The organism is Nocardia sp. NPDC050435 (assembly GCF_040655395.1).
In the GTDB taxonomy this organism is placed as follows: domain Bacteria; phylum Actinomycetota; class Actinomycetes; order Mycobacteriales; family Mycobacteriaceae; genus Nocardia.
Map to the genome: position 1 here is coordinate 307,382 of NZ_JBFAJW010000002.1, position 56,636 is coordinate 364,017.

The 56,636-nt window shown below is 69.1% G+C and carries 50 protein-coding genes and 1 tRNA gene (2 of these 51 running past the window's edge); 28 read left to right on the top strand and 23 right to left on the bottom strand.

All coding sequences use genetic code 11. From position 1 onward, the window contains the following. Positions 1-61, bottom strand: partial view of a dienelactone hydrolase family protein gene (locus AB0I43_RS05810; RefSeq protein WP_356971641.1) — the start only. It extends 653 nt beyond the left edge of the window; 61 of the gene's 714 nt are visible here — the first part of the coding sequence; its start codon is at positions 59-61; its stop codon lies off the left edge, out of view. A 154-nt stretch (positions 62-215) separates the two neighbouring features. Between AB0I43_RS05810 and hisC the strand changes: the two genes are divergently transcribed. Further along, the gene (gene hisC, locus AB0I43_RS05815; protein WP_356971642.1) at positions 216-1,295 is read left to right on the top strand and encodes a histidinol-phosphate transaminase; all 1,080 of its coding nucleotides are present in this window, start codon (positions 216-218) and stop codon (positions 1,293-1,295) included. Here the strand turns inward: hisC and AB0I43_RS05820 are convergent. Continuing rightward, entirely contained in the window at positions 1,288-2,307 is a 1,020-nt protein-coding gene (locus tag AB0I43_RS05820) for an alpha/beta hydrolase family protein (protein ID WP_356971644.1), read from the bottom strand. The two genes, hisC and AB0I43_RS05820, sit on opposite strands and share 8 nt — an antisense overlap. Before the next feature lie 495 nt (positions 2,308-2,802). Here AB0I43_RS05820 and AB0I43_RS05825 point away from each other — a divergent pair, with 495 nt between their 5' ends. Next, positions 2,803-3,924: a nitric oxide synthase oxygenase gene (locus tag AB0I43_RS05825; protein WP_356971646.1), complete on the top strand. Its 1,122-nt coding sequence runs from the start codon at positions 2,803-2,805 to the stop codon at positions 3,922-3,924. 3 nt (positions 3,925-3,927) lie between these two features. Here AB0I43_RS05825 and AB0I43_RS05830 read toward each other — a convergent pair whose 3' ends face one another. The 5 genes from AB0I43_RS05830 to AB0I43_RS05850 form a co-directional block, all read right to left on the bottom strand. Next, positions 3,928-4,401, bottom strand: coding sequence for a flavodoxin family protein (locus AB0I43_RS05830; RefSeq protein WP_356971647.1), 474 nt, complete (start codon positions 4,399-4,401; stop codon positions 3,928-3,930). Between the two features lie 93 nt (positions 4,402-4,494). Continuing rightward, positions 4,495-5,373, bottom strand: a complete 879-nt coding sequence (locus tag AB0I43_RS05835) for an RNA polymerase sigma-70 factor (protein WP_356971649.1) — start codon at positions 5,371-5,373, stop codon at positions 4,495-4,497. Positions 5,374-5,389: 16 nt separating this feature from the next. Then, a tRNA-Ser gene (locus tag AB0I43_RS05840) sits at positions 5,390-5,477 on the bottom strand. A 12-nt stretch (positions 5,478-5,489) separates the two neighbouring features. Then, a complete protein-coding gene (locus AB0I43_RS05845) occupies positions 5,490-5,912 on the bottom strand; it encodes a MarR family transcriptional regulator (protein ID WP_356972231.1) in 423 nt (140 codons plus the stop codon). A 124-nt stretch (positions 5,913-6,036) separates the two neighbouring features. After that, complete coding sequence (locus AB0I43_RS05850) at positions 6,037-7,212, bottom strand: lactate 2-monooxygenase (RefSeq protein ID WP_356971651.1); 1,176 nt, start codon at positions 7,210-7,212, stop codon at positions 6,037-6,039. A 162-nt stretch (positions 7,213-7,374) separates the two neighbouring features. On the opposite strand from AB0I43_RS05850, the gene AB0I43_RS05855 reads away from it, so the two are divergent. Then, positions 7,375-8,373, top strand: a complete 999-nt coding sequence (locus AB0I43_RS05855; protein ID WP_356971653.1) for an NAD(P)H-quinone oxidoreductase — start codon at positions 7,375-7,377, stop codon at positions 8,371-8,373. Between the two features lie 11 nt (positions 8,374-8,384). On the opposite strand, the gene AB0I43_RS05860 is transcribed toward AB0I43_RS05855, so the two are convergent. Continuing rightward, positions 8,385-9,587 carry a cysteine desulfurase-like protein gene (locus tag AB0I43_RS05860; protein WP_356971654.1) on the bottom strand — a complete coding sequence of 401 codons (1,203 nt, stop codon included), beginning with the start codon at positions 9,585-9,587 and terminating at the stop codon, positions 8,385-8,387. A 203-nt stretch (positions 9,588-9,790) separates the two neighbouring features. Here AB0I43_RS05860 and AB0I43_RS05865 point away from each other — a divergent pair, with 203 nt between their 5' ends. The 7 genes from AB0I43_RS05865 (at position 9,791) to AB0I43_RS05895 (ending at position 16,280) form a co-directional block, all read left to right on the top strand. Continuing rightward, on the top strand, positions 9,791-10,381 hold the full coding sequence (locus AB0I43_RS05865; protein WP_356971656.1) for a bacterial proteasome activator family protein: 591 nt from the start codon (positions 9,791-9,793) through the stop codon (positions 10,379-10,381). A 184-nt stretch (positions 10,382-10,565) separates the two neighbouring features. Then, positions 10,566-11,441, top strand: a complete 876-nt coding sequence (locus tag AB0I43_RS05870; RefSeq protein WP_356971658.1) for an ABC transporter permease — start codon at positions 10,566-10,568, stop codon at positions 11,439-11,441. 7 nt (positions 11,442-11,448) lie between these two features. Next, the gene (locus AB0I43_RS05875; protein WP_356971660.1) at positions 11,449-12,291 is read left to right on the top strand and encodes an ABC transporter ATP-binding protein; all 843 of its coding nucleotides are present in this window, start codon (positions 11,449-11,451) and stop codon (positions 12,289-12,291) included. Then, positions 12,288-13,250 (top strand): glycosyltransferase family 2 protein, encoded by a 963-nt coding sequence (locus AB0I43_RS05880; RefSeq protein ID WP_356971661.1) that lies wholly within the window; start codon positions 12,288-12,290, stop codon positions 13,248-13,250. Before AB0I43_RS05875 ends, AB0I43_RS05880 begins: the two co-directional genes overlap by 4 nt. Positions 13,251-13,438: 188 nt before the next feature. Beyond that, entirely contained in the window at positions 13,439-14,491 is a 1,053-nt protein-coding gene (gene rsgA, locus AB0I43_RS05885; protein ID WP_356971663.1) for a ribosome small subunit-dependent GTPase A, read from the top strand. 127 nt (positions 14,492-14,618) lie between these two features. Further along, positions 14,619-15,269 carry a hypothetical protein gene (locus AB0I43_RS05890; protein WP_356971665.1) on the top strand — a complete coding sequence of 217 codons (651 nt, stop codon included), beginning with the start codon at positions 14,619-14,621 and terminating at the stop codon, positions 15,267-15,269. A 162-nt stretch (positions 15,270-15,431) separates the two neighbouring features. Then, positions 15,432-16,280 carry an NAD(P)-dependent oxidoreductase gene (locus AB0I43_RS05895; protein ID WP_356971667.1) on the top strand — a complete coding sequence of 283 codons (849 nt, stop codon included), beginning with the start codon at positions 15,432-15,434 and terminating at the stop codon, positions 16,278-16,280. Between the two features lie 43 nt (positions 16,281-16,323). On the opposite strand, the gene AB0I43_RS05900 is transcribed toward AB0I43_RS05895, so the two are convergent. Next, the gene (locus AB0I43_RS05900) at positions 16,324-17,895 is read right to left on the bottom strand and encodes a DUF2142 domain-containing protein (protein WP_356971668.1); all 1,572 of its coding nucleotides are present in this window, start codon (positions 17,893-17,895) and stop codon (positions 16,324-16,326) included. Then, positions 17,892-18,860 carry a glycosyltransferase gene (locus AB0I43_RS05905; protein ID WP_356971669.1) on the bottom strand — a complete coding sequence of 323 codons (969 nt, stop codon included), beginning with the start codon at positions 18,858-18,860 and terminating at the stop codon, positions 17,892-17,894. The genes AB0I43_RS05900 and AB0I43_RS05905 overlap by 4 nt, the downstream gene beginning before the upstream one ends. Before the next feature lie 172 nt (positions 18,861-19,032). Between AB0I43_RS05905 and AB0I43_RS05910 the strand changes: the two genes are divergently transcribed. Continuing rightward, the gene (locus AB0I43_RS05910) at positions 19,033-19,566 is read left to right on the top strand and encodes a GtrA family protein (protein ID WP_356971670.1); all 534 of its coding nucleotides are present in this window, start codon (positions 19,033-19,035) and stop codon (positions 19,564-19,566) included. 72 nt (positions 19,567-19,638) lie between these two features. Beyond that, a complete protein-coding gene (locus AB0I43_RS05915) occupies positions 19,639-21,540 on the top strand; it encodes a glycosyltransferase (protein WP_356971671.1) in 1,902 nt (633 codons plus the stop codon). A 70-nt stretch (positions 21,541-21,610) separates the two neighbouring features. On the opposite strand, the gene rfbB is transcribed toward AB0I43_RS05915, so the two are convergent. Beyond that, positions 21,611-22,627: a dTDP-glucose 4,6-dehydratase gene (gene rfbB / locus AB0I43_RS05920; RefSeq protein ID WP_356971673.1), complete on the bottom strand. Its 1,017-nt coding sequence runs from the start codon at positions 22,625-22,627 to the stop codon at positions 21,611-21,613. A 306-nt stretch (positions 22,628-22,933) separates the two neighbouring features. Between rfbB and AB0I43_RS05925 the strand changes: the two genes are divergently transcribed. After that, complete coding sequence (locus AB0I43_RS05925) at positions 22,934-23,641, top strand: hypothetical protein (RefSeq protein ID WP_356971675.1); 708 nt, start codon at positions 22,934-22,936, stop codon at positions 23,639-23,641. Between the two features lie 200 nt (positions 23,642-23,841). Continuing rightward, positions 23,842-24,552, top strand: coding sequence for a hypothetical protein (locus tag AB0I43_RS05930; RefSeq protein ID WP_356971677.1), 711 nt, complete (start codon positions 23,842-23,844; stop codon positions 24,550-24,552). A 270-nt stretch (positions 24,553-24,822) separates the two neighbouring features. Here AB0I43_RS05930 and AB0I43_RS05935 read toward each other — a convergent pair whose 3' ends face one another. Next, the gene (locus AB0I43_RS05935; RefSeq protein WP_356971679.1) at positions 24,823-25,806 is read right to left on the bottom strand and encodes an alpha/beta hydrolase; all 984 of its coding nucleotides are present in this window, start codon (positions 25,804-25,806) and stop codon (positions 24,823-24,825) included. A gap of 261 nt (positions 25,807-26,067) precedes the next feature. Here AB0I43_RS05935 and rfbA point away from each other — a divergent pair, with 261 nt between their 5' ends. Further along, positions 26,068-26,988 carry a glucose-1-phosphate thymidylyltransferase RfbA gene (gene rfbA / locus AB0I43_RS05940; protein WP_356971681.1) on the top strand — a complete coding sequence of 307 codons (921 nt, stop codon included), beginning with the start codon at positions 26,068-26,070 and terminating at the stop codon, positions 26,986-26,988. Positions 26,989-26,990: 2 nt separating this feature from the next. Continuing rightward, entirely contained in the window at positions 26,991-27,539 is a 549-nt protein-coding gene (gene rfbC / locus AB0I43_RS05945) for a dTDP-4-dehydrorhamnose 3,5-epimerase (protein ID WP_356972233.1), read from the top strand. Between the two features lie 70 nt (positions 27,540-27,609). Here rfbC and AB0I43_RS05950 read toward each other — a convergent pair whose 3' ends face one another. Beyond that, on the bottom strand, positions 27,610-29,088 hold the full coding sequence (locus tag AB0I43_RS05950) for an MFS transporter (protein ID WP_356971683.1): 1,479 nt from the start codon (positions 29,086-29,088) through the stop codon (positions 27,610-27,612). 86 nt (positions 29,089-29,174) lie between these two features. On the opposite strand from AB0I43_RS05950, the gene AB0I43_RS05955 reads away from it, so the two are divergent. After that, a complete protein-coding gene (locus tag AB0I43_RS05955) occupies positions 29,175-29,600 on the top strand; it encodes a MarR family transcriptional regulator (RefSeq protein WP_356971685.1) in 426 nt (141 codons plus the stop codon). Position 29,601: 1 nt separating this feature from the next. Here AB0I43_RS05955 and AB0I43_RS05960 read toward each other — a convergent pair whose 3' ends face one another. Further along, positions 29,602-30,480 (bottom strand): helix-turn-helix transcriptional regulator, encoded by an 879-nt coding sequence (locus AB0I43_RS05960; protein WP_356971687.1) that lies wholly within the window; start codon positions 30,478-30,480, stop codon positions 29,602-29,604. A 236-nt stretch (positions 30,481-30,716) separates the two neighbouring features. Beyond that, entirely contained in the window at positions 30,717-31,265 is a 549-nt protein-coding gene (locus tag AB0I43_RS05965) for a DUF4282 domain-containing protein (RefSeq protein WP_356971689.1), read from the bottom strand. 194 nt (positions 31,266-31,459) lie between these two features. On the opposite strand from AB0I43_RS05965, the gene AB0I43_RS05970 reads away from it, so the two are divergent. Both AB0I43_RS05970 and AB0I43_RS05975 read left to right on the top strand, forming a co-directional pair. Beyond that, on the top strand, positions 31,460-31,945 hold the full coding sequence (locus AB0I43_RS05970) for a hypothetical protein (protein ID WP_356971691.1): 486 nt from the start codon (positions 31,460-31,462) through the stop codon (positions 31,943-31,945). Between the two features lie 174 nt (positions 31,946-32,119). Further along, on the top strand, positions 32,120-34,291 hold the full coding sequence (locus AB0I43_RS05975; RefSeq protein ID WP_356971693.1) for a molybdopterin-dependent oxidoreductase: 2,172 nt from the start codon (positions 32,120-32,122) through the stop codon (positions 34,289-34,291). Here the strand turns inward: AB0I43_RS05975 and AB0I43_RS05980 are convergent. After that, positions 34,288-34,929: an NAD(P)H-dependent oxidoreductase gene (locus AB0I43_RS05980; protein ID WP_356971695.1), complete on the bottom strand. Its 642-nt coding sequence runs from the start codon at positions 34,927-34,929 to the stop codon at positions 34,288-34,290. The genes AB0I43_RS05975 and AB0I43_RS05980 overlap by 4 nt on opposite strands. Before the next feature lie 51 nt (positions 34,930-34,980). Here AB0I43_RS05980 and AB0I43_RS05985 point away from each other — a divergent pair, with 51 nt between their 5' ends. Together AB0I43_RS05985 and AB0I43_RS05990 are read left to right on the top strand one after the other, a co-directional pair. Beyond that, positions 34,981-35,349, top strand: a complete 369-nt coding sequence (locus tag AB0I43_RS05985; RefSeq protein ID WP_356971696.1) for a MerR family transcriptional regulator — start codon at positions 34,981-34,983, stop codon at positions 35,347-35,349. Positions 35,350-35,546: 197 nt separating this feature from the next. Next, on the top strand, positions 35,547-36,179 hold the full coding sequence (locus AB0I43_RS05990) for a pyridoxamine 5'-phosphate oxidase family protein (protein ID WP_356971698.1): 633 nt from the start codon (positions 35,547-35,549) through the stop codon (positions 36,177-36,179). Here AB0I43_RS05990 and AB0I43_RS05995 read toward each other — a convergent pair. After that, positions 36,176-36,631: a GtrA family protein gene (locus AB0I43_RS05995; protein WP_356971699.1), complete on the bottom strand. Its 456-nt coding sequence runs from the start codon at positions 36,629-36,631 to the stop codon at positions 36,176-36,178. The genes AB0I43_RS05990 and AB0I43_RS05995 overlap by 4 nt on opposite strands. A gap of 37 nt (positions 36,632-36,668) precedes the next feature. Between AB0I43_RS05995 and AB0I43_RS06000 the strand changes: the two genes are divergently transcribed. Both AB0I43_RS06000 and AB0I43_RS06005 read left to right on the top strand, forming a co-directional pair. After that, a complete protein-coding gene (locus AB0I43_RS06000) occupies positions 36,669-38,153 on the top strand; it encodes an FAD-binding oxidoreductase (protein ID WP_356971700.1) in 1,485 nt (494 codons plus the stop codon). Then, positions 38,150-38,929, top strand: a complete 780-nt coding sequence (locus tag AB0I43_RS06005) for a decaprenylphospho-beta-D-erythro-pentofuranosid-2-ulose 2-reductase (protein WP_356971702.1) — start codon at positions 38,150-38,152, stop codon at positions 38,927-38,929. The genes AB0I43_RS06000 and AB0I43_RS06005 overlap by 4 nt, the downstream gene beginning before the upstream one ends. A gap of 59 nt (positions 38,930-38,988) precedes the next feature. Here the strand turns inward: AB0I43_RS06005 and AB0I43_RS06010 are convergent, their stop codons facing one another. The 3 genes from AB0I43_RS06010 to AB0I43_RS06020 form a co-directional block, all read right to left on the bottom strand. Beyond that, a complete protein-coding gene (locus AB0I43_RS06010) occupies positions 38,989-39,531 on the bottom strand; it encodes a hypothetical protein (protein ID WP_356971703.1) in 543 nt (180 codons plus the stop codon). Beyond that, positions 39,528-39,797 (bottom strand): helix-turn-helix transcriptional regulator, encoded by a 270-nt coding sequence (locus AB0I43_RS06015; protein ID WP_356971705.1) that lies wholly within the window; start codon positions 39,795-39,797, stop codon positions 39,528-39,530. Before AB0I43_RS06015 ends, AB0I43_RS06010 begins: the two co-directional genes overlap by 4 nt. A gap of 69 nt (positions 39,798-39,866) precedes the next feature. Next, positions 39,867-40,580, bottom strand: coding sequence for a helix-turn-helix domain-containing protein (locus AB0I43_RS06020; RefSeq protein WP_356971706.1), 714 nt, complete (start codon positions 40,578-40,580; stop codon positions 39,867-39,869). Between the two features lie 254 nt (positions 40,581-40,834). Between AB0I43_RS06020 and AB0I43_RS06025 the strand changes: the two genes are divergently transcribed. From AB0I43_RS06025 to AB0I43_RS06040, 4 genes are all read left to right on the top strand, one after another. After that, complete coding sequence (locus tag AB0I43_RS06025) at positions 40,835-41,626, top strand: alpha/beta hydrolase (RefSeq protein ID WP_356971708.1); 792 nt, start codon at positions 40,835-40,837, stop codon at positions 41,624-41,626. A 170-nt stretch (positions 41,627-41,796) separates the two neighbouring features. Further along, entirely contained in the window at positions 41,797-43,794 is a 1,998-nt protein-coding gene (locus AB0I43_RS06030; protein WP_356971709.1) for a galactan 5-O-arabinofuranosyltransferase, read from the top strand. 46 nt (positions 43,795-43,840) lie between these two features. Further along, a complete protein-coding gene (locus AB0I43_RS06035; RefSeq protein ID WP_357431478.1) occupies positions 43,841-47,257 on the top strand; it encodes an arabinosyltransferase domain-containing protein in 3,417 nt (1,138 codons plus the stop codon). 247 nt (positions 47,258-47,504) lie between these two features. Then, on the top strand, positions 47,505-47,663 hold the full coding sequence (locus AB0I43_RS06040) for a hypothetical protein (protein WP_356971712.1): 159 nt from the start codon (positions 47,505-47,507) through the stop codon (positions 47,661-47,663). Positions 47,664-47,741: 78 nt separating this feature from the next. Here the strand turns inward: AB0I43_RS06040 and AB0I43_RS06045 are convergent, their stop codons facing one another. After that, complete coding sequence (locus tag AB0I43_RS06045; protein WP_357431600.1) at positions 47,742-51,011, bottom strand: arabinosyltransferase domain-containing protein; 3,270 nt, start codon at positions 51,009-51,011, stop codon at positions 47,742-47,744. A gap of 239 nt (positions 51,012-51,250) precedes the next feature. Here AB0I43_RS06045 and AB0I43_RS06050 point away from each other — a divergent pair, with 239 nt between their 5' ends. Further along, a complete protein-coding gene (locus tag AB0I43_RS06050; protein ID WP_356971714.1) occupies positions 51,251-51,748 on the top strand; it encodes a peptidylprolyl isomerase in 498 nt (165 codons plus the stop codon). Between the two features lie 78 nt (positions 51,749-51,826). Here the strand turns inward: AB0I43_RS06050 and AB0I43_RS06055 are convergent, their stop codons facing one another. Further along, complete coding sequence (locus tag AB0I43_RS06055) at positions 51,827-53,371, bottom strand: acyl-CoA carboxylase subunit beta (RefSeq protein ID WP_356971716.1); 1,545 nt, start codon at positions 53,369-53,371, stop codon at positions 51,827-51,829. Next, positions 53,368-56,636, bottom strand: partial view of a polyketide synthase Pks13 gene (pks13, locus tag AB0I43_RS06060; protein ID WP_356971717.1) — the 3' portion only. Its footprint extends 1,921 nt past the window's final position; only the last 3,269 of its 5,190 coding nucleotides appear in the window; its start codon lies beyond the right edge, outside the window; the stop codon is at positions 53,368-53,370. Before pks13 ends, AB0I43_RS06055 begins: the two co-directional genes overlap by 4 nt.

The following is a 56,636-nucleotide window of genomic DNA, read 5'->3' on the forward strand; positions in this document are numbered from 1 at the left end:
GACGCTCCGCCAGGGCGGTGGCTCGGCGTAGGGGGGCAATATCGTCAAAGGTGCCCGACATGGCATCCAGAGTAGGGCGATGGCCTGATCTTGGCGAGAAGTTGCACGTAAGCGCGTTCTAACCGCAATTTTTCCGGTACGCATCACCTGGTTGACCCCGGCGAAACCTGGTACAAGCCGGATCGGGGCGCGGCGGCGGGCTCTAGGGTGGAGGGGTGAGCGCGCAGATCCGGCCGGACCTTTCCTCCATCCCGGCGTACACCCCAGGCCGCAGCTACCCCGGCGCGGTCAAGCTCGCCAGCAACGAGACCACGCTGCCGCCGCTGCCCGCGGCCGCCAAGGCGATCGGCGCGGCCGCCGAGCTGGCGCATCGCTACCCGGACAATCAGGCCACCGAGCTGCGCGCGGCCCTGGCCGAGTTCCTCGGCGTGACCGTCGAGCAGGTTGCCGTCGGCTGCGGCAGCGTCGCGCTCCTGCAGGAACTGGTGCAGATCACCTGCGGTTCGGCCGCCGACGAGGTGCTGTTCGCCTGGCGCTCCTTCGAGGCGTATCCGATCGTCACCCAGGTCGGCCACGCCACCGCCGTGCGGGTGCCGCTGACCGCCGGGCACGCGCACGACCTGGACGCCCTGGCCGCGGCGGTGACGCCGCGCACCAAGCTGGTCTTCGTCTGCAACCCCAACAACCCGACCGGCACCGCGGTGGGCCGCGACGCCCTGGAGCGCTTCCTGGACGCCGTGCCCTCCGACGTGCTGATCGTGCTGGACGAGGCGTACTTCGAGTACCTGCGCCTGGCCGGGACCGGCCAGTGCCCGGACGGCGTCGAGCTCGGCCGCGGCCGCCCGAATGTCGTTGTGCTGCGCACGTTCTCCAAGGCCTACGGCCTGGCGGGGCTGCGCGTCGGCTACGCCGTCGGCGACCCCGAGGTGATCACCGCGCTGATGAAGGTGCACATCCCGTTCAGCGTGAACCGGGTGGCGCAGGCGGCGGCGATCGCCTCGCTGGAGGCGCGCGGCGAACTGCTCGACCGCACCGACGCCCTGATCGTCGAGCGCGAGCGCGTCCGCAACGCCCTGCTCGCGGCCGGTTACGACGTGCCGCCGAGCGAGACCAACTTCGTCTGGCTGCCGCTGGGCGAGCGCGGCGGCGCGTTCGCCGAGGCCAGCGCGGAGGCCGGCGTGCTGGTGCGGCCCTACGCCGCCGACGGCGTGCGGGTCACCGTGGGCGACCCGCACGAGAACGATCTGTTCCTGGCCTTCGCCACCGATGCCGCGGTGGCGCCGCGCTTCACGTGAGTTCGAGACCGGCGGCGAGGGTGGGCCAGGAGGCGGCGAGTTCGTCGGTCCAGTACGGCCAGGAGTGCGTGCCGGTCGAGCGCAGATTGACCGCGGCCGGAATGCTCAGCTCGGCCAGGCGATCGGCGAGGTTGCGGGTGCAGGTGTAGGCGCCGGCCTCCAGCGGCCCGCCGAAGCCGATGGCGCTGAGCACCTCCGGATTGCCGGGCACGTCGTACTTGCCGGGCAGGCCGTTGCCCGAGGAGAGGTAGATCGCCTTGTCCCGCAGCGCTTCCGCGTGCGTGAGCACATCGTGCTCCTGCCACAGCGGATTGTCTTCCTTGCCGAACATGTTGTCGGCCTTGCCGTTGTAGGTGGCGATCACGGCGCGCGCCTGGGCCTGTCCGGCGTCGCTGCCCATTTCGTAGCAGCCGCTGTGCCCGGCGACGGCGGAGTACAGCTCGGGCTGGCGCACCGCGAGCATCAGCGCGGCTTCGGCGCCCATCGAGACTCCCATGACCGCGTTGCGGCCGGTCCCCGCGAAGCGGGCGTCGATCAGCCCGGGGAGTTCGTCGGTGAGGAAGGTTTCCCACTTGTTGAGGCCCAGCACCGGGTCCGGGCGCTGCCAATCGGTGTAGTAGCTGGCCGGGCCACCGACGGTGAGGACGACGGTGACGTCCTTGTCCTCGAAGAATTCTTTGGCCCCGCCCAGCACGGTCCAGTTGTTGCTCTCGGACTTCGCACTGCGGCCGTCCAGCATGTAGACGACCGGACGGGGCTCGGATCTGTTGCGCGGCAACAGGACCTGTAGCTCGACCGTCCGGCGCATGGCCGGCGAGGAGACGAACACGCGCAGGTCGCGCGGGCTGATCGGGATGACGCTCTCGATGAAGGGGCGGGGCGGCTTGGGGGTGGTGGGCTCGGCGGGATCCGGCTTGTCCGCCGAACCGCTGTTCGGTCTGTCCGGCGGTTCGGCGGTCGCGAGGGGCGCCCCCGCGACGGCACCCGCTAGCAGGGCAAGGGTGACGAGCACGCCGGATAGCCTGCGTCTGATGTGCTCGGAGGGGGTTCTGCGCCGAGACCGCATAGCGCCATACTGCCAGAAATGTACGGTTCCCCCCGCGTGCCAGCGGTTCTGGCGGCGAGTTCCGGGGCCGTGCTCGCCTCGCGCCCGGGGCACCGGCAAACTTCGAGTCGGTCGCTCGACCGACAGCTGGTGGTTATCCAACTGGGATTACGCCGAATTCGGGCACACGGTCAGCACACTGGTCGTACGCTTTGGACGGGCCCGAATCCCGCATCCGGCGACGTGTGCGGGCTACTTCACGGCATCGCGGCACGGTTGTTCGGCCGCGCTCCCCCGATGTCGTCCGGCGGCCGCCGCGCACACCCCGCGCGAACTTTCACGGGGTGCCCGCCGCGGCGCCGCCCCAACCGGCAGGCGCCGGTGATCGATCCACGCTCCACGTTCGATGTCTTGTCTGTTCTCGCAGTACCTGATGCCCGACCGGAGAAAATCGTGAACCAGATGATGCCCGTTCGACAGTTCGACCACCTCGCCGAAGCAGGCGCTTTCGGTCCGGAGCAAGTGCGGCGACTGCGTGAGTGCGACGAATTCTTCCGGCAACCCGAGCTGGCGCATCTGCCCAGTCATCGCCGCCGCGTCGCGCTGCGCGAGCTCGAGCACGAGGCCGTCTACGAGCAGACCGCCGAGGAGATCCTGATCGGCGCCAAACTGGCCTGGCGCAATCACGCCCGGTGCGTCGGCCGCAAACACTGGCGCGCATTGAAGTTGATCGACGCCCGGCACGTGCGCTCGGCGCGGGAACTGGCCGAGGCGTGCTGGGAACACCTACGCCTGGCCACCAACGGTGGCGCCGTGCAATCCATGATCACCGTCGGCCCGCCGCGCCGCCCCGACGGCCGCGAGTACCGCATCGTCTCACCGCAGCTGCTGCGCTACGCGGGCTACCGCAACGGCGACGGCACCGTCACCGGCGACGCCGCCCACGTCGCGATCACCGAATTCGCGCGGAAACTCGGCTGGCGCGGCGCGGGCACGCCGTTCGACCTCCTGCCGGTCCTGATCAGCACCCCGGACGAGCCGATCCGCTGGTTCGACGTGCCGCCCGAACTCGCGCGCGAGGTGCAGCTGGAACATCCCGACTTCGACTGGTTCGCCAAGCTCGGCCTGAAATGGCATGCGGTGCCCGCGGTGTCGAACATGGACCTGGAGATCGGCGGCGTCACCTATCCGTGCGCGCCGTTCAACGGCTGGTACGTGGGCACCGAGATCGGCGCGCGCAATCTCAGCGACGAGAACCGCTACAACATGCTCCCGCTGATCGCGGACATGATGGGCCTGGACACCTCCAGTGCCCGCACCCTGTGGCGCGACCAGGCACTGATCGAACTCAACCGCGCGGTGCTCTACAGCTATCGCAAGTCCGGCGTGTACCTGGTGGATCACCACACGGTCGCCAAGCAGTTCTGCGATCACGTGGCCCGCGAAAAGGCCGCCGGGCGCACCTGTCCCACCGATTGGTCCTGGATCAATCCGCCGATCTCCTCGGGGCTCACGCCCACCTTCCACCGCTACTTCGATCCGCCGGACGACGGGATCCGGCCCAACTTCGTGCGCCGGGGCTGACGGTCAGGGCCGCGGCGCGGTCCGGGCCCGCAGCTCTTCGGCGAAGGCGACGGCCGCGGCGATGTCGGCCGGGTCGGGGTGCCCCTTGCTGACGCCGCCCACGACGCGCAGCGGCAGCCAGGTGTCGAAACCGCGGCAGTGGAAGGCGTCGGTCACCTCGAAGCCCTTGCGCTCCAGGGTGCGCGTGAATGTGCGCACGTAGCGTCGGAAGGGCGGTTCCGGGAAACCGCTGGTGCACAGGACGAACGCCTTGCCGCGCTGCCCGTTCGGCAGCGCGGCGACGAAGCGGCGCAGGTCGGGATGGAAATCCATGGTGAAGATCCCGGAGGCGAAGCCGACCAGGTCGTAGGCGGCGAGCTCGGCGGGACCGATCTCGCCGGGTGCCACGACCCGGGCGTCGAGCACCCGGCCCACGGCCTCGGCGACGCGCTGCGTGTTGCCGTGCGAGACCGACGTGCAGACGATGACGACCTTCATGGGGATGTCCCCTTTCGTTCCGCTGGCATTGCTGGACACTCTCGGAGACACCGGCGGGCGGCCCGAAGTGACACTCGGCCTTTGTGCCGCCGGTCACACTCGCGAATCGAGCGTGCGCACGGTATCGGCGGATCGCAGCTTGTCCGGATTGCGGATCGCGTACAGACCGGTGACGACCGGCCCGGTCACCTCGATCAGCAGCACGGTGTCGAGCGCGCCCGCGGCGGAGCGGATCAGCAGTGCGGGCAAGGCGTTGAAACTGCCGAATTCGACGGTCATGCCGGGCATCCAGCCGCGGCCCAGGCCGAGCAGGAACCGGGCGACCGGCTCCGCGCCGACGATCGGCCGCCGCGCCGCCGTGACCCGGCCGCCGCCGTCGGAGATCTGCACCACGTCCGGCGCCAGCACCGCCAGCAGAGCGTCGATCGCACCGGTGTCGACGGCCTGCAGGAACCGGGCGACGACGGCGCGGCTGGTCTCGGCGTCCGGCTCGAACCGGCGGCGGCGCGCGGCGACGTGCCCGCGCGCCCGGTGCGCGATCTGCCGGACGGCGGGTTCGCTCTTGCCGATCATGGTCGCGATCTCGGCGTGGCTGTGGCCGAACACCTCCGCGAGCACGAACACCGCGCGCTCGGTGGGGCCGAGCGTCTCCAGCACCAGCAGCATGGCCATCGACACCGATTCCGCCAGCAGCACATCGTGTTCCGCGTCGGGGCTGGTGCGAATCGGCTCGGGCAGCCAGGCGCCGACATACTCCTCGCGCCGGCGCCGCACCGACCGCAGCTGATTGATCGCCTGCCGCGTGACGATCTGCACCAGGTAGGCCCGCGGATGCGTCACCCCGCTCGCCTCGCGCCAGCGCAGGTAACTGTCCTGCAGCACATCCTCGGCATCGGCCGCGCTGCCCAGAATCTCGTAGGCGATGGTGAACAGCAGCGGCCGGAACGTAGCGAACGGATCGATCCCACTCATCGGCCACCCCCTGCCTTGGCGGAGACGGAGGGATTTGAACCCCCGGTCGCTCTCGCGACGCTCGCTTTCAAGGCGAGTGCATTCGGCCGCTCTGCCACGTCTCCAGGGCCTCGATGCTAGCGCACGGGGTGATCGGCACGCTTTCCGATTACCTCGTCGACGCGGGTGAAGACGTCGGCGATGACCTCGAGCTGGTCGGGGGTGAGCAGGTCGATGAAGTCGCGGCGGACGGCGTCGACGTGGCCGGGGGCGGCCGCTTCCAGGCGGCGCAGCCCGGTCTCGGTGAGTTCGGCGCGCACGCCGCGGCCGTCCTCCAGGACGGTGTGCCGGATCACCATGCCCTGCTGCTCCAGCCGATGCACCTGGTGGGTGAGGCGGCTGCGGGAGGACAGGACGCCGTCGGCCAGCTCACTCATGCGCAGTGAGCGGCCGGGCGCTTCGGAGAGCAGGACGAGGATCCGGTACTCGGGGATGGTGAGGTCGGCTTCGCGCTGGAGTTGACGGTTCAGCGCCGCCATCAGGCGTTGATGGCCCTGCATGTAGGCCCGCCAGGCGCGCTGCTGCGGTGGCGTGAGCCAGTGCGGCTCGGCTTCGGGGTGCACTTGGCCAGTCTAGTGAGCCTCGCCCGCCGGCAATCCGTATCGATAAGTACCGCAACATCTTTCAGCGAGCGGAGACGATCAGCGAACGATCGAGTTCGGCCGGGGAGGCGCACCCGGCCAGGCCGAGCGCGGAATCGAAATCCGCCAGCAGCAGCCGCAGCGCGTGCCGGGCGCCCGCGCGGCCGGCGATGCCCAGGCCGTAGGCCCACGGGCGGCCGTAGAGCACGGCTTTCGCACCGAGGGCCAGCGCGACCAGCAGGTCGGAGCCGGTGCGCACGCCGGAGTCGAACAGGATGTCGGCGCGATCGCCGATCGAGGCGACCACCGCGGGCAGGGCGTCCAGCGCGCCGATGGCGCCGTCCACCTGGCGGCCGCCGTGATTGCTGACGACCACGGCGTCGGCGCCCGCGTCCACCACCCGGCGGGCGTCGTCGGGATGCTGGATGCCCTTCACCGCGATCGGCAGGTCGGTCCACTCCCGCAGGCGCGCGAGGTCGGCGGGGCGCAGGGTGTGGTTGCCGAACAGGCTCACCCAGGTGAGGATCGCGATCTGCATCGCCTCGGGGCTGTCCTCCGGCGGGGTGGCCAGCTTGGCCCGGAACACCGGATCCGACAGGTAGTTCGCGATGCCCTTGCCGTGCAGGAACGGCAGATGCGCCAACTCCAGATCGCGCGGCCGCCAGCCCAGGCTCGGGGTGTCGACGGTGACCACGATCGCCTTCGCGCCCGCTCGCTCGGCACGCTCGACGAAGGAGCGGGCCAGGTCGTCGTCGTTGGGCCAGTACAGCTGGTACCACCAGTCGCCCGCGGCCGCGCCGACCTCCTCGATGGTGGAGGACGCCGCCGTCGACAGCACGGTGCCGAGGCCGAGTTCCTTGGTGACGTCGGCGATTATCAGTTCGCCCTTGTCGTGCATCAACTCCAGGACGCCGATCGGCGCGGTCAGCACCGGCGCGGCCAGGCGGGTGCCGAGCACCTCCACCGACAGGTCGCGGGCGCCGGGGCCCGTGGTGCCGCGCAGCATGCGCGGCACGATCCGGTGCCGGTCGAACGCGGCGAGGTTCGCCGCCGCCGTCCGCTCCGACGAGGCGCTGCCCGCGACATAGGCGAACTCGGCCGCGCCCAGCACCTCGCGCGCCCGCTGCTCCAACCCCGCCGCCGTCATCGGCAATTCGGGCACCGCGCCACCCAGTCCCGCCAGGTAGATCTCGTTCTGGAAGTCGATAAAGCTGCTCACAGCCGGAACGCTAGTCCCTCGGATCGCACCGCGCGCGCCGCTCGGCAGATCGGCTGCCGCACAGCTCGATTCACCGCCCGACCTGGGCCCCTGCGCGCGCCCGCCCCGCGGCCGGTGACGTCGTTGCCGTCCACGGGCACGGGGCTGGGGCAGGATGGTCGCATGCGCGCAGTCGAGCTGAACGGATTCGGTGGGCCCGAGGTGATGGCGTGGGGCGAGGCGCCCGAGCCGGTGCCGGGGGCGGGCGAGGTGTTGATCGAGGTGGCCGCCGCCGGGGTGAATCGCGCGGATCTGTTGCAGCGGCAGGGTTTCTACGCGCCGCCGCCCGGGTCCAGCGAGATCATGGGGCTGGAGGTGTCGGGGGTCATCGCCGAAGTCGGGGCGGGCGTGGCGGATTGGCGGGTCGGTGACCGGGTGTGTGCGCTGCTGTCCGGCGGCGGGTATGCCGAGCGGGTGGTCGCGCCCGCCGGGCAGTTGCTGCCGGTGCCGGACGGTGTGGAGCTGAGCGCGGCCGCGGGGCTGCCGGAGGTGGCGGCCACCGTGTGGTCGAACCTGGTCATGACGGCGGGCCTGGCGGACGGGCAGCTGCTGCTGATCCACGGCGGCGGCAGCGGGATCGGGACGCACGCCATCCAGGTGGCGGGCCGGCTCGGTGCGCGGGTCGCGGTGACGGCGGGCACGGACGCCAAGCTGAAGCGGTGCGCCGAGCTCGGCGCGAGCGTGCTGATCAACTACCGGGAGCAGGATTTCGTCGAGGTGATCCGCGACCAGCAGGGTGCGGGCGGGCCCGGAGCCGACGTCATCCTCGACAACATGGGGGCGGCCTATCTCGCGCGCAATGTCGAGGCGCTCGCCGAGCACGGGCGGCTGGTGGTGATCGGCATGCAGGGCGGGGTCACCGCGGAGCTGAATCTGGCCGCGCTGCTCGGCAAGTGGGGTTCGGTCCACGCCACCAACCTGCGCCGGCGTCCGGCGACGGGCCCGCACAGCAAGGCCGAGGTGATCGCCGAGGTGCGCCGCCAGGTGTGGCCGCTGCTCGCGGCGGGCGACATCGTCCCGGTGATCCACGCCGAGCTGCCGATCGGCGAGGTGGCCGAAGCCCACCGGATGCTGGACTCCTCGGACACTTTCGGCAAGGTGGTGCTGCGCGTCGAGCGCTGAAGCGGGGCGCGCTAATCCAGGGCGGTGAGCGCGCGGCCGAGCTGGTCGATCTCGAACTTCGTGGTGTAGGGCGCCAATCCGATGGTGACCGCGCCGCCCTCGTCGTTGACGCCGAGCGCGTCCAGCAGCCGGCTACCGCCGTGCACACCGGACAGCGTGCCGATGCGGGCGTCGGCCAGCTTGGCCGCGACCTTCTCCGCCTGCATGCCGGCCAGGGTGAACGACACCGTCGGAATGCGGGTGGAGGCCCGGCCGATGACGGTGAGATTGGGCACCTTCTCCAGCACGTCCATCAGATGCTCGAAGAGCTGATCGTGGTAATCCTGCAGCGAGGTGATCGACATCTCCAGGCGCTGGCGGCGCGTGCCGGTGGCGCGTTCGTCCAGGCCGGCGAGGAAATCGATGGAGGTGGTCAGGCCCGCGAGCAGCGCGTACTGATGGCCGCCGACCTCGAGCCGCTCGGCGCCCTTCGCATACGGATTCAACGACATCGACGGAATCCGGTCCAGGAAGGCGGGATCGCGGAACACCAGGGCGCCGATCTGCGGGCCGCCCCAGGCGGGCGCGCTGAGCGCGATCACGTCGGCGTTGAGTTCGTCGATATCGATGAGCGCGTACGGAGCGGCGCCGACCGCGTCGGCAACCAGCAGGCCACCCACGTCGTGCACCCGGTCGGCCGCCACCCGCACCGCGGGCGCGGAACCGACGATCGGGGACGCGGCCGTCAGCGCGACCAGCCGGGCGGTGGGGCCGATCAGTTCCTCGAACTGCCAGGACGGCATCTCGCAGGTCTCGATTTCGACCTCGGCCCAGCGCACATGCGCGCCATAGCGGTTCGCGATGCGCAGCCACGGCGCGACATTGGCTTCGTCGTCCAGGCGGGAGAGCACGATGCCGGTACCGAGCCCGAGCCGGGAGCTCAGCGACTCCGCCAGCCAGGCCAGCAGCACCGCGCGATCGGGGCCGAGCACCACGCCCGCCGGATCGCCGCCGACCAGATCGGCGACCGCCTCGCGCGCCGCGTCCAGGATGGCGGCGCTGCGCACGGCGGCGCCGTTGCGCCCGATGTGGGAAAACGAGGAGGTGCGGAAACCCGTTGACACGGCACGCGATACCGAATCCGGAACCAGCATGCCCGCTTGCGGGTCGAAGTGGATCCAGCCGTCGCCCAGGGACGGTATCAGGCCCCGAACCCTCGCGACGTCGTAAGTCATGTTGGCCACTCTAAGGGCAGCGGGCGAGCCTGCGTAACCGTGTTCCACCTGACTGGCAGAAGGCACCGCAGCGACCGGGGTGAATGCATGGCAACCGACTTTCAGCAAATCCGAACCACACGACGACCCGAACAGTTTAGGCCGCCGGGCGGTCTCGTAAACACGGACCGGCACCCGTGCGCGGCGGATGACATGATGGGGCCATGACGCATTCGGATGAGGCACCGGATTCCATCGTGGTGGTCGGACCCGACGGCCGGCACCTGGTGATTCCCGCCGACGCGGGCACTCCGCTGAACGCCCAGGTGGTCTCCGACGAGGACGAGTCCGGCACCGCACCCGAGGCGGCGGACGCGGGCGAATCCCTGGCCGACATGGTGGAGCAGCCCGCGAAGGTGATGCGCATCGGCACCATGATCAAGCAGTTGCTCGAGGAGGTGCGCGCGGCCCCGCTGGACGACGCCAGCCGCACCCGCCTGCGCGAGATCCACCGCTCCTCGGTGCGCGAACTCGAACAGGGCCTGGCCCCGGAGCTGCGCGAGGAACTGGAGCGGCTGACGCTGCCGTTCACCGACGAGGCCATCCCCTCCGACGGCGAACTGCGGATCGCCCAGGCGCAGTTGGTGGGCTGGCTGGAGGGCCTGTTCCACGGCATCCAGACCGCCCTGTTCGCCCAGCAGATGGCGGCCCGCGCGCAGCTCGAGCAGATGCGCCAGGGTGCGCTGCCGCCCGGCATCCACGCCGCCGACCCGCGCACCGGCAATGTCACCGGCGGCTCCGGGCAATACCTCTGAGGTCTGTTCCGGCCGATCCGGTCAACCCTGGTTCCGGCCGTTCTCGGTGAACGTCGCAAGGGTAGTGTCGAGCACCGTGTCCGCCGCTGCCGCTCGCCCCGACTCCGACGTGAGTGCGGTGCGTCCTGAAGAAAGCCCCGTGCATTCAGATGACCCAGCTGACAGCAGTTCCCCGGAGGGCGCGATGAGCGCCGGGGAACCGCTAGCGGCGGAAGCTGTTCCCGCCGCGCCGATCGTGTCGGATTCACAGACCTTCCAGCGGGCCTTCAAGGACTTCCGCCAGGGGTTCTCCCAGCGCGAGCTGTGGTTGTCGCTCGGCTGGCAGGACATCAAGCAGCGCTACCGGCGCTCGGTGCTGGGCCCGTTCTGGATCACCATCTCCACCGCGGTCCAGGCCGCGGCCATCGGCCTGCTGTACGCGACGCTGTTCGGGCAGCCGCTCAGCGAATACCTGCCCTACGTGACCGTCGGCATCATCGTGTGGAACGTCATCGAGGCCAGCATCCTCGAGGGCTCGGACGTCTTCATCGCCAACGAGGGGCTGATCAAACAGCTTCCGTCCGCGCTGAGCGTGCACATATACCGGCTGGTGTGGCGCCAGTTCCTGTTCTTCATCCACAACGCGGCGATCTATCTGGTGCTGCTGCTGGCCTTCAGCGTCTGGCGGGATCTGGATCTGTCGGTGCTGCTGGCGATTCCGGCGATCGCGCTGCTGTTCCTCAACGCCGCCTGGGTCACCATCGTGTTCGGCATCTTCAGCACCCGCTACCGCGATATCGCGCCGATCCTGGGCAGCCTGACCCGGATGCTGTTCGTGCTGACGCCGGTCATGTGGTCGGCGAAGGTCCTGCACGAGCAGGGCGGTTCGGTCAGCGAGCGAGCGCGCCTGGTCGAGCTGGTGCCGACATACCATTATCTGGAGATCGTGCGCGCGCCGCTGCTCGGCGACGCGATCCACTGGCACAGCTGGGTCGTGGTGCTCGGTTTCACCGTCGTCGGCTGGCTGGTGGCGGTGTTGGCTATGAAGAAGTACCGGTCCCGCGTCCCCTACTGGGTGTGAAGGCGATATGTCCGAGGTAAGCATCGAAACCCAGGGCGCCTGGGTCGAATTCCCGATCTTCGACGCGAAATCGCGGTCGCTGAAGAAAGCGTTCCTCGGCAAGGCCGGCGGGGCGATCGGCCGCAACCCCTCCGACGTCGTGGTCGTCGAGGCGCTACGCGACATCAACCTCTCGCTCAAGGAGGGCGATCGGATCGGCCTGGTCGGGCACAACGGCGCGGGCAAGTCCACGCTGCTGCGGCTGCTGTCGGGCATCTACGAACCCTCGCGGGGCAGCGCCCGGATCCGCGGCCGGGTCGCGCCGGTCTTCGACCTCGGCGTCGGCATGGATCCGGAGATCTCCGGCTACGAGAACATCATCATCCGCGGCCTGTTCCTCGGGCAGACGCGCAAGCAGATGCTGTCCAAGATCGACGAGATCGCCGACTTCACCGAGCTCGGCGAATACCTGTCGATGCCGCTGCGCACCTACTCCACCGGCATGCGGGTGCGCCTGGCGATGGGCGTGGTGACCTCCATCGATCCCGAGATCCTGCTGCTGGACGAGGGCATCGGCGCGGTCGACGCCGAGTTCATGAAGAAGGCGCGGCTGCGGCTGCAGAAACTCGTCGCCCGCTCCGGCATCCTGGTGTTCGCGAGCCACTCCAACGAATTCCTGGCCCAGCTCTGCGATTCCGCGATGTGGATCGACCACGGCCAGATTCGGCAGCGCGGCGGCATCGAAGACGTGGTCCGCGCCTACGAGGGGCCGGACGCGGGAAATCACGTGGCAACGGTCTTGCGGGAAATGGAAGCCGAGAACACGGCGGGCCGGCAAGCCGAGCAGGAACTGGAGCGTAACCACGCATGACAGAGCCGACCGGGCCGAACGACCCGACCAGGCCGGACGCGCCGTTCGAGCAGCCGTCCACCGGCGCCGAGGCCCGGATCATCGCGGTGGTGGTGACGCACAAGCGCCGCGAGCTGCTCACCGAATCGCTGAAGGTGCTCACCACGCAGTCGCGGCCGGTGGATCACCTGATCGTGGTGGACAACGCGAACGAGCCCGAGGTCGCGGAGCTGGTCGCGCAGCAGCCGATCGAAGCCACCTACCTGGGTTCGGCGCACAATCTCGGCGGTGCGGGCGGGTTCGCGCTCGGCATCCTGCACGCGCTCACCCAGGGCGCGGACTGGGTCTGGCTGGCCGACGACGACGGCCGTCCCGAAGGCCCGGAAGTGCTTGCGGTGCTGCTGGATTGCGCCCGGCGGCACGGCTTGGCCGAGGTCTCGCCGGTGGTCTGCGATATCGACGAACCGGATCGGCTGGCGTTCCCGCTGCGCCGCGGGGTGGTGTGGCGGCGGCTGCGGTCCGAGCTCGGGGCCGAGGATTTCCTACCCGGCATCGCCTCGCTGTTCAACGGCGCGCTGATCGCGGCGAAGGCGGTCGATCAGATCGGCGTGCCGGACCTGCGGCTGTTCGTGCGCGGCGACGAGGTAGAGGTGCACCGGCGGCTGGTGCGCTCCGGGCTGCCGTTCGGCACCTGCTTACAGACCGCCTACCTGCACCCCAACGGCGCCGAGGAATTCAAGCCGATTCTCGGCGGGCGGATGCACACGCAATACCCGGACGATCCGGTGAAGCGCTACTTCACCTACCGCAATCGCGGCTATCTGATGGCGCAGCCGGGAATGCGCAAGCTGCTACCCCAAGAGTGGGTGCGGTTCTCCTGGTTCTTCCTGGTCACCCGCCGTGATCCGGCCGGTCTGAAGGAGTGGTTCCACCTGCGCAGCCTGGGCCGGCACGAGCAGTTCGGCAAGCCGGATAAATAGGTTGCGAGCCCGTTCGGGGCTGTGTCAGAGTGGTCGCAACGTCGAGAGAGTTGAGGAGGTGGAGATCGTGAAGACATTCTTGCGGATTGTCGTGCCCGCGGTGGCTGTGCCCGCTGTGCCGATTTCCCCCTCCACCTCACTTCGCTGAGTCCGTCGGGCTCGGCGCCCGACTAAGGACTCTCTCCATCATGGTCGAGAACGACCCGAACTTTCACGTCCCTTTCGGCTGGACCGAAGCCGTAGCCGCGGAATACGCTCCGCATCTGTCCGAGGGCCTGGTGCCCGCCCGCGTGATCCGCATGGATCGCAGCGAATGCGATGTGGCGACGCCGACCGGGCTCGCCCGGGCGCGCTGTCCGCGTTCGGATTCCGAGATCAGCGGGCTGTGCACCGGTGACTGGGTGACCGTCGACGCGCAGCTGAACGTGCGCGGGCTGCTGCCGCGCCGCTCGGCCATCGTGCGCTCCTCGGTGTCCGGGCGCTCCGAGGCCCAGGTGCTGGCCGCGAACGTCGATACCGTGCTGATCTGCTCGGCGGCCGACGGCGATGTCGACCTCAACCGGATCGAGCGGATGCTGGCCCTGGTCTGGGAGAGCAACGCCCAGCCGGTCGTCGTGCTCACCAAAGCGGATGCGGCCGTGGATATCCCGATCGGTGCGGTGCAGGCCGCCGCGCCCGGTGCCGTCGTCCTCGCCGTCTCCGCGAGTACCGGGGCGGGGCTGGACGTCCTGGCCGCCGTGCTCGACGGCACGGTCGCGCTGCTCGGGCCCTCGGGCGCGGGCAAATCGACGCTGGCCAACGCGCTGCTCGGCGCGGAGGTGTTCGCGACCAACGATGTCCGCGCCGTCGACAAGAAGGGCCGCCACACCACGGTGCACCGGGAACTGCGCCCACTGCCCGGCGGCGGCACGCTCATCGACACTCCGGGGTTGCGCGGGATCGGGCTCTACGACGCCGCCGAAGGCATCGAGAAGACCTTCAGCGACATCGAATCCCTGGCCGCGCGTTGCCGTTTCCCGGACTGCTCGCACGTCGCCGAGCCCGGTTGCGCGGTCGCCGCGGCGCTGGACAACGGCGAGCTCACCCAGCGCCGCTTCGACAGCTACCGCAAGCTGGTGCGCGAGAACGCCTGGATGGAATCGCGCACCGACAAGCGCCTGCAAGCCGAACGCGCGCGCGAGTGGAAGTCGATCAGCAAGCAGCAGCGCCGCATGTACCGCGACCGCGGTTCCCGGCGCTGACCGCCGAAAATACCGTCCGCACATCGCGTCTTCGCGCGGTGTGCGGACGGCCGGTAGGCAGTGCGGCCGAATCAGGTGATACACGGTAGGGTTCGCCCCGAATGATCGAGCTTTCGGGAGGGTTTGGATGAGTTACCCCGGCGGATACCCGCCTCAAGGCCAAGCGCAAGGCGGGCAGTACCCCGGACAACCTGCGTACGGTCAGCCGCCGCAGCCTGCGGGAAATCCCTACGGCGCACCGCAGCCCTACGGGCAGCAGCCGCAATTCGGCCAGCCGCCGCAGCAGTTCGGGCAGCCGGGCCAACAGCCCTACGGCCAGCCGCAATACGGTCAGCCGCAGTACGGCGCGCCGCAGCAGTACGGGCAGCCGCAGGGGGCGCCGGCACCGCCGGGAATCACCGTGCAGGCGGATTACGAGTGGTTCGCGTTCATGCTCGGGCTGTTGACGAAGCCGAAGATCTTCGTCAACGGGCAGCAGGTGCCGCACGCCCAGTGGGGCGAGACCCACATCCCGGTCGGGCCGGGCCAGTATCACCTGCGGGTGAGTACGCCGTGGCTGCTCGATATGGGGCCGGCGGACCAGCAGGTGGCGCTGCGCGAGGGGCAGGGGGTGCGGTACTACTACAAGCCGCCCGCCATGTTCTGGCTGCCCGGAGCGCTCGGGGAGATGCCGCAGAAGACGCCGGGCGTGGTGTTCATCTACGTGCTGTACGGCCTGATGGCGCTGCCCTGCGTACTCGGGCTCCTGCTCTTCATCATCGGTATGGCCGCGGCCTGAGCCGAGTCGCCACAGCGGGGTGCCGAATCGTCCGGCGCCCCGCTTTTTGTCGCCCGCGCCGCATATGCAACTGGTTGCATAGCGGGCGGGTTTACGCTTAGTGTGCGAAGTGTGGATGGCCGCGGGCGGCACTGACCCGCGGCGCACAGACAGGAGCAGGTCATGGCGGGATCGGGTAAGCCGTTGGCGGGCAAGACGATGATCATGTCGGGGGGCAGCCGGGGAATCGGGCTGGAGATCGCCAAGCGGGCGGCGGCGGACGGCGCGAACGTCACGCTGATCGCGAAGACGGATCAGCCGCATCCGAAGCTGCCGGGCACCATTCACACCGCGGCCGCGGAGATCGAGGAGGCGGGCGGGCAGGTCCTGCCCTTCGTCGGCGATGTGCGGCTCGAGGAGTCGGTGAGCGAGGCGGTCCGGCAGACCGTCGAACGGTTCGGCGGCATCGACCTGGTGGTGAACAACGCCTCGGCGATCGACCTGTCCCCCACCGAGGCGCTGTCGATGAAGAAGTACGACCTCATGCAGGACATCAACTGCCGCGGCAGTTTCCTGCTGTCCAAGCTGAGCATCCCGCACCTGCGGGCCGCGGCGCAGGCCGGGCGCAACCCGCACATCCTGACGCTGTCCCCGCCGCTGAACCTGGACCCGAAGTGGGCGGGCATGGCCCTGGGCTACACCATCGCCAAGTACGGAATGTCGCTGACCACACTGGGTTTGGCGGAGGAACTGAAGGGCGACGGCATCGGCGTGAACTCGCTGTGGCCGCGCACCACGATCGCCACCGCCGCCGTGCGCAACCTGCTCGGCGGCGACGAGATGATCTCCACCTCACGCACACCGGCCATCTACGCCGACGCCGCCTATCTGGTGCTGACCTCCCCCGCGGAAAAGACCACGGGCAACTTCTTCCTCGACGACGAGGTACTCGCCACGCACGGCATCACCGATCTGGACAAGTACCGGGTCACCCCGGGCGACGGTGAGCTCACCACCGATCTGTTCCTCTGACGCACACCGTCGTCCCGGCGGCGAACGCCGGGACGACGGGGGCTCAGCCCCAGACGATCGCGTGGTACTTGGCCAGCGCCGCGACCAAGCCGACGGTGCTGGCGGCGGCGATCGTGATCGCCGGGCCGAAGGTCGGCGTCCGGCCCTCGGTATCGGTGAGCCGCAACGGCATCCAGCGCAGCAGCACCCCGAACGCGACGATCGCCAGCGGCACGAAGTAGCGGCCCTGCACCCCGTCGATGATGTAGTAGTCGACCGGCGTGAACGACATGTACAGCGTCACGTAGATCATCGCCACGCTCGCGGCCACGGTCAGCGCGACCACCCAGGTGCGCCACCGGTCCGAGGCGGTCATCCGGTCGGCGATGCCGAGCGCCACCGCGAAGGCCAGCAGGCACGCCACGATGGACAGGGCAGGCACGTCGATGTAGGCGAAGCCCAGCTCACCGAAGAACTGGATGAACCAGCGCTGGTCGCGGTAGGCGATGCTGTCGCCGAAGACGTCCACGAAACCGATCGGATCGCCGAGGATTCCGCTCAGCTGGTCGCCCGGGCGCACCGACTTCCACTGGTGCTCGGGCCGCATCAGGCCCATGCCCTCGGTGGTCGGTCCGGCGATCTTGGTCCAGATCGCGAAGCAGATCGCGCCCACGCCCGCGAAGGCGATCGGCACGATCCGCTGCCAGCGCTTGGGCTCCTCGGAGCCGAAGGCGAAGCGCCGCACCGGGATCAGCACCAGCAGCAGCGCCAGCAGCACGTAGGTCGGCTTGCTCAGCGGCAGCAGGATAGCGGCGGCCAGCAGCGCGGCGGTCTCGGCGCGACCCAGCCGGTCACCGAGGAACAGCGCCTTGACCAGCAGCGCGGACACCATGATGGCCAGCGCGTTGGTCATGGTGTCGGCGGTGACGGTGCCCGCCTGGAACACCGCGATCGGCAGCAGCGCGACCGCCAGCACCAGCCACTGCACCCGCCGCGCGCGCAGCGCCCACAGGCCGAATCCGACCAGCGCGAGGTAGACCGCCAGCCCGGCCAGCCGGGTCGCCATGATCATCCCGCCGACGTTCAGGTCCAGCAGTTCGGCGACCCGGATGCCCAGCGCCGCCGGGAGATACGGCACGGGCGAGTAGGCGGCGGTGTTGGTGAACCACACCGGCTCCACCTCGGTGGAGATCGCCGCGCGCTTGAACCGGTCGTAGTCGGCCGGGTCGTACACCATCGGATCCGGTTCCTGCGGATTGGTGGTGTAGTCGGTGAGCGCGTAGCCCATCAGCTCGGTGATGCTGACCGGCACGTCACCGCCGTAGGAGACGCCGCGCCGGTCCTCGATCCGCTCGGGCAGGAAACCGCCGTGCGCCACCTGGTACGCGCGGCCGAACTGGGTGATCTCGTCGTGGCCCCAGAACGGCGGCGTACTGACCGCGAACGCCGCGCCGAAGATGGTCACCAGCACCGCGAAAACGACTGTTGCGGCACCGAATCGAGTCACCACCACCGTGGCCCCCCGGCGCGCCCGCCCCTGGCCGGCCTTCCGCTCGCCGGTCGAATCCGGTTCCGGCGCGGTCCCGTTCGTACTCGGCGCGGCGGCGTCCGGCTCGGTGCGATCGGCAGTGGTCACCGCCGGGGCTCCGGGTCACCGCCGCGATCGTCCACGCCCGGCGCCGAATGCAGCAGGTAGATCAGGCGCGAAGCCTCGTGCCGGGAGCGGCGGATGCCGTCCAGGACCAGGCCGGCGGTCCAGGCCAGGCTGCCGAGCAGCAGCAGGGTGAAGGCCAGGAACAGCGTCGGGAACCGCGGCACCTCGTGCGTCGCGTAGAACTCGATGATGATCGGAATGGCGAGCCCGATCGAGATCAGCCAGCTCAGCGTGCCGAACAGGCCGTAGAACGCGACCGGGCGCTCGTGCCGGGCCAGCCCGATGATCAGATTGAGGATCTTGAAACCGTCGTGGTACGTCCGCAGTTTCGACTCGCTGCCGGCCGGCCGGTCCCGGAATCCGACCGGCACCGCGGTCTGCGGGACGCGCAGGTGCAGCGAATGCACCGTCAGCTCGGTCTCGATCTCGAACTCGCGCGACACCGCGGGGAAGCTCTTCACGAAGCGGCGGGAGAAGACCCGGAACCCGCTCAGCATGTCTTCGACGTTCTCGCCGAACACCTTTCCGACCACACCGTTGAGCACCTTGTTGCCGGTCTCGTGACCCGCGCGGTAGGCCGAGGCGCCCGCGTCCTCGCGGCGCACGCCGAGCACGTGGTCGTAGGGGCCGTCGAGCAGCGTCTTGATCATCAGCGGCGCGGCCGACGCCTCGTAGGTGTCGTCGCCGTCGATCATCAGGTAGATGTCCGCGTCGATGTCGGCGAAGGCGCGGCGCACCACATTGCCCTTGCCCTTGGTGTTCTCGAACCGCACGATCGCGCCGGCGGCCCGAGCCTGCTCGGCCGTCTTGTCGGTGCTGAGGTTGTCGTAGACGTAGACGACGATTCCCGGCACGGCGGCCTGTAGATCGGCGACCACCTTGGCGACCGATGCCTCTTCGTTGTGGCAGGGGACGACTGCGGCGATACGAAGCTCGGTGGAATCCACCCGGGTAAATCCTCTGTGTCGATGTGCGGCGCTCGCTGAGCCCTCCGTGGTCGCTCCGCTACCGCCTCCGGGCTCTGAGCTCGCACCGCGATGTCGGCGGTGAAAGGGAACACCGGGAGGGTACAGGGCCATACGGCCTGCCGCGCACTTGCCTTCAGGTACCGTTCGATCAGTGTCTTACCCCGAGCAGCCCGTGTCATACCCGGATCCGCCGCCGGTCGCTGCCACCGAAGCCGTGACCGCCGCCGAACCCGGGCCGAACCTGGTCGCCAAGCTGCTCTCCGCGCTGCGCAAGGGCAGCGCTTTCCTGATCGTCGGCGGCATCGGATTCCTGGTCGACGCGGGCACCTACAACCTGCTGGTGTTCTGGGGTGGCGAGGGCGTGCTGTACCACCAGCCGCTGGCCGCGAAGATCATCGCGATCCTGGTGGCCACCGTGGTCACCTATTTCGGCAACAAGTGGTGGACCTTCGCCGATCAGCAAACCGATAATCCCGGGCGCGAATATGTGCTGTACGCGGTGTTCAATGTGGTGGCGATCGCGCTGCAGCTGGGGTGTCTCGGATTCTCGCGTTACGTGCTCGACCTGTCGACTCCGCTGTCGGACAACATCTCCGGCACCTTCATCGGCCAGGCGGTCGCGGTGGGTTTTCGCTACTGGGCCTACAACAAGTTCGTGTTCACCGGAACCAAACCGCACCCGTAAGGGTCCGGATTGATATCCTCACTGCCGCCGCGAACGGCAACCCGTCGGCACAATCAGGATTTCGAGGACTTCATGGAGCAGTCGGCTACCGAGGCCGTTACCGAAACGAACGACCAGCCGTCAGCAGAAGCTGCCCCGGCCGCCCTACGGGTCGACCACCGGGCCCCCGACCGGCTGGTGGTGCAACGCGGCATCTTCACCGGGCCGTCGGCGAAGATCAGCGACGAGCTCTACGCCGTGGTCAAGGGCCGCGCGCACCGCGAGCGCCTGGAACTGCGCCTGGAAAAGGGCGCGACGGCACACACCAACACTTATTTCGGCCGGTTCGCCGCTGCCTACTGGCAGCGCTGGACGGTGGTCACCGAGGTGCGGGCCACCATGGTGCTCGAGGTGACCGGCAAGGCGCTGGTCCGGATCGTCGCCTCCGACATCGCCGGGCACCGCCGCATCATCGGCTCCGCCGACGTCGACGCCAGCGGCGCGCTGACGCTGACCGCCCCGCTGGACCAGTACGTCGACGGCGGCGCGCTGTGGCTCGAGTTCGACGCCCTCGGCGGGCCGCTGGCCGTCACCGAACTCACCTGGACCGTGGCCGCGCCGGAGCGCATGCGCCCGGTCGCCATCGCGATCTGCACCTTCAACCGCGCCGCGGACTGCGCGGAAACCGTTGCCGCACTGGCCTCCGACGCCACCGTGCTGGCCGCCATCGACGCGGTCTACGTCGTCGACCAGGGCACCGATCTGGTGCAGGACCGGCCGCGCTTCCAGGAGACGCTGCCCGTCTTCGGCGACAAGCTGCGGTATATCCGGCAGCCGAATCTCGGTGGCGCGGGCGGGTTCACCCGCGGCCTCTACGAGGTGTCCGCGGTCAACGAGCACGCCGACGTCATCCTGATGGACGACGACATCCTCTGCGAACCGGAAACGGTGCTGCGGCTCAACGCCTTCGCCAACCTCACGGTGGAGCCCACGCTGGTCGGCGCGCAGATGCTGTTCCTGCTCAACCCCGACTTCCTGAACGTCGGCGCGGAGGAGGTGCATCTGCACGAGCTCAAGCACGGGCAGAAGGTGCCCAAGGCGCTGCGCAACACCTCCATGCTGAAGAAGAACCAGGAGCGGCGCGTCGACGCCGGCTACAACGCCTGGTGGACCTGCCTGATCCCGGCCGAGGTGGTCGCGAAGATCGGGCTGCCGGTGCCGATCTTCTTCCAGTGGGACGACGTGGAGTACGGCGTGCGGGCCCGGGAGAACGGGTTCGTCACCGTCACGCTGCCCAACGCCGCGGTCTGGCACGCCGACTTCTACTGGAAGGACTTCGACGACTGGGCGCGCTACTTCAGCACCCGGAACTCGCTGATCGTCGGCGCCATGCACGCCGATCTGGACGGTAAGAAGATCACCCGCCAGCTGTTCCGCAATATCGCCGAGTACCTGGTGGGCATGCAGTACGGCCTGGCGCACACCACGCTGCAGGGCATCGAGGACTTCCTGGAAGGCCCGAAGGTGCTGCGCGACGGCGGAATCGACGCGCTGGCCCGGGCCCGCACCAGTCGCGGCGACTACCCGGAGACGGCCAAGCACGCCGCCGCGAAGCCGCCGGTGCGCACCGCCGACATCCAGTTGCGCCGGGCCGGTGGCCAGCCCAGCCGCGATCTGCTGGTGCTGGTCAAGCGCGCGGTGAGCCAGTGGACCGGGCGCACCCAGCACGGCGTGGTCGCCGTGACCCGCGAGGACGCGCACTGGTGGCACGTCTCGCTGTTCGACCACGTGGTGGTCACCGACGCCTCGCAGTCGGGCGTGCGCGTCCGGGTGCGGGACAAGGAGCGCGCGCGTCAGCTGCTGAAGCGGACGCTGCGGGTGCTGCGCCGCCTGCGCAAGGATCTGCCGCGCCTGACGGCCGAATATCGGGCCGCCGTGCCGGAGCTGACCAGTCGCGAGAACTGGGCCCGGCTCTACGGGATCGACGCGGACTGACCGAGTCTTCCTTCGTCCCGCTCCGAGCGACCATCGAGGCTTCGTCGCTCGGAGTGGGACTTTCCACGCGCTATTCGGCGGTCGCGTCCAGCGTGCGTTCGCCCGCGCTGGCGTAGGCGCGCTCGGTGGCGGCCTTCTCCGGCCGCCACCAATCCTCGTGGTCGCGGTACCACTGGACCGTGGCCTTCAATCCCGCCCGGAAATCCGCGTAGCGCGGCGACCAGCCCAGCTCGTCGCGCAGCACCGAGGCGTCGATGGCGTAGCGCTGATCGTGGCCCGGCCGATCGGTGACGTGGTCGAAATCGTCGGGCGCCCGGCCGAACTCCGCGAGGATCAGCTGGACCACCGTCTTGTTGTCCAGTTCGCCGTCGGCCCCGATCAGATAGGTGCGGCCGAGCTGACCGCGGTCCAGGATGTCCCAGACCGCGCGATTGTGGTCCTCGACGTGGATCCAGTCCCGGATCTGATGGCCCGCGCCGTAGAGCCGGGGGCGCACGCCGTCGATCAGATTGGTGATCTGGCGCGGGATGAACTTCTCCACGTGCTGGTAGGGGCCGTAGTTGTTGGAGCAGTTGGACAGCGTGGCGCGCACACCGAAGGACCTGGTCCAGGCGCGCACCAGCAGATCGCTGGAGGCCTTGGAGGCCGAGTAGGGGCTGGAGGGGTTGTAGGGGGTGTGCTCGGTGAAGCGCGCCTCGTCCGGGGTGAGGTCGCCGTAGACCTCGTCGGTCGAGACGTGGTGGTAGCGCACGTCGTAGCGCCGCACCGCCTGCAGCAGCGAGTAGGTGCCGACGATATTGGTCTGGATGAACGGCCACGGCTCGGTGAGCGAGTTGTCGTTGTGCGACTCGGCCGCGAAGTGCACCACGGCGTCGACGCCGCTGACCAGCTCGTCGACCAGATCCAGGTCGGCGATGTCGCCGTGCACGAAATCGATGCGGTCGGCGACGCCGTCCAGTGAGGCCTTGTTTCCGGCGTAGGTGAGCGCGTCCAGCACCGTCACCGTGGTGCCGGGGCGCTGGGCCACGGTCTGGTGGACGAAATTCGCACCGATGAATCCGGCTCCGCCGGTTACGAGCAAGCGCACACCGAGAACTTTACGTCGGCGCCGCCGCCCCGGTTCCCGGAGGCGGCAAGCGGCCGCTGCGGCGGCACCTGAGAGTCGCCTGAGTGGCGTTCGTCACACTAGCGCCGGGTAAATGCCTACTCGAAGTCTTGCCACAATTCGAAATGCGTGCTCGGAGTGTGTATTTCCCGGAGCGCACCGCGCGTCGAGTCCGTTTGGTGAACAAAATTTGAATTAAAGGTCACAAACGGTTCACCACCCGTTAGCTGGTCTAGATTTCGATCAGTTAGTCCCCTCCGAACGCTCTACATCGAGGTTCAAAACCAAATGCTGATGAGGAAATTCGCCGCTACGTCGGCGCTGCTGATCGCCGCTCTCGGCGTCACCGCCGGTACGGTCAACGCGGCCCCGGCCGAGACCGACGCGCCGATCAACTACACCATCGACAGCACCGACACCCAGTCGATCCTGTCCATCGACCAGGGCTCCATCGTCGCCGAGGACGGCGCCCTCAAAATCAAGGATGCCGCCGGCAACCTGGTCGCGGGCACTCCGCTGATCATGAAGATCGACGAGTTCGAATTTCCCATCGCCGCCGACATCTCCGGCCGCACCGCGACGCTGACCCCGCAGCTCGACATGGACAAGGCGGTCTACAAGCCGGTCGCCCTGCCGTTCGAGAACCAGGCGCCGTGGAAGACCGAGTACGAGCGTGAGCAGGCCGCCTTCAACCGCATGAAGGACACCATCGCCATGGGCGCCACCATCGGCACCCTGGTCGGTGGCCTCGGCGGCGCGGCCGTCGGCTGCGTCCTCGGCGGCGCCACCGGAGCCGTGCTCTCCTCGGCCCTGACCGCCCTGCTCGGCCTGCCCGCCGGTTTCCTCGCGGGCTGCATCGCGGGCGTCCTGCTCGTCGGCGCTCTCGGCACCCTGGCCGGCCAGATCCTCGTGACCGCTCCCGTCGCCATCGGCGCGGCCATCCAGTACTTCGCCACCATCAGCGCTCCGGCGCCGGTTCCGCCGGCCGCCAAGTAGCCAGGTGCGCGACCAGCTCCGGCTGGACCGACACAACTGAACCAACAATCGAATTCGCACAACTGAACATCGAGCCTGAGGCCCTGCCCGGCAGCCGCCGAGCAGGGCCCTCCACGGCCCGGCCGAGTTACTGACAGTTTGCGAACTCAGTTTCCGGTCGCAATCATTCGCACAATGCAACTGATGAGGGACCAAAACCCATGCGTTTCAAGAAGTTTGCCACCACCTCGGCGATGCTGATCGCCGCCCTCGGTGTCACCGCCGGTACGGTCAACGCGGCCCCCGCCGAGACCGACGCGCCGATCAACTACACCATCGACAGCACCGACACCCAGTCGATCCTGTCCATCGACCAGGGCTCCATCGTCGCCGAAGACGGCGCCCTCAAAATCAAGGACGCCGCCGGCAACCTGGTCGCGGGCACCCCGCTGATCATGAAGATCGACGAGTTCGAATTTCCCATCGCCGCCGACATCTCCGGCCGCACCGCCACCCTCACCCCGCAGCTCGACATGAACAAGGCCGTCTACAAGCCGGTCGCCCTGCCCTTCGAGAACCAGGCCCCCTGGAAGACCGAGTACGAGCGTGAGCAGGCCGCCTGGTCCCGCATGACCTCCACCATCTCCATGGGCGCCACCATCGGCACCCTCGTCGGCGGCCTCGGCGGCGCCGCGGTCGGCTGCGTCCTCGGCGGCGCCACCGGCGCGGTCCTGTCCTCGGCCCTGACCGCCCTACTCGGCCTGCCCGCCGGTTTCCTCGCGGGCTGCATCGCGGGCGTCCTGCTCGTCGGCGCTCTCGGCACCCTGGCCGGTCAGATCTTCGTCACCGGACCGGTCGCCATCGGCGCGGCTATCCAGTACTTCGCCACCATCGGCACCCCCTTCACCCCGCCGGCCCCGGCGCCCAAGTAATTCGGCTGAGCCGAGACAACCCCGCCCGGAATTCCGGGCGGGGTTGTGCTATTTCCGAATGACATTCAGCAATAGGTGAACGGATGATTAACCGAGGAAGTCTAATTCGCGACAGTCGGCTTACCGAATAGCGTGAGCATTTCCTAACACAGCGCTAACTCGATAGCCGAACGCTGTAACTCCCGCCGCACAAATGAACCCCCGCTCCGTGTCCGGGAGCGGGGGTTCATGCTCGTCCGGCCGACCGGAGTCAAGACCGTCCGAGCCCAATCAGGCCGTGCGCGCTTCCTCCGCCGGTTCGGTGCACGCCCGGACGAACCGGGCGACGCGGCCGAGCGCCTTGCGCCCCTCGGGCAGGCCCGGGGCGATGCTCATGAACGCGTGCACCTGGCCGCGCCACAGCTCCACCGTGTTCGGCACCCCGGCCACCGTGAGCCGCTGCGCCATGAGTTCACAGTCGTAGCGCAGCACTTCGTCCTCGGCGGCGATGAGCAGCACCGGTGGCAGGCTGGCCAGCGCGCCGTTCACCGGTGAGAGCATCGGGTCCAGGCGCCCGTCGATCTCGGCGCCGATGCGGACGACGGCCGCCAGCGCGGACAGCGGGATGTAGGGATCGCGCGCGACATTCATGTAGTCCCGCTTGGCGGCGTAGTCCAGATCCAGCAGCGGGCTCAGGCCGATCAACCCGGCCGGGGCGGGCAGGCCGGCCTCGATCGCCGCCAGCGCGGTGGCGAAGGTGAGGTAGCCGCCCGCGGAATCGCCGGCGAAGGTGATGCGGGACGGGTCCGCCCCCTTGCGCAGCAGCCAGCGATACGCGGTGAGGCAGTCCTGGACCGACTGACTGATGCTGCGGCCGGGCAGCTGACGGTATTCCACGTTCACCACGGGTCCGCCGGTGCGGCGGGCCAGGCTGGCCGCTACCGGCCGGTGCGTGGTGATGCCGCAGACCGCGAAGCCGCCGCCGTGCATGTAGAGCATGGCGCCGTTGCGCAGCGACTTGGAGCCGCCGGCCGGGCGCAGGATCTCCATCCGGAACCCGTGCAGCGTCACCTGCTCGCGCTCGACCCCGCGCGGCCCCGGGCGCAGCCGGGCCAGATTGTCGATGGCGAACGCGCCGACCGGGATGGTGGCCCGGGTGATCGGGGCTACCCGCAGCGCGGGGCGCACCACCGAGGTGCAGGTCGCCAAGAGCAGGCGCGCCGCCGGGCTGGGTCCATCCGGGTTCATTACTTCGCCGACACCGATCGCGGTCATCGCGCACCTGCTTCCCACTGGCGCGCCGTGCCCGACCGTCGACGGGGTCACCGCCGGAACCAGGCGAGACATCGGCGCTGACATCTCACACGGCGTTGTTTCACAACGCTTCGACTCAGGAGACCACGTGAATGTGACCTATGCGACAAGATTGGCCCGAATCGCCGAGAAGCTAAACCTCCGTGATGCTTTCGTAGGCATGTCGGAACCGGTCCGACGTCGGGTGCGACGTCGCGTAGCGCGACTGGCAGACTCCTGGGCATGCGCGGAATCATCTTGGCGGGCGGCACCGGCTCACGGCTGCACCCGATCACGCGCGGGGTGAGCAAGCAGCTGGTCCCGGTCTACGACAAACCGATGATCTACTACCCGCTGTCCACGCTGATGCTCGCGGGCATCCGGGACGTGCTGGTGATCACCACCCCCGAGGACGCGGCGGCCTTCCGCCGCCTGCTCGGCGACGGCTCGCAGTTCGGCATCGCACTGGACTACGTGGTGCAGCCGGAACCGGACGGGCTGGCGCGGGCGTTCGTGCTCGGCGCCGACCACATCGGCGACGACAGCGCCGCACTGGTGCTCGGCGACAACATCTTCCACGGCCCCGGCCTGGGCACCAGCCTGAACCGCTTCGCCGACCTGGCGGGCGGCGCGGTGTTCGCCTACTGGGTCTCCGACCCCACCGCCTACGGCGTCATCGAGTTCGAGGCGGGGCGCGCGGTGTCGATCGAGGAGAAGCCGAAGAAGCCGCGCTCCAACTACGCGATCCCGGGGCTGTACTTCTACGACAACGATGTCGTGGAGATCGCCAAGACGCTGCGGCCCTCGGCCCGCGGCGAGTACGAGATCACCGATATCAACCGCGCCTACCTGGAGCAGCAGCGGCTGCGCGTGGACGTGCTCGCCCGCGGCACCGCCTGGCTGGACACCGGGACCTTCGACTCGCTGCTCGACGCCGCCAACTACGTGCGCACCATCGAAGAACGCCAGGGCCTGAAAATCGGCGTGCCCGAGGAGGTCGCCTGGCGAATGGGGTATATCGACGACGAACAGTTGTGCAAACAGGCCGAGCCGCTGGTGCGCTCGGGATACGGCAGCTACCTGCTCGGCCTGCTGGCACAGGGCCCGGACCAGAGCAAGGGCTCGGTGCCGTCGGACGGGCGTGCGCCCAGGTGGGATTGGTGAGGATGGAGTTCCGGGAGCTCGCGGTGCCCGGCGCGTGGGTGATGACCCCGCGCCTGCTCGGTGACGACCGCGGCACCTTCGCCGAGACCTTCAAGGCCTCCGAGTTCGAAAAGGCGACCGGCCGCACCTTCGACCTGTGCCAGGTGAACACCTCGGTCTCGGCCGCCGGCGTGCTGCGCGGCATCCACTACACCGAGGACCCGCCGGGCCAGGCCAAGTACGTCACCTGCGTGCGCGGCGCCTTCTTCGACGTGGTGGTGGACCTGCGGCCCGGCTCCCCCACCTACGGGCAGTGGGACAGCGTGCTGCTCGACGACGTGGACCGCCGGTCGGTGTTCCTCTCCGAGGGCCTCGGGCACGCGATCCTCTCCCTGGAGGACCGGTCCACGGTGACCTACCTGTGCTCGCTGGAGTACACGCCCGAATTCGACCGGGACATCGACGCTTTCGATCCCGAGCTGGGTATCCGGTGGCCGGAGCTGGGCCGGGACGGTCAGCGACTGACCTACGTCCGGTCGGCCAAAGACACTGCCGCGCCGCCGTTTTCCTGAGGTCGTGACGACAAAGCCGAACCCCACACTGCCCGTGTGGGGTTCGGCTTTTCGGTCGGCTGGATGAGGGTCAGCCGACGGGTTCCAGGGCGGGCTTCAGCTCGGTGTCCTCCTGCGGCGCCACGATCCTGCGGCGCTTGGGCAGGAAGACCGTCAGCGCGACCAGGGCTCCGACGATCGCGACGCCGGCGGCGAACTCCAGGCCGGGCCGGTAGGTGTCCAGCACGGCGGCGGGGCTCTTGTCGGCGTGCGCGCCGCTGGTGATGATCGCGGTGGTCACGGCCAGGATGATCGCCGCACCGACCTGCATGGCCGTCTGCAGTACGCCGGCCGCCAAGCCCTGCTCGTCGTCGTCGATACCGCTGGTGGCCTGAATGTTGATGGCCGGGAAGCCGACCCAGCCGATGCCGATCAGCAGCAGCGCGGGCAGCAGCACCAGCAGGTAGCTCGGCGCGGTGTCCAGGCGCAGCCAGGCCAGGTAGCCCAGCGCCATGACCACCATGGTGACCGCGATGATCGGGCCGGTGCCGAAGCGGTCGACCAGCTTGTCGGAGACGAACGCGGAGGCGACCACCAGCAGACCGACCGGCAGCAGCGCCAGCGACAGCTTCAGCGGCGACCAGCCGAGGGTCTCCTGCAGGTACAGCGTGGTGATGAACTGCCAGCTGAAGTAGGAGCCCGCGACCGCGATGATGGCGAGGCTGGCCCGCACCAGGCTGGCCTTGCGCAGGATGCCCAGGCGGATGAGCGGGTACTGCACGCGCTTTTCCACGGCGACGAATCCGGCGAACAGGGCGGCGGCGACCACGAACGATCCGAGGGTGCGCGCCGAGGTCCAGCCCACTTCGGGAGCGGTGACCACGGTGTAGACCAGCAGCAGCATGGCACCGGTGGACAGCACCGCGCCCAGGATGTCGTGTCCGCCTTCTTCGGCGGGCTTGTCCTTGGGCACCAGGTAGTAGGCGGCGATCAGGGCGGCGGCCGCGACCGGAACCGGGAGCAGGAAGGTCCAGCGCCAGCCGAGGCCGGTCATCAGGCCGCCGAACAGCAGGCCCATGGAGTAGCCGCCCGCGCCGAACACGGTGTAGATGGACAGCGCCTTGTTGCGGGCCGGGCCCTCGGCGAAGTTGGTGGTGATGATCGACAGACCGGTCGGCGCGGTGAACGCGGCGGCCAGGCCCTTGATGAAGCGGGTGATGATCAGCAGCGGGCCGGAGCTGACGAAGGCGCCGGCGAGCGAGGCGATCGCGAAGACGGCCAGGGCGATCAGGAAGACCTTGCGCCGCCCGAGCAGGTCGGCGGTGCGGCCGCCGAGCAGCAGCAGGCCGCCGTAGCCGAGGACGTAGCCGGAGACCAGCCACTGCAGGGTGGAGGTGGACAGATCGAGTTCGGCGCCGATGGAGGGGAGCGCGACTCCGATCATCGAGACATCGAGTCCGTCGAGGAACAGCACGATGCAGAGAGTGATCAGCATGCCCCAGAGCCGCGCGGTCCATTGTGTCGGATCGGTCGCCTGCTTGGCGGCCGAGAGCGTTGCCGGTGAAGTCATGATCGAAACAATTGCATGCACGCGCATTAGATGTCAACACATCTAATGCGTTTGCATAGAACGCCTCGACTCACTAAGATGTGGGCATGTCGAAGCCGTCTCTTCTCGAGACAGCCCGGGGCAGCGCCGCCTCCGGGCTGGTGGGCGAGTGGCGAGAGCTGCTCGATCGTCACGCGACGGTCAGTTGTGCCCTGGAGAAAGCGCTCCAGCACCAGCACGAGATCGGACTCAGCGAGTTCGAGACGCTGGATCGGCTGGTCGAAGCGAACTGCGGCGATTACCGGATGAGCGATCTGGCCGAGGACATCCACCTGAGCCAGAGCGCACTGTCCCGCACGGTGGCGCGCCTGGAGCGCGACGGCCTGGTCTCGCGGCGCATGTGCGCCGACGACCGGCGCGCGGTCTTCGTGTGCCTGACCGAGAAGGGGCGCGCCACCTACCAGGCGGCGCTGCCCACGCATCGCGAAACACTCGCCGCCAGTTGGGAATCCAAGCCCGCCTGCGGGCGCTGACTCAGACCAGGCTGGCCCGGGCGTCCTCGATGATCGCGCGGGCGTCCACCGAGGCCGCCTTGATGTCGGCGAAAGCCGCACGGTAGCGGTCGATTTCGGGCGCCTTGTCCAAATACACCGGGCCCGTGAAGGCTTCGATGTAGACCACCGGCGGCTCGGGGCGCTCCCCCATCGCGCCCTCGGGGAATTCCAGCATGACGAAGCGGCCGGTCTCCATGCCCTCGTGGAACTCCGACTCCGACTGCACCACCTGCACGCGCACGTTCGGCAGATCGCAGACCCGGCGCAGATGCTCGAGCTGCGCGGCCGTCACCGCCGAGCCGCCGATCCGGCGCCACAGCACCGCCTCGCTGATCACGACGTCCAGCTGCACCGGCGACTCGCTGCGCAGGATCAGCTGCTGGCGCGCCAGGCGCAGTTGCACGCGCCGTTCCACCTCGGCGGCCGGCATGCTCGGGCGACCGGCCACGATCAGCGCGCGGGCGTACTCCTCGGTTTGCAGCAGGCCCGGGACCAGCTCGTTCTCGTAGGAGGTGAGCACGCGGGCGGCTTCCTCGAGCCCGATGTAGACATCGAAGCCCTCGGGTATCACGTCGCCGAAGCTGGTCCACCAGCCCCGCGACTTGGTCTCCTTGGCCAGCGCGGCCAGCGGCGCGACGAGCTCTTCGGGCGCGCCGTAGATCTTGCACATGGCCTCGACGTCGAGGCTGCGCAGCGAGGTCTGACCGGTTTCGATCCGCCAGATCTTGGCTTCCGACCATTCCAGCTGCTGAGCGGCGGTGCGGGTGGTCATGCGAGCCCGGGTGCGCAGCTCGCGCAGCTGGCGGCCGAGCTGGCGGCGCGGCATGGTCGATCCGGTTGTTCCCTGCGGTAAAGCCATGCTTCCCCCTCGTACTGATACGGCACCGGGCCGCGCGCCGACTACCCGGCGGCACCTCCACTGCCACCGGTACGACGCTTCCCTACCAGCGTCCGTCGTCGTGACCCGGACACTCGAACAGCATTGTTTCACAGCAAATCTGACATAGCGTACGTCGACCAACACAGGTACGCCAGTGTCACAATCATGCCAAAGGGGTTAGGTGTAGGCTTGATTGGGGAATTTAGGCAGGTTATCTACTTTTTGAGGCCCCTTTTCCGGAACCGCCAGAACTGGACCGCGCGAACATCCTCGGACAGCTGGTTCACCGGTTCGGCCACATCGGAGAGCGCTTGGAACAGGTCGTCGGCCAGCTCGCTGATGTGCTCCACGCGGGTCGCCAAGCGGGAGGCATTCACCAGGAACTCGAGCAGCAGACGCACCACCGCCGCAATGGTCAGTCCCAGCGGGATGCCGATCAGGACGGCCAGCACCCCCAGCACCGCCGATATCCGCCACATCAGCACGATCAGCACGACCGGGACGGCCACCGCCCCGGCCAGGCCGAGGATGTAGGCCAGCGGGAGCAGGGTGCGGGTGGCGGGGCGGTGGAACTGCACATCCAGCAGGGCACGCGCCGCCTCGACGCTCCACTCGCGGAACGCCCGCGGGCTGCGGAACGGTTCGGCGGGCGGCTCCTCCTCGACCTCGCGGGGCCGGGAGAAGCGGTCTTTCCAAGTGATCCAACGAGATTCGGTCTCGTACTCCTCGGGGTCCAGCGGGACCTCCGCGGCGTCATCGTTCATGGCGCGATCCTGCACCTATTCGCCTACACCGGCCAACCGGAAATTGATAGCGGCGTTGCCCCGGTGAGACGAATCCGACACTCACGAAGAAGTTTCCGATCAATCCGTAACGCTGGAGCTACCTGGTGTCGATACGACCCATGAACGCAGCAGGACCAGCAGGACCCAGATCTATCGGGGAATGGAGAAAGACAGTGCGCACCACGTTTCTGACTTCCGTCTCGGCGGCCGAGATGACCGCCGCAGCGCAGGACTACAGCCAGCGCGGGTGGACGGTTGCCGAAACGGCCAACGGGATCTGCCTGATCACCGATGCCGACGTTTCCGGCATCGAGGTGACCGGCGAACTGGCCGGCGAGGTGCGCCGATTCCTGCGCGCGAACAACCTCTCCGGGCCGGTCATCGAGGTCCCGGGCGCCGAGCGCCGCGAGATCCACCTGGTCACCGGCGCCCGCAAGGCCGCCGCCGCCCTGGAGGCGCTGCGCGAGGCCGGCGCCGTCGTCTACACCGACGGCGCGGGTATCCCGCTGCCCCCCACTCAGCTCTCCGCCGGTTCGGCCTGCTGGGGCGTCGCCCCGCACGAGGCCCGCTGGCTGCCGCCGGTCGTCGCGATCGGCGCGGCGGTGCGCTCGGTGCTGTCCCGGCGGCGCGCCGGGCTGCCCGCCAGCGTCGCCTGCTGAGTCGCACCACCCGCCACACCGCACCGACCTGCGTTCACCCCACGATTCCCCCCTGCAGGGGCGACCGGCTCTCCGGAACCGGACGCGGAACGACCGGTACCCGCCGCGCGCGGATACCGGTCGTTGTGGTTCCCGGGGTGTTGTCGGCGCGCAATAAGGGACATGATGGTGGGTATGAGCCAGATCACGTCCCGGAACCTGCTGCGCACCTGCCCGCTGTGTGAGGCCGTGTGCGGCCTGGAGTTGCAACTGGACGGCGACGACCACATCACCTCCGTGCGCGGGGACAAGCGGGATCCGTTCAGCCACGGCTTCCTCTGTCCCAAAGGCGCCAGCTTCGGCCACCTCGACGAGGACCCGGACCGGGTGACCGAGCCGCTGATCCGGGACCGGGCCACCGGGACCTGGCGCACCGCCGGCTGGGACGAGGCCTTCGACTACATCGCCGAGCGGTTCGCGCCGATCGTCGCCGAGCACGGGCGGCAGGCGAGCGCGCTGTATCTGGGCAATCCGAACGCGCACACCGTGGCGGGCGCGCTGTACGTGCCGGTGCTGATCCGCGCGCTCGGCACCAAGAACCTGTTCTCCGCGAGCACCGCCGACCAGATGCCCAAGCAGGTGGCCAGCGGCCTGATGTTCGGCGACCCGCTGCGCATCCCGGTGCCCGACCTGGACCGCACCGACTACCTGCTGATGTTAGGGGCGAATCCGCTCGAGTCGAACGGCTCGCTGTGCACCGCGCCGGACTTCCCCGGCCGGTTGAAGGCGCTGCGGCAGCGCGGCGGGAAGTTCGTGGTGGTGGACCCGCGCCGCACCCGCACCGCCAAGCTGGCCGACGAGCACCTGTTCGTCCGGCCCGGCAGCGACGCCTACCTGCTCTTCGGCATCGTGCACACGCTCTTCGCCGAGGAGCTCACCCGAGTGCGGGTCGAGGTCGAGGGCCTGGACGAATTGCGCACGGCGGCGCTGAAATTCACGCCCGAGGCGGTCGCGGCCCGGACCGGCGTGCCGGCGGCGACGATCGCGCGGCTGGCCCGCGAGCTCGCGGCCGCGCCGACCGCCGCCGTGTACGCGCGCATCGGCACCTGCACCGCCGAATTCGGCACGGTCACACAGTGGTTGGTGGACGCGATCAACGTGCTCACCGGCAACCTGGACGCGCCCGGCGGCGTGATGTTCCCCGAGGCCGCGGCGGGCGGCATCCCGCGCACCAAGCCGTTCCGGCTCGGGCGCTGGGCCAGCCGGGTGCGCGGGCTGCCGGAGGCGATGGGCGAGCTGCCCGTGGCCACGCTCGCGGACGAAATCCAGACGCCCGGAACGGGTCAGGTGCGCGCGCTGGTCACCGTCGCGGGCAATCCGGTGCTCTCCGCGCCGAGTGGCCCCCGGCTCGACGACGCGTTCGCACGGCTGGACTTCATGGTGAGCGTGGACCGCTACGTCAACGAGACGACCCGGCACGCGGATGTCATCCTGCCGCCGCCGCGGCCGGTGCAGTCGCCGCACTACGATTTCGCGCTGCTGCAGTTCGCGGTGCGCAATTACACGCGCTACTCGCCGCCGCTGGTGCCGCTGGGCGAGCGGCCGTCCGAGGCGGCGGTGCTCGCGCGGCTGGGCGCGGCCCTGACCGGGCAGCCGCACACCGGCGACGTGCTGGCCGCGGTGGACGAGCTGATCATCTCCGGCACCCTGCACAAGGCCGGGCTGGCGGAGCGGCGCCCGGAGCTGCGCGGCGCGACCAGCACCGAGCAGCGGCTGGATCTCATGCTGCGCGTCGGGCCTTACGGCGAGTGGAACGGCGGGACCCTGAATCTGCAGGCGCTGCTGGACAATCCGCACGGCATCGACCTCGGCCCGCTGCGGCCGCGGCTGCCCGGCGTGCTGATCACGGCCTCCGGCCGGGTGGAGCTGGCGCCGCCGCAGCTGCTGGCCGAGGTGGAGCGGATGCGGGCCCGGATCGGCGACGCCGCACCGGATTTCGTGCTGATCGGACGCCGGCAGCTGCGCTCCAACAACAGCTGGATGCACAATGTCGCCCCGCTGGTCAGCGGCTCCAATCGGTGCACGCTGCACATCCACCCCGAGGACGTGGCCCGGCTCGGGCTCGGCGAGCACGCGGTGGTGAAGTCGGCGGCGGGCACCCTGACGGTGCCGCTGGAACCGACCGAGGCGATCATGCCCGGCGTGGTGAGCCTGCCGCACGGCTGGGGTCACGGCGACAGCGAGCAGACCGTCGCGCGGGCGCACGCCGGAGTGAACGCCAATGTGCTGACCGATGATTCGGTGGTCGACGTCCCCTCCGGCAACGCCGTGTTCAACGGGGTGCCGGTCACCCTGATCGCCACCTAGGCCGCGACCGCCTTCCGCGCGAGCGCCGCCTGTGCGCGCCGGGCCAGGTCCACACCGTGTTCGTGGGCCTGGCGGGCCAGGTCGGCGTGCGCGGCGGGGTCGGCGGTCTCGGTGCCGTAGAGGAATTCGAGCGAGGAGTGCGCGATCGCCGAGTACCCGGCGATGCCGTGCTGGAGCTGGGTGGTGATCGCGTCCTTGTAGCCGCGGCGGTCGTAGGTGCGTTCGCCGACGCCGGCCAGGCCGCGGAAATGCAGTTCGTCCAGGGCGCTGCCGGTCGCGGTCGCGCTGTTCTCGTAGGCCCAGCCGCGGCTGAAGACGCGATCGATCCAGCCCTTGGCGAGCGCGGGCATGGACCACCAGTACACCGGGAACAGCACCGCGACCAGATCCGCGGATTCGATCAGCCGCTGTTCGCGCGCCACGTCGGCGGGCACCGGCGCCAGGGCGCGGTGCACCTCCAGATCCGCGGCGGTGAAGACCGGGTCGAAGCCGGTGGCGGTCAGGTCGTGCACGGTGACCTCGGCGCCGCTGGCGCGGATGCCCTGCTCGATCGCGCGGGTGAGGGTGCCGGTGGCCGAATCGCGATCGGGGTGCGAAACCACGAGCAGGACATGCGGCCGGTTCGATTCGTTCGTCATACGGCCAAGCTAAAGTATGACATCAACGTCAATGTCAAGGAGCGAGCCGGGATGCGAATCAGCGACCTCAGCCGGGCCACCGGCGCCAGCCCGCGCATGTTGCGGCACTACGAGAACGCGGGCGTGCTGACACCCGGGCGCGATCCCAACGGCTACCGGCGCTATCGCGCCGAGGATGTCCAGACCGTGCACGACATCCGGTGCCTGCTGGGTTCGGGTCTGTCGCTGGCCGAGGCGGTCGAGCTGATCGAGATCATCTGCACCGCACCGCAGGAGGCCACCGACGACGACCGCGCCGCGGTGCTGGCCCAGCTCGACGAGCGGGCCCGCCGGCTGGAGGCGGGGATCGACCGGCTGCGGGCCGAGCGGGCGAGCATCATGCAGCTGCGCGCCGATCTGGCCGGGCGTACCGTCAGCTAAGCGATACAAAACGTCCGGTCGGAATGTAGCTAACGATCGGAAACCCTTGTGCTAACTAAGCATTGCGTGCGTTCTCCATTTCGATTTCGTAGGGTAGCCCGTACCGTTTCCCCTAGAATGGACTGGATTTGGTGTGCCTGGCGTGCTCATCGGGGAGCCGCGGCGCACGCGGTTTCCGGCAACCCTAGGGGGCACCCATGCCCGGTACACGTTGCGGCAGTGACGGCGAGCACGAACTGCAGGACAGATGCGGTACGCAGGACAGAGCCGAGCGCTTCTACGCCGACCAGGTCCTGGACCGGCTGAACCCGGTGATGATCGAATTCATCGCGCGGATGGATATGGCCTTCCTCGCCACCGCCGACAAACACGGTGAATGCGACACCACCTTCCGGGCCGGCCCGCCCGGATTCCTGCACGTCATCGACGAACGCACGATTACCTATCCGGAATATCGAGGAAACGGCGTAATGGCCAGTCTCGGCAACATCCTGGAGAATCCGCACGTAGGCATCCTGCTAATCGATTTCGTGCGCGACCTCATCGGATTGCACATCAACGGCTCCGCCCGCATCGTCGAGGACGCCGCGCTGCGCCGCTGCGTCGCCGACCTGCCGCCGAATCTCAAGGGGCGCACCGCCGAGCACTGGGTGGTCGTCGACGTCGAAGAGGCCTACATCCACTGCCGCAAGCACATTCCGCACCTGGTGCCCGCCCCGCGCGAACAGCGTGAGTGGGGCACCGACAACGTGCGCGCCAAGGGCGGCGACTACTTCGGCGCCAAGGCCGACGCGGCCGACCGCGACCTGGCGGGCGCGCCCGGCCGCTAGTGGATGCGGAAGATCACCAGCCGCTGCACCACGAAATTGATCACCGTGGCCGTGCCCTGCGCGATCAGGAACGCCAGCGGCACGCGCCACCAGTGCTCCGCGATAGTGGAGTACATCACCTGATTGATGCCGACCTGGATCGCGAAGGTGCAGGCGTAGAGCGCGATCACCGCGAGAAAGCGCAGGCGGCTCGGCTCGGCCTTGAAGGTCCAGCGCCGATTGATCAAGTACGCCGTTGTCGTCCCCGCGACGAAGCCGAGGGATTTCGCGACGCTGACCGGCAGCCCGGCCACATTCAATAGGAGTACGTACAACCCGAAATCCACGATCGCCGACAGCCCGCCGGTGACGGTGAATCGGATGATCTGGGTCTTGAGGTCGACATCGGTCCCGCCCGGCTCGTCTACCAGCGGAAGCTCGGCAGGCAACGGGAGGTGGGGTTCGGCTTGCACGCGACGAGCCTAACGGTGTCACGACCGAGTAGCCTCTATGCCGATGTCCACGAAAGCTCCGGCCCCCACACCGACCACCGACAGCGAGTCCGCTGGCAGTGACAACGGCGGCGTTTCCGCTGCCGTGGATTTCACGTTGCCGACGCGGACCAGGTCGCTGACCGGCTGGGGTCGCACCGCACCGACCTCGTCCGAAGTGCTCTCCACCAGCGATCCCGAAGTGATCGCCAAGGCAGTCGCCATGGTGGCCGAGGACAACGACAGCAAGCCCGCCCACCTGCGCCGCGGCGTCATCGCGCGCGGCCTCGGCCGCTCCTACGGCGACCACGCGCAGAACGCGGGCGGCCTCGTCGTCGACATGACAGCGCTGCACAACATCCACCGCATCGACCGCGACACCCGCATCGTCGACGTGGACGGCGGCGTCAGCCTGGATCAGTTGATGAAGGCCGCGCTGCCGTTCGGGCTGTGGGTGCCCGTGCTGCCCGGTACCCGCCAGGTGACCATCGGCGGCGCGATCGCCTCCGATATCCACGGCAAGAACCACCACAGCGAGGGCAGCTTCGGCAACCACGTGCGCTCGATCGATCTGCTCACCGCGGACGGCAATGTGCAGCACCTCACGCCCAAGCGCAACGCCAAGCTGTTCTGGGCGACGGTCGGCGGCAACGGCCTGACCGGAATCATCCTGCGGGCCACCATCGAGATGGTCCCGACGGAGACGGCCTACTTCCTCAACGACGGTGTGAAAACCCACACCCTCGACGAGACCATCGCCGCGCACAGCGACGGCAGCGAGGCGAACTACACCTACTCCAGCGCGTGGTTCGACGTGATCAGCCCGCTGCCGAAGCTCGGCCGCGCCACCATCACCCGCGGCCGGCTGGCCAAGCTCGACGAGCTGCCCAAGAAGCTGCAGCGCAAGCCGCTGAAGTTCGATGCGCCGCACCTGATGACGGTGCCGGACATCTTCCCGAACTTCACCATGAACAAGCTGACGCTCTCGGCGATCGGCGAGGCGTACTACGCCATGGGCGGCGATTACACCGGCAAGGTGCAGAATCTGACGCAGTTCTACCACCCGCTGGACATGATCTCGGAGTGGAACCGCGGCTACGGCTCCAACGGCTTCCTGCAGTACCAGTTCGTGGTGCCGACCGAGGCCGTCGACGAGTTCAAGAAGATCATCATCGACATCCAGGCGTCGGGGCACTACTCGGCGCTGAACGTGTTCAAGCTGTTCGGCCCGGGTAACCAGGCGCCGCTGAGCTTCCCGATGCCGGGCTGGAACATCTGCGTGGACTTCCCGATCAAGCCGGGCCTGAACGAGCTGGTCACCGAATTGGACCGGCGCGTCACCGAATTCGGCGGCCGGCTCTACACCGCGAAGGATTCGCGCACCACCGCCGAGACCTTCCACAAGATGTACCCGCGGATCGACGAGTGGATCAAGGTCCGCCGAACCGTGGATCCCACAGGCGTTTTCATGTCCGATATGGCGAGAAGGCTGGAGCTGCAGTGATCAATGCCGTTGGTAACCCGCAGACGATTCTGCTGCTCGGCGGGTCCTCCGAGATCGGCCTGGCGATCTGCGCGGAATACCTGAAGAAGGGTCCCGCCCACATCATCCTGGCCATGCTGCCGAACGATCCACTGCGCGAACAGGCTTCCGAGCAGATGACGGCGGCCGGCGCCGGCAAGGTCACCGTCGTCGACTTCGACGCGCTCGACACCGACAGCCACCCCAAGGTGATCGACGCGGCCTGGGACAGCGGCGATGTCGACGTGGCGATCGTGGCCTTCGGCGTGCTCGGCGACGCCGAGGAGCTGTGGCAGAACCAGCGCAAGGCCGTGCTCACCGTCGGGATCAACTACACCGCGGCGGTGTCGGTCGGCGTGCTGATCGGCGAGAAGATGAAGGCCCAGGGTTACGGCCGCATCATCGCCATGTCCTCGGTGGCGGGTGAGCGGGTGCGCCGGTCCAACTTCGTCTACGGCTCCACCAAGGCCGGCCTGGACGGCTTCTACCTGGGTCTGGGCGAGGCGCTGCGGCCGCACGGCCCGCGCGTGCTGGTGATCCGGCCCGGCCAGGTGCGCACCACCACCACGCTGGAGCACTGGAAGGCCACCGGCGCCAAGGAGGCCCCGTTCACGGTGGACAAGGAAGATGTTGCCGCGCTGGCGGTTTCGGCTTCCGAGAAGGGCAAGGAACTGATCTGGGCGCCCGGCCCGGTGCGGTACCTGATGTCGGTCATCCGGCACATCCCCCGGCCGGTCTTCCGCAAGCTGCCGCTCTGACGGCACTCGACGGCGACGGCCCGCACACCGGAAGGTGTGCGGGCCGTTTTCTTTTCACCTCAGACCTCGGGCTCGGGGTCGAGCCGGTTCCAGCCCAGGATCATGCCCGGGGTGCAACCGCCGGCGAGCAATGTCGCCAGCACCATCACCCCGCCGGCGTAGGCCGTCTGAAAGGTGCTGAGGTGGGGGAAGAGCGAGGACGAGAAGATCAGGTAGAACACCGGCGGCAGCGCGAGCGTCTGCGTGACGGTCAGGCCGATGGAGCGGGCCGTGTCGCGCTGGGTGATCTCCAGTTCGTCCAGCGTCGCGTTCGGCGCGGTGTCCTGCACGTGCGACACGATCCGCAGCATGCCCCAGGCCGGAAGGAAGATCAGGGCGGCGGGCAGCATGGCCAGGGCCGCGAAGCGCAGCTCGAAGGCGCAGAGCAGGCCGGCGACGAACATGACGGCGAGGGTGAGCGCCACCGTGACGACCAGCGCGCGCCGGCGGCCCCGCGTGCGCCAGGCGGGCAGGAGGCCCGACAGCCGCTGCTCCTGCAGCAGCCAGCGCCGGAGCCGGTAGTTCTGGTAGCGGTCGAGCAGGCCGTTGGTCATGGTGGTCATGGCCGTCCTTTCGTGTAGATCTCGGCCGAGAGCGCGGTGAATTCGGAGCGGGCGAACACGGCTTCGATCGGCAGCTCGAAGACATCGCAGATCCGCATGGCGAGATCCAGGCTCGGGTAGTGATCGCCCCGCTCGAGTGCGCCGATGGTCTGCACGTTCACGTTCACCGCGTCCGCCAGTGCGGCGCGGCTCATCCGGTGCACGGCGCGCAGCACCGCGATGCGGTTGTAGATCGGGAGGGTTTCTCCCCTTCTCACTGGGCTCACACAACATAGTGTTGTGAAAACACAACATCATGTCAAGTAGTTCACACGCGCGACCGAGCGCGAGCGCGGTCAGTCGCGCGCGGCCACGGCCTGCTGCCACTTGTCGATGGCCTGCTGCAACGCCTCGCTCACCAGGGCGAGCAGCTCGGCGGAGGCTTCGAAGCGGGCGCCCGCGGGCGTCTCCGGGCCCAGCACCTCGGCGGCCCGCCGCGACTCGGCCGCCACCGCGTTGTTCGAGCGCACCGAGGCGTGCAGGTTCTGCAGCCAGATCCCCTCGTCCATGACGTAGCGCTCGCGGCGACCGCCGGGGACGCGCTCGCGCCGGATGATGCCCTGCTGCTCGAGGAACGCGACGGCGTGCGAGACCGACGCCGGACTGACCCGCAGCCGCTGCACCAGATCGGCGGCGGTGAGCGCGCCGGAGTCGGCGATGTGCAGGCAGGCGAGCACACGCGCCTCCATCTTCGGAAGACCTTGCAGCACCAGCAGTTCGGTGAATCGTTCGGTGAGCTCCCGGACCGCCACCGGATCGCGGCCGTAGCCGACCTCCGGCAGCGGCGGCGGTTCGGGCGCGGCCGGCCTGCCGCGCCGCGCGCGCGCACCGGTCGCGTGCTGCGCGCTGTCCGCCCGGTAATGCTCCGGGCCGCCGTTGCGGGTGACCTCGCGCATGATCGTCGAGGCCGGGCGGTCCAAGCGGCGGCCGATCTCGGCGTAACCGAGACCCTCGGACAGGCCCGCGGCGATCTGTTCACGGTCGGCCGTGGTGAGTCTGCCTCCGGGCATCGGGCCGTCTCCTCTCGCGGGCAGGTCCGGCGCCCGCCGCCTGCAAGTATGCCCGCACGGCGAGTTCATTGCAAAGCAGGCGAGCGAATCGGTGCATTGCGTTCACCTATATTGTCATTGCAATACGGGATCTATCAGCACTCTGAACTGGATTTATTTTCTTTCATTGCATGTTGACAGATTTCTAAACGCAACGTAGCTTCGTTCTTGTTCAGAGAATCCCGAACAAATCGACCTGATGCGAGGAGAACACCATGAACATCACCAGCGGCTCGGCCTGGACCGGCATGGTCCCCACCGAGGACACCGAACTGGCGGTGACCGACACCGGCGGCACCGGGCAGGCGATCATCTACATGAACGGCGCCTACGCCAGTCAGAAGGCGTGGAAGCCGGTCATCGCCGAGCTGGGCCCGGAATTCCGCCACATCACCTACGACAAGCGGGCCCGCGGCAAGTCCAAGCAATCGGCCGACTACTCCTTCGAAGCCTGCCTGCGCGATGTCGACGCGGTGCTGGCCGCCACCGGCGTGCGGCGGGCGATCGTCGTCGGCTGGTCCTACGGCGCGACCCTGGCCGCGCACTGGGCCGAGCGCAATCCCGACCGCGTGGTCGGCGTGGTCGCGGTGGACGGGGCGATGCCCTACGGCCTGACCGGCGAGGCCGGCCGGGAGCAGATCCGCAAGCTGTTCCACAAGATGCGGTTCCTGTTCCCGCTGGTGCGCCCGTTCGGTCTGGCCGCGAAGATGTCGGTCACCGAGCACGCCGAGGTCGGCATCGAGATCAACCAGATCAGCGCCGATATGGCCCCGGTGCTGGAGCGGGTCCGCGTGCCGATGCGGTACGTGCTGGCCTCGGGCTCGAATCTGGGTGGCAGCGAGGAGGAGATGGCGGCGGCGCGCGCCTCGCTGGACCCGGTGCTGGCCGCCAACCCGCACCTGACCATCGCGGCCCAGGTGCCGAGCAACCACTCGCACATCCTGCGCAAGGATTTCCGCGCCGTCGCCGCGGCCGTCCGCGCCACCGCGGCCGGTGACGCCGCTTGATGCGCGGTCGACCCGCACCACCGCCACGACTCGAAGGCCCCGAACGCGATCCGTTCGGGGCCTTCGCCGTTGCGCGGGGACGTGGTGGTGGGCTGTGGGTGGTGATCATCGGGCACTAGGCTGACGACGGCTTTTCGGTGTATAGGACGACAAAGGGAACCGGAGGGGCTATGAGCGCCGCGACCGAGGGTGGCACTGCGACGACGGCTGGGCGGTTCGCGCCCGCGGTCCGCCAGGCCGGGGCGGGGCTGGGCGAAGCGGTGCTGGCGGCCGTCGTCGCGGCCATCGTCGCCGGGGTCGGGCTGGTCGCGTTCTCGCTGGTGCAGTGGCCGGCGTTCAACTCCTCCAACGTCACCCGGGCACTGACCACCGTCGGCCAGGTCGGTTCGGCGGCGCTGCTCGTCGCGGCGATCTGGCTGCGCCGGGAACGCCTGTGGCCGTGGGTGGCGAAAATCCTTTCCTGGGTGGGCATTTCGTCGTTCGTCACGGTGACGCTCGGCCTGCCGCTGGCGGCGACCAAGCTCTACCTCTTCGGCGTCTCGGTCGACCAGGAGTTCCGGACCGAATACCTGACGCGGCTCACCGACAGCGCGGCGCTGCGCGACATGACCTACACCGACCTGCCGCCGTTCTATCCCGCCGGCTGGTTCTGGGCCGGCGGACGCTTCGCCGACCTGCTCGGCCTGGCCGGGTGGGAGGCGTTCAAGCCGTACGCGATCGTGTCGCTGGCGGTGGCCGCGGTGCTGTCGCTGGTGTTGTGGTCCAAGCTGATTCGCGCGGACTGGGCGGTCGCGGTGACCGCGGCGACCACCGCCGTGACCGTGACCTGGGCCGCGCCCGAGGCCTACAGCGCGGTCATCGTCATGCTGCTGGCCCCCGCGCTGGTGCTCGCCTGGGGCGCGCTGTACCGGCCCGCCGAGCCGGGCACCGAGGCCACGGCCGGCGGGTGGGGCGCGGTGCTGGGCACCGGGCTGTTCCTCGGCATGGCCGCCACCTTCTACACCCTGCATTTCCTGGCCGCCGCCTTCGCCGTCGCGCTGATGGGGCTGCTCGCCGCGGGGCTCGCGGTGCGCGCGCAGCGGCGGGTCAACAATCCGCGCGGGGTGAATATCGGTGCGGGCGGGGGCAGTCCGGCCTGGCGCGCCGCCGTGCCCCCGCTGCTGCGCCTGCTCGCCATCGCGGTGCTCGCGGGGCTGATCGCGGCGACGGTGTGGCTGCCGTACCTGCTGAAGATGCTGACCACCACGGTGCCGAAGTCCGGGACCGCGCTGCACTACCTGCCGCAGGCCGGGGCCGAATTGCCGCTGCCGATGGTGGAATTCACGTTGCAGGGCGGCCTGTGCCTGATCGGCACCATCTGGCTGGTGCTGCGCGCGGCCTCCTCGCGACGGGCACAGGCGCTCGGCATCGGCGTGGTGGCCATCTATCTGTGGACGCTGCTGTCCATGCTGGCCACCGTGGCGGGCACCACGCTGCTGTCGTTCCGGCTGGACGCCCCGCTGAAAGTGCTGCTGGCCGCGGCCGGTGCGTTCGGCTTCGTCGAAGGGGCGCGGGCGGTGTATCAGGCGCTGAACGAGCCGCCCGCGGTCAAGCCGATCGCGGCCGTGCTGGCCGTCCTCGGCGCACTCGCGTTCGCCCAGGACATTCCGCATGTGCTGGCCCCCGAGATCACCACCGCCTACACCGACACCGACGGCAACGGCGAGCGCGCCGACAAGCGGCCGCCCTCGGCGGTGCGGCACTATCGCGAGATCGACGCGGCGCTGCGCGCGCAAACCGGGCGACCGCGCGACGAGTCCGTGGTGCTGACCGCCGACACCAGCTTCCTGGCCTTCTATCCCTACTTCGGCTTCCAGGCGCTGACCTCGCACTACGCCAACCCGCTCGCCGACTTCCCCGCCCGCGCCGCCCTGATCCAGGACTGGAGCGAGCTGAAGACCTCCGGCGAGCTGGTGGCCGCGCTGGAGCGCAGCCCGTGGCGGGCCCCGGACGCCTTCCTGTTCCGCCGCAGCGGGGACAACTACACCCTGCGCCTGGCCCGCGACGTCTACCCGAACGACCCGAACGTGGAGCGCTACACCGTCGCGTTCCCGAAGTCCCTGTTCACCGATTCCGCGTTCACCACCACCGATATCGGGCCCTTCACCCTGGTCACGGTCCGGCGCTGAGCCGGACCGGCCGGTCCCGGGTGACCGGTGGCTAGCATGAGTCCTCGTGCGAACGGACCGATCGACTTCAGCGTTCAACCGTTACCGCCTGATCGCCCTCGTCTCCGGCCTGCTCGGATTCGTGCTGGCGCTGCTGACGCCGGTCTTACCGGTCGAACAGGACCGGGCGACGTTGGACTGGCCGCAGGCGGGCAACAGCACCAGCGTGGAAGCGCCGCTGGTGTCCTACGTTCCGCTGCGGCTGACCGCGGAGCTGCCGTGCTCGGTGCTGCAGGGCCCGGCCCCGGCCGACGGTGCGTCGCGCACGCTGCTCTCGACCATCCCGGTCGGATCCGGCAAGGCGTCCTCCAAGGGGCTGCTGGTGTCGATCACCGACGGGAATCTGGCGGTGCTGCAACGCGATGTGCCGCTGCTGTCGGCCCCGGTCGCGGAGATCGCGGGCTGTAGCGCGATCACGGTCGAAACCACGAACACCGCCACCACGGTGGAGTTCACCGGCGCGCAGCGCCAGGACGGCACGCCGTTCCGCAATACCGTCACCCGGGACATCCGGCCGCAGGTGGTGGGCGTTTTCACCGAACTGGATCGGGCGCAGCTGTCCGGGGCGGCCCTGCACGCCGACATCGACTCGCGGTTCACCTCGACGCCCAGCGCGCTGAAGCTGGCCGCGATGATCGCCGCCGCGCTCTGCACCGTGATCGCGTTGCTCGCCCTGCACCTGCTCGACAACTCCGACGGCCGCCGCGCCCGCCGCTTCCTGCCCGCGCACTGGTGGCGCTTCTCCCCCGCCGACGCGGTGGTGCTCGGCGTTCTGCTGATCTGGCACTTCCTCGGCGCGAACACCTCCGACGACGGCTACATCCTGAATATGGCGCGCGCGTCGGAACATTCGGGGTACATGGCCAACTACTACCGCTGGCTCGGCGTGCCCGAGGCGCCGTTCGGCTGGTCCTACGAGGTGCTGGCCTGGATGACGCGGGTCTCCGACGCCAGCCCGTGGGTCCGGCTGCCCACGCTGCTCGCCGGAATCGTGTGCTGGCTGGTGATCTCGCGCGAGGTGCTCCCCCGGCTCGGCGCGCGGGTGCGCCGGCACAAGATCGCGCTGTGGACCGCGGGCCTGGTGTTCCTGGCCTTCTGGCTGCCCTACGACAACGGGCTGCGCCCGGAGCCGCTGATCGCGGCGGGCGCGCTGCTCACCTGGTGCTCCATCGAACGCGCCATCGCGACCGGGCGGCTGCTGCCCGCGGCCATCGGCGTGCTGATCGCCGCCTTCTCGCTCGCGGCCGGGCCCACCGGGCTGATCTGCGTCGCCGCGCTCATCGCGGGCTCGCGCCCGGTGCTGGAGATCATCGTCAAGCGGGCCCAGGGCCGGCGGCCGGAACAGATCGCCGCGGACGCCTTCGCGCCCGCCGCGAACGACCCGGGCGCGACGACGAACTCGCCGTCCGTGGTCGGCGAATCCGCGGGCGGGGACGCCGGTTCCGGAACCCGGCCGGTCTACGCCGCCGACGCCGCCGACCCGGCCAGCAGCTCACGGCTGACCACCTTCTTCCGCTACGCCGCGCTGATCGCGCCCGGCCTGGCCGCCGGAACCCTGGTGCTGGCCGTGGTTTTCGCCGATCAGACGCTGGCCACCGTCATGGAGGCGACCCGCGTCCGGACCGTGATCGGGCCGAACGTGGCGTGGTTCGACGAGCGCACGCGCTGGGATTCGCTGCTGATGCTGTCCCCCGACGGCTCGCTGGCCCGCCGGTTCGGCGTGCTGATCATGCTGCTGGCGCTGCTGGTGTGCGTGCTGCAGGTGCTGCGCAAGGGCCGGATTCCCGGCACCTCGCGCGGGCCCTCGGTGCGCATTCTCGGCATCGTGTTCGCCTCGCTGCTGCTGATGATGTTCACGCCCACGAAGTGGACGCACCACTTCGGTGTCTATGCGGGACTGGCGGGTTCGCTCGCGGCGCTCGCCGCGGTCGCGGTCGGCAGCGAGGGTATCCGGTCCCCGCGCAATCGCGCGCTGTTCGGCGCGGCGGTGCTGTTCGTGCTGGCGATCACCTTCACCGGTTCCAACGGCTGGTGGTACGTCTCCTCCTTCGGGGTGCCATGGTGGGACAAGGCGCCGCTGGTCGCGGGCAAGGGCATCTCGACGCTGTTCCTGGGGCTGGCGGTGCTGGCCCTGCTGTGGGCGATCTGGGAGCACTACCGCGCGCCCTACCAGAAGACCGTGGTCACCCGGCGTTTCGATCGGCTGGCCTCCGCGCCGCTGACCATCGCGGCCGCGCTGCTGGTGCTGTTCGAGGTGGCCTCGCTGGCCAAGGCGGCGGTCACCCAGTACCCCGCGTATTCGATCGGCAAGTCGAATATCCGGACGATGCAGGGTGATCCGTGCGCCCTCGCCGACGAAGTGCTGGTCGAGACCGATACGGCGGATTCGCTGCTCCAGCCCTACGAGGGCAGCCCGGCCGACGGTTTGTCCGCCGAGTCCAAGGGTTTCACGCCCAACGGCGTCGCCGACGACCTCACCGCCGATCAGGAGGAAACCGTCTCCGGCGGCGCGAATTCGATCAGCACGGACGAGAACAAGACGACCAACACCACCGGCGCGGGCACCGGCGGCGGCACCACCGAGCAGACCGGCCTCAACGGCAGCACCGTGGCGCTGCCCTTCGGCCTGGACCCGGCCCGCACCCCGGTGCTGGGCAGCTACCGCGAAGACGCGCAGCAGCAGGCCGAGCTCGTCTCGCAGTGGTACCGCCTGGAGCTGACCGACAGCATGCGGGCCGACCCCGCCTACCAGGTGCTCACCATCACCGCGGCGGGCCGCATCCGCTCGGTGGACCCCGACGGCGTGCTCACCTACGGTCAGGAACTGCACCTGGAGTACGGAACCCGCACTCCCGACGGGCGATTCGAGACGCTCGGCTCGATCGATCCGATCGACATCGGCCCGGCCCCGTCCTGGCGCAATCTGCGCGTCCCGCTGGATCGGCTGCCGGCGGCCGCGAACGCGGTGCGCCTGGTCGCCGTCGACAACGACATCACCCCGAAGCAGTGGCTGGCGGTGACCCCGCCCCGGCTCCCGCGCCTGGCCACCCTGAATTCGGTGGTCGGGTCGGCGGATCCGGTGCTGCTGGACTGGCACGTCGGGCTGGCCTTCCCGTGCCAGCGGCCCTTCGATCACCACGACGGCGTCGCCGAGGTGCCGCGGTGGCGCATCCTGCCCGACCGCGTCGGCTCGGACGCCTCCAACGCCTGGCAGGACGACATCGGCGGCGGCCCGCTCGGCTGGACCGGTCTGCTGCTGCGCGCCGAGTCCATCCCGAGTTATCTGCGCGACGACTGGGGCCGGGACTGGGGTTCGCTGGAACAGTTCGAGCCCTACGACCCCGCCGCCCGCCCGGCCGACATCGGCTCGACCGTGCAGAAGCGCTGGGGCGTGGCCGAGGACGCGCCGATCATGATTCCGTGATCGGCGCGAGCTGGGCAACACCCCGCTATCACCTGTGACGCAGATTTCTCGGCAACCTGTCACGTGGCGCTCGCCCCGGCCCCGGGGCGAGTTTGCTATTTGTCATGTTCCGGGCCGATTACGGCGGCATGCCGCCAGCAAGATCATGAAACTACTTGGGGGACTGATCGTTTCGCGACAGTGACACCTCCGTAACCGATGATCGGAAATAGAGACGGCGGAGGTTTGAATCCGTAATGTAGTGGGCATGACAGCGTTCGATGACATGGGTCTGCGCGATCTCGTCGATCTGCTCACCGACGAGGAGCAATCGGAATTGCGACCGGAAGTTCTGCGCGTTCTCGGGCGGCTGCCCTCGCAAGAGGTGCTGCGCCGAGAGCTCGGCCGGCGCATGTTGAAGGTATAAACCACTACTCACGAAACAGGCCCTGCCGAGAGCTTCCCGGCAGGGCCTGTCCCGGCTTTCGCCGGGATGACAACGCGGCTAGAACACCCGCATCAGACCGGGCGTCCAGAAGCCCCAGCGGTTTTCGCTGCCGGTCCGCAACTGTGCCGCCGTGGCGGGCAGGTACTGGTCGTAGCGTTCCAGCGAACCCCAGTCCCGGGCCCAGTCGTCGCGCAGGTAGGTCGGCAGGGTGGTCGACTTGGCCAGCATCTGACTGAACCCGAGCGGGCCGCCGAACTCCTGGGCCTGCCAAGTGTTGGTGGAGCTGATGGCCAGCGGGCGGTCCGGCAGGATGCGGAATTTCGGCACCTGGGCCACGCCGTTCTGGTGCAGGAACGGCTGCTGGCACGGGAACTGCAGGCCGACCGCCCAGTCCTCCAGGATCGGCTGCTCGGAACCGAGGAAGGTGTTCAGCGACTCCAGCTTCGGCATGCGCGGCGGCGTGAACGCCAGCCACTGGTCACCGATCAGGATCGGGTCGTTGGCGACGATGCGCACGGTGTCGGCCTCGGGCGCGATCTCCGACAGCGGCACCCGCAGGTTGCGCCAGGACGGGAACGGGCCGATATCGCGCGGCAGGTAGGTGCCGAGCTTCTCCACGCCGCCGTCGGGCAGGCGCCGGCCGTAGTCCACGGTGAGCGACTGCCCGTAGTTCAGATCGCCGGTGTCGTCGTAGGACAGGATGCGGCCCGCGGCGGAGATCACCACCAGCGGCTTGTCCGCCGAGCGCGGCGCCAGTTCGTACCAGCTCGAGGTCAGGCGCGCGGGCTGCTGCACGCCGGGCTGGTAGCTGCCCATGATCGGGGTGCCGGCCGGGTCCAGGCCGAACGGCAGCGCGACATTGGAGCCGTTCACGCCGACCGCGCCCTTGCCGCCGCCGGTGCCGGCGCTCTCGCCCTCGGCGAAGGCCGCGCCGACCGACTGGGTCGAGGTGTTGCCGGTGCCCGGCTTCACCTCCACGCTGTCGGCGGACAGGTCGTCGGGCACGCCGTTGGGCGTGAAGCCGACCGGCTCGGCCCCGCCCAGCGGATCGTCGTCCTTGGGCGGATTCGCAGGATCGACGACCGGCTGCAGCCGGCCCGCGTTCGGATCCGCCTCCACCAGGACGTCATTGGCCAGGCCGCAGGAGTTCCCGGTGACCGCGTCGTAGTTCGAACGTGCCAGCGAATACGCCGGGTACTGCGAGTAAGCGCCCTTGACCAGCGAGAGCACCTCCAGCGCCACCATCAGGGCCGCCACCACGGTCAGCGGAATCGCGGCGAACTTCCGGATCCGCCGCCCGCGCTCGGACTTGGCCGAACTCTCCGGCTTGGCATAGCCCTCGCGCAGCGCGTGCCAGGCGACCAGCGCCAGCGCCAGCGCGAACAGCACCAGCATCAGCGTGTTGCCCTGGTAACCCTGCAGCGAGATCCGCTTGTCGAACCACGGCACGCCGAAGCTGGAGACGTACCAGTAGCCGTTGATGCCGGAGAAGGCCACCGCGAGCACGAACAGCAGACCGGCCAGGAAGATGGCCCGGTTCTTGCGATGCCGCAGCGCCGTCGCCGACACCGCGACCGCGGTGACCGCGGCCAGCGAACCGGCGATGCCCGCGTACGCGCCGAAGTGGTGCGTCCACTTCGTCGGGTTGAACATCATGAAGAAGATGGTGCCGAAGACGATGCCCATCAACCGCCAGGTCGGCCCGCTCGCGATGCCCGCCACCTGCCGCCGGCGCAGCAGCACCAGCATGGTGGTGAACAGGCACAGCAGCATGGTCAGGAAGGCGAAGCGGCGGGGCAGCGAGCCGTCCACCGTCTCCACGAACAGGTAGTAGTAGCGCAGGTAGTCCTCGTACCAGGCCAGGTTCGGGCCGGTCGCCTGCCGCACCCGGTTGGCTTCCTGGATCGCCGAGAAGGTCTGGTCGCTGTAGACCACGGTCAGCACCAGCACGCCCGCCGCCGCGATCGGCGCGAGCAAGGGCAGCGTCGAACCCCACCAGGCCGAGGCGCCCAGCTTCATGAAGTCGCGACGGCGGCGCACCACGATCCAGATCAGCGGGCGGATGCCGGCGAGCAGCGCGGCCACGCACATCAGGCCGGTCGGCGCGGCCGCCAGCGTGAAGGCGGCGATGAGCACCGCCATGGCGGCCGGCAGCAGGCGGCCGGTGGCGATGGCGCGTTCGATCGAGACCCAGGTCAGCAGGGCGCCCAGCGCGACGATCGGCTCCGAACGCAGGCCGTTGTCGTAGGGCAGCCAGAAGGCCAGGAAGACCAGGCCGCCGGTCCACAGCGCCACCTTGCTGTTGCGCACGCCGCGGCCCAGGCGCGGCACCACCTCGCGGCTGATCACCATCCAGCACAGGATCGCGCAGGCCAGCGCGGGCAGCCGGACCCACGGGCTGGCGGTGGAGATCTCCGCGAAGACCTGGATCACGTTGTAGTACCAGCCGAACGGCGCCTCCGGCACGCCGTACCAGCGGAAGTAGTTGGCCATGTACCCGGCGTGCGGGGCGACCCGCACCATGCTCAGGATGTAGCCGTCGTCGGAGGTGTTGGCGCCGATGAAGTGCCACACCAGCAGCGTGCCGATCACCGCGCCGTCGGCCCAGGTCGGCTTCAGCCAGTGCGCCGGGAAGAACCGCCGGTGCCCGCGGCCGTCGCTGGTGTCCAGCTTGGCCAGGGCGGCGAGCGCGATCAGCGTCAGCACGACCGCGGCGAGCATCGCCACCATCTTGATCAGGGTCGGGCTCGTGGTGAACCGGGTGTCGATGGTGGATTCGAAGGACAACCCGGCGGGCGCCGCGCCGCGCAGGTCCGAGAACACGCCCACGATCTGCGGCCGCAGATCACCCGTCAGCTCGCCGGCCAGCGGCTCGTCCACGATCACCGAATCCGCGCCGGGCACCTGCTTTTCCACCGGCCTGGTCAGGCCGACGAACTCCGCCCGGGTCTTCTGATCGTCGGAGCTGATCAGGAGCTCCGAGCACTGGCCCATGTCCGACCGCGGCGCGGACGCCACCACCGCGTTGCGGTCGACCACGTCCACGGTGCTGTCGGAGACGCGCACGAACATCGCCTCCAGGGCCGCCCGGTCGCCCTGCGGCGGCGCGGTCGCCAGCAGCATGCCGCCCTGCTCGGGCAGCGCCTGCACCGCCGAACACGGAATCGTGGCCTTCAGCTCGATCGGCACCTGCGACATCAGCGGCGCGCTGACATTGCCGAGCGTTCCGCTCTGTGGCCAATTCAACGTCGCCGTAGTCTGACTGACCGGCAGGAACGGGGTGGCCAGCGCCAGCAGCGCGCCTAACAGACCGGTGATCAGCGCGATCGCGCGCGCGGTCCGGAAATCGCGTGGCGCGACCTGCGGAGCGGGGGCCGGGCGTTCGAGTACGGCGGTGGCGGCGTCTGACACGGTTGGCAATGCTAGCTGTACCGGTCCGTCCGGGTACACCAGCCGGTGCGCGCCCTGGTCATCGACCCCACCGCAGAGCCCCCGCGTGATAGCCGGATCCCCGAAAATGGACCCGAGTGGCTGACCGTGGTCGGGGTCTTTGGCAGGGTGGGGGTATGACCAAGGTGAATCTCGTGACCAATTACGGCCCCATCGTCCTGGAGCTGGACGACGCCCAGGCGCCGAACACGGCGCAGAACTTCGTGAGCTACGTGAACGCCGGCCACTACAACGGCACCATCTTCCACCGCGTCATCCCGAACTTCATGATTCAGGGCGGCGGCTTCGAACCGGGCCTGCGCCAGAAGGGCACCCAGGCGCCGATCCAGAACGAGGCCACCAACGGCCTGAAGAACGACAAGTACACCATCGCGATGGCCCGCACGAACGACCCGCACTCGGCCACCGCGCAGTTCTTCATCAACACCTCGGACAACGACTTCCTGAACCACTCCGCGCCGACGCCGTCGGGCTGGGGCTACACCGTCTTCGGCAAGGTCGTCGAGGGCCACGAGGTCGTCGACAAGATCGGCGCCGTGGCCACCGGTTCGGCCGGCGGGCACCAGGACGTGCCGCGCGAGGACGTGGTCATCGAGTCCGCGACCATCGCCTGAGGTTTCGCACCGACCGACGGGAATCGGGCCGTCTCGCAACGGAGTACGGCCCGATTCCCGGTACGGCGGAGTCCGGGGTTACAGCGGGATCAGGTGGTGCTTGCGCGGGTAGCGCACCATCTTCTTGTCCCGCAACAGCTTCAGCGCGCGCCGCAGCTCCAGCCGGGTCGCGGACGGCTCGATGACCGCGTCCAGGTACCCGCGCTCGGCCGCCAGCCACGGCGTGGCCACGGTGGCGTTGTAGAAGTCGATCATCTGCTTGCGCATGCCCTCGCGCTGATCCTCGGGCATGGCCTCGATCTGCTTGCCGCCCATCAGGCTGACCGCGCTCTCGGCGCCCATCACCGCGATGCGCGCGGTGGGCCAGGCCAGATACACGTCCGAGCCGAGCGCCTTGGAGCCCATGACCGCCCAGCCGCCGCCGTAGGCCTTGCGCACCACCACGGTCACCTTCGGCACGGACGCGGCCGTGTAGGCGAACAGGAACCGGCCGCCGCGCTTGATGACGCCGATCTTCTCCTGCTCCACACCCGGCATGAAGCCCGGCGTGTCCACCACCAGCACCAGCGGGATCTCGAACGCGTCGCAGACGCGGATGAAATGCGCCGCCTTGTCCGAGGCGGCCGCGTCCAGCGCGCCCGCGTAGTGCATGGGCTGGTTGGCGACCACGCCCACCGGATTGCCGTCCACCCGGGCGAATCCGGTGATGACGTTCTGCGCGACCTGGCCGCCGATCTCGTGGAAGCCGCCGTCGTCGAAGATCCGCAGCAGCACCTCGTGCATGTCGTAGCCGGCGTTGTCGGAATCCGGGACCAGCCCGTTCAATTCCAGATCCGAGTCCGTGACCTCCGGCTCCAGACCGGGATTCACCACCGGCGGCAGCTCGACGCAGCTGGAGGGCAGGTAGCCCAGGTAATCCCGGACCCAGGCGAAGGCCGCCTGCTCGTCCTTGGCGACGTGGTGGATATTGCCGTACCCGGCCTGGCTGCGCGCGCCGCCGAGCTCCTCGATGCTCACGTCCTCGCCGGTGACCTCGCGGATCACCTTCGGCCCGGTGACGAACATGTGCGCGTCCTCGGTGGCGACGACGACGTCGGTGCAGATCGGCTGGTACACCGCGCCGCCCGCGCAGTTGCCCAGGATCAGCGAGATCATCGGGACGTACCCCGACAGCGGTTCCATCGCGGTGGCCAGCTGGCCGTACCAGTGCAGTGAGGTGACCGCCTCCTGCACGCGCGCGCCGCCGGAGTCGTTGATGCCGACCAGCGGGCAGCCGATCTTGGCCGCGAACTCCATCGTGGCGACGATCTTGCGGCCGAACATCTCGCCGACCGAACCGCCGTAGACGGTCTGGTCATGGGAGAAGACCGCGACCGGACGCCCGTCGACCAGGCCGTGCCCGGTGACCACGCCGTCGCTGTAGAGCGCCTTCTTGTCGTTCGGATTGCGCACCAGCGCACCGATTTCCACGAAGCTGCCCGGATCCAGCAGCATGCCGATCCGGTCGCGGGCGCTGGGAATCCCCTTCTTCGCCCGCTTGGCCACGCCCGCTTCGCCCGTCGGCTCCTGTGCGAGCTCCAAACGCTTCCACAGGTCGGCGAGCTTCTCGGCAGTGGTGGTCACTTGGCTCCCTTCGCCTCGATATCGGCGAGCTTGGCGGCGAGGTCCAGACCGATCTTGCCGATCCGGGGCTCGTCGACGATCTGCAGGTGGTCGCCGGGGATGTGGACGATCTCGAGATTGGTGATGTACTCGTCCCAGCCGCCGTTGGGCCGCCGATCCGCGTATCGCGGCTCGAGCTCGATCGCACCGTCGTGATAGCGATCGGCGAGGTAGAGCACCACGTCACCGTCGTACTGGCGCTGCTGTGCTTGCTGCAACGCCCGGTGTTCCAGCCAGGAGGTGCGCTGATGTTCGAGCACGCCGCCCGGAATCTTCGCGCCGCTCAATTTGATCAGGTCGCCGATCATCTTGAACTGCTCCTCGTCACTGGCCGCGGCCAGTTCCTCGAGCTGTTCGCGATCCAATTCGTGCGGCACGTTGTAGGTCTTCTTCGCGAATGCCTGATAGCGCTCGAGCCGGCGGATCCGCTCCTCGGGACTGTTGTCCTCGGGGGCCGCGGGAATCGCGAGATCGATCAGGCCCACCGTGCGCACATCGGCGCCCTCTTCCCGCAGCAGCTGACCGACCTGCAGCGCGAGCACCGCGCCCAGCGACCAGCCGTACAGCACGTACGGCCCGTCGCCCTGGATCTTGCGCAGCTCCGGCACGTACTGGCGGGCCCGCTCCTCGATCGAACCGTCGACGCGCTCGAAGCCATACATCGGGGTGTCGGCCGGGAGCCGCTTCAGCAGCGGTTCGTAGACCAGGGTGTTGCCGCCCGCCGGGTGGAACACGAAGACCGGCACCGCGTTCGAGCCCTCGGCGCGGGCCCGCAGCGGCCGCACGAAACCGTCGATCTCGGCGCCGCTGTCCTGCAGTTCGCGCACGATATTGGCGAGATCCTCGATGGTCTCGCTGTCGAGCACGTCGTCGACGGTGATCTCGGAGCCGACCCGCTCGGTGAGGCGGGCCGCCATCTTCTCCGCGACGTCCTCCTCCAGGATCGGCAGGGTGTTGAAGATGCCGCCCGCGGACTTGCCGGTGACCAGGGCCCAGGTGCCGTAGGCCAGCCGCTCGGCCGCGTCGCGCGGTGGCACGTCGTCCTCGTTCTCGGCCTCGTAGGCCACCCCGCCGAGCACGGCCTGCTCGGCCACCGGGACCTCGGTCGCGACGGCGGCCTCGGCCACCAGCGCGCCCGCCGCCGACTCGATCGCTTCCTTCTTCTCCGCGGCCGGAGCCGCTTCGGCCGCGGCGGCTTTCGCGACGGCGGCCGGGTCCGCGCCCGCCTCGATCGCGGCCCGCGCCTGGTTGACGAAGTCGGCGTCGATGCTGACGTCTTCGCCGGCGGCCTGCCGCTCGGCGATCGCGGCCACCTCGTCGCGATGCTCGATGGCGTAGCGCAGCACCTTGCCGACCTCGGTCAGGTTGGCGTCGCGCACGGCTTGGATCTGCAACTGCGGAATGTCGAATTCGTATTCGACACGGTTCTTGATGCGCATCGCCATCAGCGAATCGAGCCCGAGCTCCATCAGCGGGATCTCCATCGGGAGATCCTCCACCGCGTAACCCATGGACTCGGCGACGATCAGCGCGAGCCGCTCCTCGAGCTGCTGGCTGCCGTTCGGATCCCAGCGGTCACCGAAGCTCTCCACCACCGCGACCTCCGCGGCCGCCGGGGCGGCCTGCGCGACCGGCTGCGCCGCAACCGGTTCCGGCAGCGGAGCGCCCGAGGTGACGACACCGTCGAACAGCAGCGTGAACTGGTTGCCGTCCTTGGCGTGCACCTGCGCCGCCGCGCCGCCCGGGTACGGGGTCAGCGTCGTGGTGAGCGTGCCGGTGGCCGGGATCGGAGCGTAGGCATAGGACGCGCCCGCCTGCACCTGCGAAAGCACCTGCGCGGCAGCGGCGGTCACCAGCGCGCCGAGATCGGTGACGGCTCCCGCCTGGACCTCCCACACGTGGCGGCCATCGGGCAGCGACACGTGCGCGCCCGGGACCTTGGCGTTGCCGCCGCCCGTGGCGATCGCCTTGCCCGTGGGCCAGAACTCCTTGCGCACGAACGTCGTCCGCGGGATGTCGGCGTACGGGCCGGCGGGCAGCAGCGAGGACAGGTCCACGCGATGGCCGTTGACGTAGAGCTGGGCCAGCGCCGAGATCACGGCGGCCGACTCGTCTTCCTTGCGCTTGAGCGTCGGGATCAGCGCGGCGTTGTGCACGCCCGCCGCGAACGTGGTGCCCATGACCTGCATGAGCGCGACCGAATTCGGGGCCAGCTCGAGGAAGGTGGTGATGCCGGTGTCCACCGCGGCGCGGACGGCGTGGGTGAAGTACACCGAGCCGCGCATGTTGGTGACCCAGTAGTCCTCGTTGTGCACGGGCTCGTGACCCGCCTTGTAGAGCGCGCCCCGGTGCACGGTCGAGTACAGATCGACCTGCAGCGGGGTCGGCTCGATACCGGCCAGCTCCGCCGCCAATTCGCCGAGCAGCACGTCCATCTGCGAGGTGTGGCCGGCGCCGCGGGTCTGCAGTACGCGCGCGAACTTGCCCTGCTCCTCGACCTTGGCCACGATCGCGTGCACCTGATCCGGCGGGCCGCCGATCACGGTGTTGGTCGGCGCGGCGAAGACCGCGAGCTCGATGTCCGGGAAGTCCGGCAGCATCGCCTCGACGTCCTCGGCGCTCAACTCGACCAGCGCCATGTTGCGCACCTGGTCGTCGGTGATCATGGCCTCGCCCTCGGCCATCAGGCGGCCGCGCGAAACAATGACGCGCACCGCGTCTTCCAGCGGCAGGCCGCCGGAGATGTAGGCGCCGGCGACCTCGCCCTGGGAGTGGCCGACCACGCCCTCGGGCTCCGCGCCGTGCGCGCGCAGGATGGCGGCCAGACCGGCCTGGATGGTGAAGGTGCCGACCTGGCCGGTGCCGATGTCCCAATCCTGGGCGTCGTCGAGGATCATCTCGCGCACCGAGTACCCGGCCTCGTCGACGACGAGTTCGTCGATCTTGTCCACGGTGTCGCGGAAGATCCGGTTCTCGGCGTAGAGCTGCTTGCCCATCTTGCGGTGCTGCGCGCCGAATCCGGCCATCACCCACAGCGGGCCCTTGGCGGCGGGCGAGTCGACGGTGAAGACGCCGTTGCCCGGCTTGCCCGCGGCGATCGCACGCAGACCGGCGACGGCCTCGTCGTGATCCTTCGCGATCACGACGCCGCGCGAACGCCAGTGGCTGCGCTTGGCCAGCGACCGGGCCACGTCCTCCAGCGGCACGTCCTTGCCGTCGGCCTCGA

What these genes read in the sequence shown, in the direction of transcription:
- rfbA (WP_356971681.1), top strand. Translation starts at nt 26,068, where the DNA reads ATGCGCGGAATCATCTTGGCGGGCGGCACCGGCTCACGGCTGCACCCG.
- AB0I43_RS06020 (WP_356971706.1), bottom strand. Translation starts at nt 40,580, where the DNA reads ATGCCCGGAGGCAGACTCACCACGGCCGACCGTGAACAGATCGCCGCG.
- AB0I43_RS05825 (WP_356971646.1), top strand. Translation starts at nt 2,803, where the DNA reads ATGATGCCCGTTCGACAGTTCGACCACCTCGCCGAAGCAGGCGCTTTC.
- AB0I43_RS05990 (WP_356971698.1), top strand. Translation starts at nt 35,547, where the DNA reads ATGCCCGGTACACGTTGCGGCAGTGACGGCGAGCACGAACTGCAGGAC.
- AB0I43_RS05830 (WP_356971647.1), bottom strand. Translation starts at nt 4,401, where the DNA reads ATGAAGGTCGTCATCGTCTGCACGTCGGTCTCGCACGGCAACACGCAG.
- AB0I43_RS05950 (WP_356971683.1), bottom strand. Translation starts at nt 29,088, where the DNA reads ATGACTTCACCGGCAACGCTCTCGGCCGCCAAGCAGGCGACCGATCCG.
- AB0I43_RS05835 (WP_356971649.1), bottom strand. Translation starts at nt 5,373, where the DNA reads ATGAGTGGGATCGATCCGTTCGCTACGTTCCGGCCGCTGCTGTTCACC.
- AB0I43_RS05890 (WP_356971665.1), top strand. Translation starts at nt 14,619, where the DNA reads ATGAGTTACCCCGGCGGATACCCGCCTCAAGGCCAAGCGCAAGGCGGG.
- AB0I43_RS06030 (WP_356971709.1), top strand. Translation starts at nt 41,797, where the DNA reads ATGAGCGCCGCGACCGAGGGTGGCACTGCGACGACGGCTGGGCGGTTC.
- AB0I43_RS05895 (WP_356971667.1), top strand. Translation starts at nt 15,432, where the DNA reads ATGGCGGGATCGGGTAAGCCGTTGGCGGGCAAGACGATGATCATGTCG.
- AB0I43_RS06010 (WP_356971703.1), bottom strand. Translation starts at nt 39,531, where the DNA reads ATGACCACCATGACCAACGGCCTGCTCGACCGCTACCAGAACTACCGG.
- AB0I43_RS05865 (WP_356971656.1), top strand. Translation starts at nt 9,791, where the DNA reads ATGACGCATTCGGATGAGGCACCGGATTCCATCGTGGTGGTCGGACCC.
- AB0I43_RS05860 (WP_356971654.1), bottom strand. Translation starts at nt 9,587, where the DNA reads ATGACTTACGACGTCGCGAGGGTTCGGGGCCTGATACCGTCCCTGGGC.
- AB0I43_RS05975 (WP_356971693.1), top strand. Translation starts at nt 32,120, where the DNA reads ATGAGCCAGATCACGTCCCGGAACCTGCTGCGCACCTGCCCGCTGTGT.
- AB0I43_RS05845 (WP_356972231.1), bottom strand. Translation starts at nt 5,912, where the DNA reads ATGCAGGGCCATCAACGCCTGATGGCGGCGCTGAACCGTCAACTCCAG.
- AB0I43_RS06050 (WP_356971714.1), top strand. Translation starts at nt 51,251, where the DNA reads ATGACCAAGGTGAATCTCGTGACCAATTACGGCCCCATCGTCCTGGAG.
- AB0I43_RS05930 (WP_356971677.1), top strand. Translation starts at nt 23,842, where the DNA reads ATGCGTTTCAAGAAGTTTGCCACCACCTCGGCGATGCTGATCGCCGCC.
- AB0I43_RS05955 (WP_356971685.1), top strand. Translation starts at nt 29,175, where the DNA reads ATGTCGAAGCCGTCTCTTCTCGAGACAGCCCGGGGCAGCGCCGCCTCC.
- AB0I43_RS05880 (WP_356971661.1), top strand. Translation starts at nt 12,288, where the DNA reads ATGACAGAGCCGACCGGGCCGAACGACCCGACCAGGCCGGACGCGCCG.
- AB0I43_RS05875 (WP_356971660.1), top strand. Translation starts at nt 11,449, where the DNA reads ATGTCCGAGGTAAGCATCGAAACCCAGGGCGCCTGGGTCGAATTCCCG.
- AB0I43_RS05925 (WP_356971675.1), top strand. Translation starts at nt 22,934, where the DNA reads ATGCTGATGAGGAAATTCGCCGCTACGTCGGCGCTGCTGATCGCCGCT.
- rsgA (WP_356971663.1), top strand. Translation starts at nt 13,439, where the DNA reads ATGGTCGAGAACGACCCGAACTTTCACGTCCCTTTCGGCTGGACCGAA.
- AB0I43_RS05915 (WP_356971671.1), top strand. Translation starts at nt 19,639, where the DNA reads ATGGAGCAGTCGGCTACCGAGGCCGTTACCGAAACGAACGACCAGCCG.
- AB0I43_RS05870 (WP_356971658.1), top strand. Translation starts at nt 10,566, where the DNA reads ATGAGCGCCGGGGAACCGCTAGCGGCGGAAGCTGTTCCCGCCGCGCCG.
- AB0I43_RS05965 (WP_356971689.1), bottom strand. Translation starts at nt 31,265, where the DNA reads ATGAACGATGACGCCGCGGAGGTCCCGCTGGACCCCGAGGAGTACGAG.
- AB0I43_RS06000 (WP_356971700.1), top strand. Translation starts at nt 36,669, where the DNA reads ATGCCGATGTCCACGAAAGCTCCGGCCCCCACACCGACCACCGACAGC.
- AB0I43_RS05980 (WP_356971695.1), bottom strand. Translation starts at nt 34,929, where the DNA reads ATGACGAACGAATCGAACCGGCCGCATGTCCTGCTCGTGGTTTCGCAC.
- AB0I43_RS05855 (WP_356971653.1), top strand. Translation starts at nt 7,375, where the DNA reads ATGCGCGCAGTCGAGCTGAACGGATTCGGTGGGCCCGAGGTGATGGCG.
- AB0I43_RS05960 (WP_356971687.1), bottom strand. Translation starts at nt 30,480, where the DNA reads ATGGCTTTACCGCAGGGAACAACCGGATCGACCATGCCGCGCCGCCAG.
- AB0I43_RS06025 (WP_356971708.1), top strand. Translation starts at nt 40,835, where the DNA reads ATGAACATCACCAGCGGCTCGGCCTGGACCGGCATGGTCCCCACCGAG.
- AB0I43_RS05935 (WP_356971679.1), bottom strand. Translation starts at nt 25,806, where the DNA reads ATGACCGCGATCGGTGTCGGCGAAGTAATGAACCCGGATGGACCCAGC.
- AB0I43_RS05985 (WP_356971696.1), top strand. Translation starts at nt 34,981, where the DNA reads ATGCGAATCAGCGACCTCAGCCGGGCCACCGGCGCCAGCCCGCGCATG.
- AB0I43_RS06040 (WP_356971712.1), top strand. Translation starts at nt 47,505, where the DNA reads ATGACAGCGTTCGATGACATGGGTCTGCGCGATCTCGTCGATCTGCTC.
- rfbC (WP_356972233.1), top strand. Translation starts at nt 26,991, where the DNA reads ATGGAGTTCCGGGAGCTCGCGGTGCCCGGCGCGTGGGTGATGACCCCG.